At 46.8% G+C, this 57,671-nt stretch carries 54 protein-coding genes, 1 tRNA gene and 1 riboswitch; of the genes, 42 read left to right on the forward strand and 13 right to left on the reverse strand.

Translation table 11 applies throughout. The annotated features are described in order from the left end of the window. The 13 genes from H9L42_RS12030 to H9L42_RS12090 all read left to right on the forward strand — a co-directional run. Positions 1–243 (forward strand): hypothetical protein (locus H9L42_RS12030; protein ID WP_187302588.1); only part of this gene is annotated, 243 nt, incomplete at its 5' end. Positions 244–357: 114 nt separating this feature from the next. Next, a riboswitch (FMN riboswitch) is annotated at positions 358–490 on the forward strand. 99 nt (positions 491–589) lie between these two features. Further along, a complete protein-coding gene (locus H9L42_RS12035; RefSeq protein WP_207734972.1) occupies positions 590–1,147 on the forward strand; it encodes an ECF transporter S component in 558 nt (185 codons plus the stop codon). Between the two features lie 187 nt (positions 1,148–1,334). After that, positions 1,335–1,411: transfer RNA gene (locus H9L42_RS12040), tRNA-Pro, on the forward strand. An 82-nt stretch (positions 1,412–1,493) separates the two neighbouring features. Beyond that, positions 1,494–2,396 (forward strand): LysR family transcriptional regulator, encoded by a 903-nt coding sequence (locus H9L42_RS12045; protein ID WP_187303649.1) that lies wholly within the window; start codon positions 1,494–1,496, stop codon positions 2,394–2,396. A gap of 91 nt (positions 2,397–2,487) precedes the next feature. After that, positions 2,488–2,844 (forward strand): MerR family transcriptional regulator, encoded by a 357-nt coding sequence (locus tag H9L42_RS12050; protein ID WP_187303650.1) that lies wholly within the window; start codon positions 2,488–2,490, stop codon positions 2,842–2,844. Between the two features lie 70 nt (positions 2,845–2,914). Further along, the gene (tsaE, locus tag H9L42_RS12055; protein ID WP_187303651.1) at positions 2,915–3,334 is read left to right on the forward strand and encodes a tRNA (adenosine(37)-N6)-threonylcarbamoyltransferase complex ATPase subunit type 1 TsaE; all 420 of its coding nucleotides are present in this window, start codon (positions 2,915–2,917) and stop codon (positions 3,332–3,334) included. Then, entirely contained in the window at positions 3,322–4,008 is a 687-nt protein-coding gene (gene tsaB, locus H9L42_RS12060) for a tRNA (adenosine(37)-N6)-threonylcarbamoyltransferase complex dimerization subunit type 1 TsaB (RefSeq protein ID WP_187303652.1), read from the forward strand. The genes tsaE and tsaB overlap by 13 nt, the downstream gene beginning before the upstream one ends. Next, the gene (gene rimI, locus H9L42_RS12065) at positions 4,005–4,469 is read left to right on the forward strand and encodes a ribosomal protein S18-alanine N-acetyltransferase (RefSeq protein WP_187303653.1); all 465 of its coding nucleotides are present in this window, start codon (positions 4,005–4,007) and stop codon (positions 4,467–4,469) included. Before tsaB ends, rimI begins: the two co-directional genes overlap by 4 nt. Positions 4,470–4,535: 66 nt before the next feature. Next, positions 4,536–4,742, forward strand: coding sequence for a hypothetical protein (locus H9L42_RS12070; RefSeq protein ID WP_187303654.1), 207 nt, complete (start codon positions 4,536–4,538; stop codon positions 4,740–4,742). A gap of 9 nt (positions 4,743–4,751) precedes the next feature. Further along, positions 4,752–5,768 carry a tRNA (adenosine(37)-N6)-threonylcarbamoyltransferase complex transferase subunit TsaD gene (gene tsaD, locus H9L42_RS12075; protein ID WP_187303655.1) on the forward strand — a complete coding sequence of 339 codons (1,017 nt, stop codon included), beginning with the start codon at positions 4,752–4,754 and terminating at the stop codon, positions 5,766–5,768. 16 nt (positions 5,769–5,784) lie between these two features. After that, entirely contained in the window at positions 5,785–7,758 is a 1,974-nt protein-coding gene (gene abc-f / locus H9L42_RS12080) for a ribosomal protection-like ABC-F family protein (protein WP_187303656.1), read from the forward strand. 154 nt (positions 7,759–7,912) lie between these two features. Then, on the forward strand, positions 7,913–8,137 hold the full coding sequence (gene acpP / locus H9L42_RS12085; protein ID WP_465270666.1) for an acyl carrier protein: 225 nt from the start codon (positions 7,913–7,915) through the stop codon (positions 8,135–8,137). An 87-nt stretch (positions 8,138–8,224) separates the two neighbouring features. Next, positions 8,225–8,884: a redox-sensing transcriptional repressor Rex gene (locus tag H9L42_RS12090; RefSeq protein ID WP_187303711.1), complete on the forward strand. Its 660-nt coding sequence runs from the start codon at positions 8,225–8,227 to the stop codon at positions 8,882–8,884. 105 nt (positions 8,885–8,989) lie between these two features. Here the strand turns inward: H9L42_RS12090 and H9L42_RS12095 are convergent, their stop codons facing one another. Then, entirely contained in the window at positions 8,990–9,160 is a 171-nt protein-coding gene (locus H9L42_RS12095) for a DUF362 domain-containing protein (RefSeq protein WP_187303658.1), read from the reverse strand. 72 nt (positions 9,161–9,232) lie between these two features. Between H9L42_RS12095 and H9L42_RS12100 the strand changes: the two genes are divergently transcribed. From H9L42_RS12100 to H9L42_RS12150, 11 genes are all read left to right on the forward strand, one after another. Continuing rightward, positions 9,233–10,042 (forward strand): hypothetical protein, encoded by an 810-nt coding sequence (locus H9L42_RS12100; protein ID WP_187303659.1) that lies wholly within the window; start codon positions 9,233–9,235, stop codon positions 10,040–10,042. Continuing rightward, positions 10,043–10,921 carry a DNA-3-methyladenine glycosylase family protein gene (locus tag H9L42_RS12105; RefSeq protein WP_187303660.1) on the forward strand — a complete coding sequence of 293 codons (879 nt, stop codon included), beginning with the start codon at positions 10,043–10,045 and terminating at the stop codon, positions 10,919–10,921. A 181-nt stretch (positions 10,922–11,102) separates the two neighbouring features. Continuing rightward, complete coding sequence (locus H9L42_RS12110; protein WP_187303661.1) at positions 11,103–11,381, forward strand: co-chaperone GroES; 279 nt, start codon at positions 11,103–11,105, stop codon at positions 11,379–11,381. A 23-nt stretch (positions 11,382–11,404) separates the two neighbouring features. Further along, complete coding sequence (groL, locus tag H9L42_RS12115) at positions 11,405–13,045, forward strand: chaperonin GroEL (RefSeq protein WP_187303662.1); 1,641 nt, start codon at positions 11,405–11,407, stop codon at positions 13,043–13,045. 233 nt (positions 13,046–13,278) lie between these two features. Continuing rightward, on the forward strand, positions 13,279–15,498 hold the full coding sequence (locus tag H9L42_RS12120) for a S8 family serine peptidase (protein ID WP_187303663.1): 2,220 nt from the start codon (positions 13,279–13,281) through the stop codon (positions 15,496–15,498). Positions 15,499–15,516: 18 nt separating this feature from the next. Further along, positions 15,517–16,677, forward strand: coding sequence for an Ig-like domain-containing protein (locus H9L42_RS12125; RefSeq protein ID WP_187303664.1), 1,161 nt, complete (start codon positions 15,517–15,519; stop codon positions 16,675–16,677). A gap of 30 nt (positions 16,678–16,707) precedes the next feature. Further along, positions 16,708–17,886, forward strand: coding sequence for an Ig-like domain-containing protein (locus tag H9L42_RS12130; protein ID WP_187303665.1), 1,179 nt, complete (start codon positions 16,708–16,710; stop codon positions 17,884–17,886). A 95-nt stretch (positions 17,887–17,981) separates the two neighbouring features. After that, complete coding sequence (locus H9L42_RS12135; RefSeq protein WP_187303666.1) at positions 17,982–18,494, forward strand: ferritin; 513 nt, start codon at positions 17,982–17,984, stop codon at positions 18,492–18,494. Positions 18,495–18,656: 162 nt separating this feature from the next. Then, entirely contained in the window at positions 18,657–19,436 is a 780-nt protein-coding gene (locus H9L42_RS12140) for an IclR family transcriptional regulator (protein ID WP_187303667.1), read from the forward strand. Positions 19,437–19,625: 189 nt separating this feature from the next. After that, positions 19,626–21,674 (forward strand): purple acid phosphatase family protein, encoded by a 2,049-nt coding sequence (locus H9L42_RS12145; protein ID WP_243235773.1) that lies wholly within the window; start codon positions 19,626–19,628, stop codon positions 21,672–21,674. A gap of 8 nt (positions 21,675–21,682) precedes the next feature. Beyond that, positions 21,683–22,831, forward strand: a complete 1,149-nt coding sequence (locus H9L42_RS12150) for a YibE/F family protein (RefSeq protein ID WP_187303668.1) — start codon at positions 21,683–21,685, stop codon at positions 22,829–22,831. A gap of 50 nt (positions 22,832–22,881) precedes the next feature. Here the strand turns inward: H9L42_RS12150 and H9L42_RS12155 are convergent, their stop codons facing one another. Together H9L42_RS12155 and H9L42_RS12160 are read right to left on the reverse strand one after the other, a co-directional pair. Next, positions 22,882–24,315, reverse strand: coding sequence for an aldehyde dehydrogenase family protein (locus H9L42_RS12155; protein ID WP_187303669.1), 1,434 nt, complete (start codon positions 24,313–24,315; stop codon positions 22,882–22,884). A gap of 35 nt (positions 24,316–24,350) precedes the next feature. Further along, on the reverse strand, positions 24,351–25,520 hold the full coding sequence (locus H9L42_RS12160) for an FIST signal transduction protein (RefSeq protein ID WP_243235775.1): 1,170 nt from the start codon (positions 25,518–25,520) through the stop codon (positions 24,351–24,353). Positions 25,521–25,753: 233 nt separating this feature from the next. Between H9L42_RS12160 and H9L42_RS12165 the strand changes: the two genes are divergently transcribed. From H9L42_RS12165 to guaA, 3 genes are all read left to right on the forward strand, one after another. Beyond that, positions 25,754–26,536, forward strand: a complete 783-nt coding sequence (locus H9L42_RS12165; RefSeq protein ID WP_187303670.1) for a M15 family metallopeptidase — start codon at positions 25,754–25,756, stop codon at positions 26,534–26,536. A 68-nt stretch (positions 26,537–26,604) separates the two neighbouring features. Next, positions 26,605–28,116, forward strand: a complete 1,512-nt coding sequence (locus H9L42_RS12170) for an IMP dehydrogenase (RefSeq protein WP_187303671.1) — start codon at positions 26,605–26,607, stop codon at positions 28,114–28,116. Between the two features lie 12 nt (positions 28,117–28,128). Then, positions 28,129–29,673, forward strand: a complete 1,545-nt coding sequence (gene guaA / locus H9L42_RS12175; RefSeq protein ID WP_187303672.1) for a glutamine-hydrolyzing GMP synthase — start codon at positions 28,129–28,131, stop codon at positions 29,671–29,673. A gap of 240 nt (positions 29,674–29,913) precedes the next feature. Here the strand turns inward: guaA and H9L42_RS12180 are convergent, their stop codons facing one another. From H9L42_RS12180 to H9L42_RS12200, 5 genes are all read right to left on the reverse strand, one after another. Continuing rightward, positions 29,914–30,222, reverse strand: coding sequence for a hypothetical protein (locus tag H9L42_RS12180; protein WP_187303673.1), 309 nt, complete (start codon positions 30,220–30,222; stop codon positions 29,914–29,916). 119 nt (positions 30,223–30,341) lie between these two features. After that, on the reverse strand, positions 30,342–31,343 hold the full coding sequence (locus H9L42_RS12185) for a restriction endonuclease subunit S (RefSeq protein WP_187303674.1): 1,002 nt from the start codon (positions 31,341–31,343) through the stop codon (positions 30,342–30,344). Beyond that, the gene (locus H9L42_RS12190; protein WP_187303675.1) at positions 31,333–33,150 is read right to left on the reverse strand and encodes an HsdM family class I SAM-dependent methyltransferase; all 1,818 of its coding nucleotides are present in this window, start codon (positions 33,148–33,150) and stop codon (positions 31,333–31,335) included. Before H9L42_RS12190 ends, H9L42_RS12185 begins: the two co-directional genes overlap by 11 nt. An 11-nt stretch (positions 33,151–33,161) precedes the next feature. Further along, positions 33,162–34,058, reverse strand: a complete 897-nt coding sequence (locus H9L42_RS12195) for a nucleotidyl transferase AbiEii/AbiGii toxin family protein (RefSeq protein ID WP_187303676.1) — start codon at positions 34,056–34,058, stop codon at positions 33,162–33,164. Next, complete coding sequence (locus tag H9L42_RS12200) at positions 34,051–34,656, reverse strand: type IV toxin-antitoxin system AbiEi family antitoxin domain-containing protein (RefSeq protein ID WP_187303677.1); 606 nt, start codon at positions 34,654–34,656, stop codon at positions 34,051–34,053. Before H9L42_RS12200 ends, H9L42_RS12195 begins: the two co-directional genes overlap by 8 nt. A 754-nt stretch (positions 34,657–35,410) precedes the next feature. On the opposite strand from H9L42_RS12200, the gene H9L42_RS12205 reads away from it, so the two are divergent. The 10 genes from H9L42_RS12205 (at position 35,411) to H9L42_RS12250 (ending at position 46,865) form a co-directional block, all read left to right on the forward strand. Then, positions 35,411–36,232 carry a hypothetical protein gene (locus H9L42_RS12205; protein WP_187303678.1) on the forward strand — a complete coding sequence of 274 codons (822 nt, stop codon included), beginning with the start codon at positions 35,411–35,413 and terminating at the stop codon, positions 36,230–36,232. 665 nt (positions 36,233–36,897) lie between these two features. Beyond that, positions 36,898–37,215 (forward strand): hypothetical protein, encoded by a 318-nt coding sequence (locus H9L42_RS12210; RefSeq protein WP_187303679.1) that lies wholly within the window; start codon positions 36,898–36,900, stop codon positions 37,213–37,215. Positions 37,216–37,275: 60 nt separating this feature from the next. Further along, positions 37,276–39,882, forward strand: coding sequence for a DEAD/DEAH box helicase (locus H9L42_RS12215; RefSeq protein ID WP_187303680.1), 2,607 nt, complete (start codon positions 37,276–37,278; stop codon positions 39,880–39,882). 16 nt (positions 39,883–39,898) lie between these two features. Continuing rightward, positions 39,899–40,624 (forward strand): SWIM zinc finger family protein, encoded by a 726-nt coding sequence (locus tag H9L42_RS12220; RefSeq protein ID WP_187303681.1) that lies wholly within the window; start codon positions 39,899–39,901, stop codon positions 40,622–40,624. Positions 40,625–40,724: 100 nt separating this feature from the next. After that, positions 40,725–41,714 (forward strand): hypothetical protein, encoded by a 990-nt coding sequence (locus tag H9L42_RS12225; protein WP_187303682.1) that lies wholly within the window; start codon positions 40,725–40,727, stop codon positions 41,712–41,714. 159 nt (positions 41,715–41,873) lie between these two features. Beyond that, complete coding sequence (locus tag H9L42_RS12230; RefSeq protein ID WP_187303683.1) at positions 41,874–42,230, forward strand: helix-turn-helix domain-containing protein; 357 nt, start codon at positions 41,874–41,876, stop codon at positions 42,228–42,230. Positions 42,231–42,305: 75 nt separating this feature from the next. Then, positions 42,306–42,632, forward strand: coding sequence for an HIRAN domain-containing protein (locus H9L42_RS12235; RefSeq protein ID WP_187303684.1), 327 nt, complete (start codon positions 42,306–42,308; stop codon positions 42,630–42,632). 390 nt (positions 42,633–43,022) lie between these two features. Next, a complete protein-coding gene (locus H9L42_RS12240) occupies positions 43,023–44,294 on the forward strand; it encodes an MFS transporter (protein ID WP_187303685.1) in 1,272 nt (423 codons plus the stop codon). A 106-nt stretch (positions 44,295–44,400) separates the two neighbouring features. Beyond that, the gene (locus H9L42_RS12245) at positions 44,401–44,967 is read left to right on the forward strand and encodes a flavin reductase family protein (protein WP_187303686.1); all 567 of its coding nucleotides are present in this window, start codon (positions 44,401–44,403) and stop codon (positions 44,965–44,967) included. After that, positions 44,964–46,865 carry a diguanylate cyclase domain-containing protein gene (locus H9L42_RS12250; protein ID WP_187303687.1) on the forward strand — a complete coding sequence of 634 codons (1,902 nt, stop codon included), beginning with the start codon at positions 44,964–44,966 and terminating at the stop codon, positions 46,863–46,865. Before H9L42_RS12245 ends, H9L42_RS12250 begins: the two co-directional genes overlap by 4 nt. Before the next feature lie 82 nt (positions 46,866–46,947). On the opposite strand, the gene H9L42_RS12255 is transcribed toward H9L42_RS12250, so the two are convergent. Then, the gene (locus H9L42_RS12255) at positions 46,948–47,202 is read right to left on the reverse strand and encodes a helix-turn-helix domain-containing protein (protein WP_187303688.1); all 255 of its coding nucleotides are present in this window, start codon (positions 47,200–47,202) and stop codon (positions 46,948–46,950) included. A gap of 107 nt (positions 47,203–47,309) precedes the next feature. Here H9L42_RS12255 and H9L42_RS12260 point away from each other — a divergent pair, with 107 nt between their 5' ends. The 3 genes from H9L42_RS12260 (at position 47,310) to H9L42_RS12270 (ending at position 49,797) form a co-directional block, all read left to right on the forward strand. Then, positions 47,310–47,543, forward strand: a complete 234-nt coding sequence (locus tag H9L42_RS12260) for a hypothetical protein (protein ID WP_187303689.1) — start codon at positions 47,310–47,312, stop codon at positions 47,541–47,543. A 152-nt stretch (positions 47,544–47,695) separates the two neighbouring features. Next, positions 47,696–49,354, forward strand: coding sequence for a class I adenylate-forming enzyme family protein (locus H9L42_RS12265; protein WP_187303690.1), 1,659 nt, complete (start codon positions 47,696–47,698; stop codon positions 49,352–49,354). A gap of 8 nt (positions 49,355–49,362) precedes the next feature. Beyond that, positions 49,363–49,797: a YbgC/FadM family acyl-CoA thioesterase gene (locus tag H9L42_RS12270; RefSeq protein ID WP_187303691.1), complete on the forward strand. Its 435-nt coding sequence runs from the start codon at positions 49,363–49,365 to the stop codon at positions 49,795–49,797. A gap of 77 nt (positions 49,798–49,874) precedes the next feature. On the opposite strand, the gene H9L42_RS12275 is transcribed toward H9L42_RS12270, so the two are convergent. Beyond that, entirely contained in the window at positions 49,875–50,777 is a 903-nt protein-coding gene (locus tag H9L42_RS12275) for a LysR family transcriptional regulator (RefSeq protein ID WP_187303692.1), read from the reverse strand. 155 nt (positions 50,778–50,932) lie between these two features. On the opposite strand from H9L42_RS12275, the gene H9L42_RS12280 reads away from it, so the two are divergent. Together H9L42_RS12280 and H9L42_RS12285 are read left to right on the forward strand one after the other, a co-directional pair. Continuing rightward, positions 50,933–52,150: a beta-ketoacyl-[acyl-carrier-protein] synthase family protein gene (locus H9L42_RS12280; protein WP_187303693.1), complete on the forward strand. Its 1,218-nt coding sequence runs from the start codon at positions 50,933–50,935 to the stop codon at positions 52,148–52,150. Positions 52,151–52,567: 417 nt separating this feature from the next. Continuing rightward, positions 52,568–53,563, forward strand: coding sequence for an NADH:flavin oxidoreductase (locus tag H9L42_RS12285; protein ID WP_187303694.1), 996 nt, complete (start codon positions 52,568–52,570; stop codon positions 53,561–53,563). Positions 53,564–53,659: 96 nt separating this feature from the next. Here H9L42_RS12285 and H9L42_RS12290 read toward each other — a convergent pair whose 3' ends face one another. From H9L42_RS12290 to H9L42_RS12300, 3 genes are all read right to left on the reverse strand, one after another. Next, positions 53,660–55,021: an APC family permease gene (locus H9L42_RS12290; protein ID WP_187303695.1), complete on the reverse strand. Its 1,362-nt coding sequence runs from the start codon at positions 55,019–55,021 to the stop codon at positions 53,660–53,662. A 106-nt stretch (positions 55,022–55,127) separates the two neighbouring features. Next, positions 55,128–56,342: a saccharopine dehydrogenase family protein gene (locus tag H9L42_RS12295; protein ID WP_187303696.1), complete on the reverse strand. Its 1,215-nt coding sequence runs from the start codon at positions 56,340–56,342 to the stop codon at positions 55,128–55,130. A gap of 11 nt (positions 56,343–56,353) precedes the next feature. After that, positions 56,354–57,355: a helix-turn-helix domain-containing protein gene (locus H9L42_RS12300; protein ID WP_187303697.1), complete on the reverse strand. Its 1,002-nt coding sequence runs from the start codon at positions 57,353–57,355 to the stop codon at positions 56,354–56,356. Positions 57,356–57,671 lie beyond the last annotated feature (316 nt).

Here is a 57,671-nt window from a genome sequence, read left to right on the forward strand (position 1 = left end):
AAACTGACGAAGCAGAGGATATACATAAAGAACCGAGGAAAGATAGAAGCGAGGGATTTCAAGGACAAAGACAGAGGAAAAGGCAGCTATGGTGAATATGCAGAACGGATCATAGAGGAGGCCTGCGAGGGAGCGATTGATTTCAGCATATTTGAGAGGAGAGAGCCTGTTTTCGATGGAAGCAGCGGAACCCAGACACTGATCAGAAGCCTTAGCATGAACAGAGGCATACCGCTAAGCTAGATGATAATCATTTTGGATCTGTCAACCAAAAACTCCACAACAACTTGACACCGCCATCCGGCGGCAAAAATTTGACAAACCAAAAGGCTTCTCCTATAATAGAAGAGTAAAGATAATCTGTTTCAGGGCGAGGTGAAAGTCCTCACCGGTGGTGATGCGCGTTTAGGCGATAAGTCCACGAGCCTTGCGGGGCCGAGCGGGTGGGAATCCCGTACCGACGGTATAGTCCGGATGAAAGAAACTCAGGATACTCTTTGTATTTTGTGATTTTGCTCTGGAATTTTTTCCAGAGCTTTTTTAATGACCTGACAGATTCCTGGAAAACATGATAGAATTGGAGGAATCAATGATGAGCGAAGTGAATTTAAACAAACAGTCAAAAGCGTCGCTGCTTGCGAAGATGGGAATGATGGTGGCGATTTCCATTGTACTGGTGACGTTTATCCATTTTCCGATTTTCCCGGTAGTGGGATTTTTAGAGTATGATCCGGCGGATATCCCGATTCTGATCGGAACCTTTGCTTTCGGGCCTTTGGGAGGCCTGGTGATGACGGTTGTAACATCCGTTATTCAGGGGCTGACTGTAAGCGCCCAGAGCGGGCCTTACGGGATCATTATGCATATTATCGCCACAGGAACTTTTGTTTTGGTAGCGGGACTGATCTATCGGAATCATAAGAGCAAGAAAAAGGCAATCATCGCGCTGATTGCGGGAGTTTTGGCAATGACGGCGATTATGCTTCCCGCGAATCTGATTATTACGCCGATCTTTATGGGGCTTCCCAGAGACGCGGTCGTCGCGCTGCTGCCGTTTATTCTGGCGTTTAATTTTGTGAAGGCTGGAATTAACGCGGTCATAACGTTTTTCCTGTATAAGAGGATCTCCCGATTCCTGCATAGATAATCGGGCGCCGTCAGTCAGGCGCGGAAATCGTGTCATGTAAATACCTTACCATATAGAGAAATGCCCGTCAGATTTTGGAAAAAGTTCTGCCGGGTATTTTTCGCGGAAACTTTTTTTAGACATCCGCTTGCACTATGCTGTTTTTGTGATAAAATATAAGGAAACCGCATAAAATGGTAGCAGACAACTGGGTGTGGCGCAGTTTGGTAGCGCGCGTGGATGGGGTCCACGAGGCCGCAGGTTCGACTCCTGTCACTCAGACCAGAATCAGAAAGACTGTATCAGAAAATAGCTTCCGCCTGTGAAGCTGTTTTTTGATCGCAATCAAAAAAGGTGGTGGAAAAGCATGGAACTTCGAGTACTGAACTACTTTCTGGCAATCGCCAGAGAAGAAAATATCACAAAAGCGGCGCAGTCGCTTCATGTAACACAGCCGACCTTATCGCGGCAGATCGCGCAGCTGGAAGAAGAACTGGGCGTGCAGCTTTTTACCCGCAGCAATCATCATATCAATCTGACCGAGGACGGTATGATCCTGAAACGGAGGGCGCAGGAGATGCTGTCTCTTGCCGATAAAACAAAACGGGAACTTCTCCATCGGGAAGACGCGCTGACCGGGGAGATTACTATCGGAAGCGGGGAATTTCAGTCCACGCAGTTCCTGTCACAGCTTATCGCCTCTTTCCGTGAAAAACATCCTTTGGTGCGCTATGAAATCCATAGCGGAAATTCCACAAACATTCAGGAATATATGGAGCGGGGACTCCTGGATCTGGGTCTGATGACCGAACCGATCGATATCCGCAAATACGACTTTGCCTATGCCAGGCAGAAGGAAATCTGCGGCATTCTGGTGCGCAGAGACTCGGATCTGGCGAAAAAGGAAGCCGTGACGCCGGAGGATCTGATTCCATATCCGCTGATCCTGCCGTCAGGGAGCATTACAAACAGCCGGATTGAGAAATGGTTCGGCGATTACGCGGGAGAAATAAAGCTGGCGGCAACCGGAAACCTCCTGTATAACCAGGCTATGATGGCGGAAAGCGGAATCGGGATTTCCGTCGGTATTAAACTGGAGTGCGAATATAAGAACCTGTGCTTTGTGCCGCTGTCTCCGGCGCTGGAATACGGCACCGTACTGGCGTGGAAAAAAGAACAGGTTTTTTCCTCGGCAACCACCGCGTTTATCGAACATGTCAAGGAGTATGTGAAGGAATACGCAAAAGGCATAGACGACGATGAAAGATAAGTATTAGACTTTTTTGCCGTTGCTTCTTACAATAAAAGTGACCCGGAAAGGGAAGGCCTCTTACAGCGGGAGTGCCGGAAAGGAGTAAGCGGTGACTATTTATGAAGCAAGCGAGCGTTACCGAATCCCCATCGAAATCTTAAAAGAATACGAAAGCTGGGGTCTTTGCGGCGAAGTAAAAAAAGTGATGGGCTCCTGGCAGTATGACGAACGGGATCTGGAACGTCTCAGTATGATCATGACGCTCCATGACATCGGATTTACAAATCAGGAGGTGGAGCGGTACATGCGCCTTCTCGCGGAGGAGGGGGATACGAGAAAAGCAAGGATGGAGATGCTCAACCGGAAACGGGGGGCGGCGCTGGATGAAATCCATCTGAGACAGAAGCAGCTGGATCGCCTGGACTATCTCCGGTATAAAATTCAGAATGCGGAGCAGGAACGCTGAAAATCGGCATTCCTGCTTTTTTAATGAAATTCTTTTCAAATCTGTAATTCCTGTGGTAGAATAAAATGATATGAGAAAATTGATTTTAAAAAATGAAGACGAGACGAGAGCCTTTGGTCTGGAACTTGGAGCCTCTCTGGGGAAAGGCGACATTGTCGCGCTGATCGGAGATCTTGGAACCGGAAAAACCGCGCTCACCAAATACATTGCCGAGGGACTGGGAATTCAGGAGGTCATTACCAGCCCCACCTTTACGATCGTCCAGGAATACCGACAGGGACGGCTGCCCTTATACCACTTCGACGTGTACCGTATCGGAGATCCGGAAGAAATGTACGAACTGGGTTATGAAGAGTATTTTTATGGGGACGGCGTATGCGTCATTGAATGGGCGGATCTGATTGAGGAACTGCTTCCGGAATATACAAAAGTAATCCGGATTGAATATGGAAAGAACCAGGAGGAAAGAATTTATCAATGTACATTTTAGCCTTGGAAACAACAGGGGCGCATGCTTCGGCAGCGATCATTGATGAGAAGGGGACTGTTTTTGAAAAGCGATCGGAAGAAGTGCTGAATCATCTCCAGTCTCTGCTGCCGATGGTAAAAGAATTGCTGGAAGAAAATAAATTGCAGTTAGACGATATGACTGTAATTGCAGCATCAAAGGGCCCCGGCTCCTTTACAGGAATCCGGATTGGAGTTGCCACGGCAAGAGCGCTCGCGCAGGCGCTTGGGAGAAAGACGATTGGAGTACCGACACTGAAAGCTTTTGCCTACAACATGCCGGATTATGACGGACTGATCTGTCCGGTCTTTGACGCTCGCAGGAGCCAGGTTTACGCGGGCGCGTACCGGTGGAATGAGGGGAAAATTGAAGAGGCTGTAAAAGGAGCGCCTTACGCGATTGAAGATTTTCTCAAAGAGGCCGAGCGGGCAGGAGAAAAGAGAATGTTCTTTGGCGATGGAATTCGGGCGTACGAAGGCTTTTTTGAAGGAGAAATCATTGCTCCGGAAGCGGCGCGCTTTCAATCTGCCGCGTCTGTCGCGCGGCTTGCGAAAGATATGCTGGAGGCGGGATTGGAAACAGACTATGAAGAATTGATGCCGGACTATATGAGAAAAGCCGAGGCGGAACGGAGACTGGAAGAAAAGAAAAAATGAGTGACTTAGTAATCAGAGAGGCAGACGCCGGAGACATCGACGCAATTGCGGAATTGGAAAAGATCTGCTTTGCGACGCCATGGAGCAGAGACTCTATCCGCCAGGAACTGGTGGAAAATGAGCTGGCTTTTTATGTAGTCGCAGAGCTGGATGGAGAAGTTGTCGGCTATATGGGAATGTGGCATATTGTCGATGAGGGTCATGTTACTAACGTGGCCGTTCATCCGGATCACAGAGGGAAACACGTTGCTTCCGCCATTGTAGCGGTGGTTCTGGCCTACAGTGAAGCGGGAGGAATCCGGCGTTTTACGCTGGAGGTCAGGAGTTCCAATGAAGCGGCCAAGGCGCTGTATCGAAAGTTTGATTTTAAAGAAGAAGGACTCAGAAGAGGATATTATAAAGATAACGGAGAAGATGCGGTTATTATGTGGAGAGATCCGGCCGAACCTTTGAAAAACTAGCAAAATCAGAATAAAAACAGATTTCCGTAAAATACTAGTAGTAATCTTTACTGCGAGGAGGAAATCATGAGACGAGTCGATGACTTTTATGAGGAAGGCCGGGAAGGGGACGACATGATGGCAGTGGCTTCCCACTGCAGCCATTTTTCCAGGAGGCATGACTTTGACACCTTTAACATGAGTACGTACCAGTCCTGTGAAAACTGCAGACATCTGTCCCCGGACAACAAATGCGTTGTAAAAGCGCAGAGCAGCATCTTCCCCCTGGAATAGAGGAAGAATATGAAGGATAAAAATTTACTGACAATGGCGATTGAGTCCAGCTGCGACGAGACTTCAGTCGCCATTCTCAGGGGAGGACGAGACGTCCTTTCCAATGTGATCGCGTCGCAGATCGATGTACATAAAGTGTTTGGAGGAGTGGTTCCGGAAATCGCGTCCCGCCACCATCTTTCCAATATCAATCGAGTAACGGAAGAAGCGCTGAAGGAAGCAAATGTAAAGATGCGGGACATTGATCTGATCGGAGTCACCTACGGGCCGGGGCTTGTGGGAGCCCTTCTAATCGGCCTCGCCACGGCAAAGGCTTTCTCCCTGGCGACAGGAAAACCTTTGGTAGGCGTACATCACATACAGGGGCATATCTGCGCCAATTACATAGAACACAAAAATCTGGAGCCGCCGTTTATGGCTCTGGTGATTTCCGGCGGACACACCAACATTGTGGAAGTGACCGATTATAATGAGTGCCGTATTCTGGGACAGACCAGAGACGACGCGGCGGGCGAAGCCTATGACAAGGTTGCCAGAGTTCTGGGACTCGGATACCCCGGAGGCCCGAAAATTGATAAAATCGCCAGAGAGGGAAATTCTCACGCCGTAGAATTCAAGCGGGTGTTTCTGGAAAAGGACAGCCTGGATTTCAGCTTCAGCGGAATTAAAACCGGGGTGCTCAATTATGTGAACTCGGAAAAACAGGCGGGAAGAGAAATTCACACCGCAGACGTGGCGGCGAGTTTTCAGCAGGCTGTTCTGGACGTGATTGTAGCGAAGACCGTAGGCGCGGCGGTAAAGATGAAAAAAGACAAGATCGTCTTAGCGGGAGGCGTCGCGGCAAACAGCCGGCTACGGGATATGATGAAAGAAGCGTGCGAAAAGGAAGGGATCGAGCTTTACTATCCTTCTCCTGTTTTATGCACCGATAACGCCGCGATGATCGGATGCGCGGCCTACTATAAATACAGAGCGGGATATACCGATGATCTGACACTGGACGCGGTTCCCCAGCTGCCATTATAAAAAAGAGGAAGAGAATATGATTATTTTATCCGCGAAGGATTTAACAAAAACATACGGCGTTGATGTGATTCTGCGGGATGTTTCCTTTCACATCAACGAAGGGGACCGAATTGGGATTATCGGAGCCAACGGCGCGGGAAAAACAACCCTTCTTAAAATGCTGTCGGGAGAGCTTTCCTGTGACGGCGGCGACTTTTTTCTGCAGTCCGATAAAACCATCGGCTATTTAAAGCAAAGCGATAATTTCCGGTCGGAACATACTGTGATTGAAGAAGTGGAAGCGATTTTTTCAGGGATGGCCCGGATGGAGGAGGAAATGCTGGAACTGTCCGCCGCCATTTCGGAAAAAGCGGAAAAGGGTGAGAGCGGACCGGAAGTGGATCGGATGCTGGCCCGTTACGATCAGATGCAGCAGGAATACCGGGACAAAGGCGGATACAGCTATAAGAGCGAAATGAACGGGGTCCTCAGCAGCATGGCCTTTGGAGAAGAGTTTTACAATAAAAAAATCTCCACCCTCAGCGGAGGAGAGCGGACCCGTCTGGCCCTGGCGTGCCTTCTTTTAAAAAAGCCGGATCTGCTGTTCTTAGACGAGCCCACAAACCATCTGGATATCGGAACCCTCAAGTGGCTGGAGCAGTATTTGAAAGCTTACAAGGGTACGATTTTGCTGGTTTCCCATGACCGATATTTTCTGGATCAGATTGTGAACCGGATTTTCGAAGTGGAAAACCACAGGCTGGAAACTTATGAAGGAAGCTACAGCCAGTACGCGGAGCAGAAAAAGCAGCGGCGTGAGACCCAGCTGCGGCAGTATCAGAATCAGCAGAAGGAGATCGCCCGCCAGGAGGACATGATCCGCAGATTCAAAGAGCGGGGTACGGAAAAACTGGCCAAACGGGCAGCTTCCAGGGAAAAGCGGCTCGCGGCTATGGAGCGGGTAGAGCGGCCTGAGCCTCTGCGCGGCAAGATGAAACTCCGATTTCATCAGAACTTTAAAAGCGGAAATGATGTGCTTTTAGCCGAAGATCTGGCGAAAAGCTTTGGCTACGGCATGAATGAGAAGCGATTGTTTTCCGGCGTGAATTTTGATATCAAACGAGGTGAACGTATCTGTATCGTAGGACCCAACGGAGTGGGAAAAACCACACTTTTGAAAGTGATCCGGGGAGAGCTTTCTCCAACCGGCGGGAGACTGAAGGTCGGATATAATGTGGAATTCGGCTACTACGATCAGGAACAAAGCCTTTTAAACGACGCCAATACGGTGCTGGAAGAACTCCATGACGCGTATCGGCTCTATACAGATACGGAACTGCGTTCGATCCTGGGGCGATTTTTATTCCAGGGGGAAGATGTTTTCCTGAAAGTCGGATCCCTGAGCGGCGGAGAAAAAGCGAGGCTGTCTCTTTTGAAGCTGATGATGTCAGGGCCCAACGTTCTGCTTCTGGACGAGCCTACCAACCATCTGGATATTGAATCCAGGGAAGTCTTTGAAGATGCGCTCCTGGAGTTTCCGGGAACCGTGCTGGTCGTTTCCCATGACCGCTATTTTTTGAATAAGATTCCAACCAGAATTTTTGAGCTTGGACAAGAAGGTATAACCTCTTATCTGGGTACATATAACTATTATGTGGAGAAAAAGCAGGAAATTGAGTCAGGAAAGCAGTACCTGGAAACGCTTGCGCGGGACAGCGCACAGGAAAAGGCCAGCGAAGCTTCCGACATGCCGCAGCTTAACAGCAGTGAGTTAAGAAAGCTGAAAAAGGAAGAAGAAGCAAGGCAGAGACGGCTTAAACGCCAGCAGGAAGACGCGGAAAAACGGATTGAGAAGCTGGAAGCGGAGATTTCTGAAATCGAGGAAGAACTTTGCAGGGAAGAAGTGATGGTTGATCCGGAACGTCTGCGTGAGCTGAGCGGACAAATGGAACAACTTAAACAGGAATTATCCGAAGAATACGATAAGTGGATGGAATTACAGGAAATTTAGGCGTAAAAAGGAAGAAAGTATAGAAAAAAGTGAAAAAACGGGTTGCAATATAAAGACGCGTCCTCTATAATAGGTTTAGTTATTTGCGGATAATATTGCAATGGGCAAATCTAATAAAAGATCTAATGTTTGAATTGAATGGAGGTATATCATGATTTTTGATAAGATTAAGGAGATTATTGCAGAGCAGCTTGGCGTTGAAGAAGATGCGGTAAAAATGGAAACACATCTGATGAAGGATCTGGAAGCGGACTCCCTGGACGCCGTAGAAATCATCATGGCAATTGAAGACGAGTTTGATATTGAAGTTCCGGATGAAGATGCCGAAAAATTCCAAACTGTAACAGATATTGTAAAATATGTAGAAGAAAAAGCGTAAACTCTTTTATTAATCATAAGGAAGAAGCAGAAGAAAACCCGTCAACTGACGGGTTTTGCAGGTTAAGGAGGAATTTTGGGGAAACGAATGAAGAAAGACGCGAAAATATCAAACGCGGTGATTAAAAGGCTGCCGAGATACCGGAGATATCTTAAGGAGCTTCAGAAAAAAGGAGTCGATAAAATATCGTCCAACGAGTTCAGCAGTTTGATTGGATACACGGCTTCGCAGATCCGTCAGGACCTGAATAATTTCGGAGGATTTGGACAGCAAGGGTACGGCTATAATGTTGAAGGGTTGTATAACGAAATCAGCGCGATTCTGGGACTGGACAAAGAATATAAAATGGTCATTGTAGGAGCCGGGAATCTGGGGCAGGCAATTGCCAATCATACTTACTACTATAAAGCGGGATTCGTTGTATGTGGTATTTTTGATATTAATCCGCGCTTGATTGGCCTGAAGATCAATGATATTGAAGTAATGGACTATGAAACGATTGTCGACTATGTGGAGCAGAATCAGATTGATATCGGGATTATTTGTACAACCAAGGACAGCGCTCAGGAAGTAGCAGATAAACTCTGCTTTGCGGGAGTAAGAGGTTTGTGGAACTTCGCTCCGATTGATCTGGAGGTTCCGGAATATGTTGCGGTGGAAAATGTGCACCTCAGTGACAGTCTGCATTCTTTGGCATACCATATGAACCGCAACTATGAAGAAAAAGAAAAGGCCGCCGAAAAATAAGAATGAAAAGCAGAAAAGGAATGTGTTTTTCAATGGTAAGGTAAAAAAATAAAATCACCGTTTCTTTTAAGAAACGGTGATTGCTTATCCCAATTTATGTATGTCTTAAGCTTCAACAGGAGCATCAACAGGGCAAGCGCCTGCGCAAGCGCCGCAGTCAATGCACTTATCAGCGTCGATTACATAAATTCCATCTCCCTCAGAGATAGCCTCAGTCGGGCATTCACCTGCGCATACGCCGCAGCTGATGCAAGAATCTTTAATTACATAAGCCATTGTAAACAACCTCCTTTACATTTATCTTCACGATACATTCAGATTATAACAGAAGGATATGTAGAATTCAAGATGAAAGTTTATGCACTCGTAGGAAAAAGTGGGACAGGGAAGAGCTATCAGGCTCAGAACCTATGTAAGGAATTAAATATTGACGGAATTATCGACGATGGGCTCTTTATCTATGAAAACAAAGTAATGGCAGGCATTTCAGCCAAACGACAGTCGACAAAAGTCGGGGCGGTCAAGACCGCTCTGTTCACAAAAGAGGAACATCAGAAAGATGTGGCGTCCGCGATCCGCAAGATCAAACCGAGAAAAATTCTCGTTATCGGCACTTCGGATGAGATGGTAAAACGGATTGCGGGCCGGTTAGAACTTCCGGAAATTTACAAAACTATTTATATTACCGATATTACGACAGAAAGCGAACGGGCAATTGCTTATAAACAGCGGCATGAAATGGGAAAACATGTAATCCCGGCGCCGGCTTTCCAGCTGAAGAGACAGTTTTCCGGATACTTTATGTCTCCGCTGTTGATTTTTAAAGAATGGAGCGCCAATAAAGGAGCCATGGCGGAAAAATCGGTGGTCCGCCCCACATACAGCTATATGGGAGATTACAACCTTTCCGACAAAGTATTCAGCGATATTGTGGAATGCGCGGCGGAAAGCCTGGAAGGAATCGAAGATGTCATACGGGTGCTGATGATGACGACCGCGGACGGGGGTGTGGAAATTACAGCGCTGGTGGGAATGCGTTACGGGTATAATATGGTGGAGCAGGCAAAACTGCTGCAGGAACAGGCAGGAAACCAGATCGAAGCGATGACGGCGTTTAATGTGAACCGTTTTAATGTTGAAATAAGGAGTCTTCGCTGAATGAGCCAGGTGATATTGAAGCATGTGCGCGATTTTCTTCCGGATCACGTATTTGACTGCGGACAGGCATTCCGCTGGCAGAGAGAAGAAGACGGAAGCTATACGGGGATCGTGGGAGGAAGGATTGCCAATATCCGGTTTGACCAACAGGAGGAGAATACTGGCGAGGGGCAGTTAGTGCTTTCCAATGTCAGTGAATCCGAATTCTCAGAGTTCTGGAAACACTACCTGGATCTGGACAGAGATTACCGGGAAATTCAAAATGTTCTTGCGCAGGAGGACCCTGTCATGAAGGCAGCCATCGCTTTTGGCAGAGGAATCCGAATTTTACGGCAGGATCCATGGGAAACGCTGATCTCCTTTCTTATTTCGCAGAATAACCATATACCACGGATCAGAAAATGTATCGAAACACTGTGTGAGTGCTTTGGAAAGCCGGCGGGAACTTACCGCGGACGCGCTTTCTATTCGTTTCCGGAACCCGAAGCGCTGTCTGAGCTGACTGCGGAGGACTTGGCTGTGTGCAGGCTGGGTTATCGGGAACAGTACCTTGTAAAAGCCGCGCGCAAGGTTTTGGAGGACGGGCCGCGGCGCCTGCGGGGCATGAGTGATCCTGAGATCTCCGGGGAAGAAGCTTTTTCCTATATTACAGAATTTTGCGGGGTGGGGCCGAAAGTAGCCAACTGCATTCTGCTGTTTTCTCTGGGAAAGTATGATCGCTTTCCTGTGGATGTGTGGGTCAAAAAAGTGATGAAAAATTATTACGGGCTGGAAACACCGAAAGAGATCGCGGCATTCGCGAAAAAGAAATTCGGCAGGTACGGAGGCTTCGCCCAGCAGTATTTATTTTACTATATCAGAGAATCAGAACAGGAATAGATGTCCGAAATCTGGAGAAATCGGGGATCGGTTCCTGTTTTAAAATTCTTTAACAAAAAATTCAAAAAAACGGTTGACAACTTGGCGGGAAAGGATTAAATTATAGTTAGCACTCGAAAAGAGTGAGTGCTAACAAGGCGGAAATAAAAAAATAACGATAAAAAGCGAAGGAGATGAAACTATGAGTTTTGGAATTAAGCCTTTGGGCAACAGAGTGGTTATTAAACGAGTAGAAGCGGAAGAAAAGACTGCCAGCGGCATTGTACTGCCGGGTCAGGCCAAGGAAAAACCGCAGATGGCGGAGATCGTCGCGGTAGGTCCCGGAACCGAAGAGGAAAAGATGGAAGTAAAAGTAGGGGATACGGTTATTTTCTCCCAGTACGCGGGAACAGAGATTAAGTATCAGGGTGAAGAATATACGATCTTAACGCAGAGAGACGTTTTGGCAATCGTGGAATAGTACAGAAAGGTAGGTATTGAACAGTGGCAAAAGAATTACATTATGGCGAGGACGCCAGAAGAAAGTTACAGGCAGGTGTTGATAAGCTTGCGAATACAGTAAAAATCACATTGGGACCAAAGGGAAGAAACGTTCTTCTTGACAAGAAATTCGGCTCCCCGCTTATCACAAATGACGGCGTTACTATCGCTAAGGAAATCGAGCTGGAAGACGCGGTGGAAAACATGGGCGCGCAACTGGTAAAAGAAGTCGCCACAAAAACGAATGATGTAGCCGGTGACGGTACAACGACCGCGACTCTGCTGGCTCAGATCATCATCAGAGAAGGATTTAAAAATGTAGCGGCAGGCGCGAACCCGATGATTCTGAAAAAGGGTATCCAGGGCGCGGTTGACGTAGCGGTAGATGAAATCAAAAAGCTGTCCAAGGAAGTTGACAGCAAGGACAGCATCGCACAGGTTGCGTCCGTTTCCGCGGCAGACGAAGAAATCGGAAAACTGATTGCGGAAGCGATGGAAAAGGTAGGAAAAGACGGCGTTATTACCGTAGAAGAAGCAAAATCCATGGGAACAACTCTGGACGTTGTGGAAGGTATGCAGTTTGACAGAGGATATTTATCCGCGTACATGGTAACAGATACAGAGAAAATGGAAGCAGTACTGGAAAATCCGTATATCCTGCTGACAGACAAAAAGATTTCCAACATTCAGGAACTGCTGCCGATTCTGGAACAGGTTGTACAGCAGGGTAGAAAGCTCCTGATCATCTGCGAAGATCTGGAAGGCGAAGCTCTGGCAACAATCGTTGTAAACAAACTGAAGGGAACCTTCGACTGCGTTGCGGTTAAAGCTCCTGGATTCGGCGATAGAAGAAAGGCTATGATGGAAGATATCGCAATCCTGACAGGCGGTACCGTAATCTCCGAAGAGGTAGGTTATGACCTGAAGGAAGCGACTCTGGATATGCTGGGAACAGCGGCAACTGTTAAAGTTGACAAAGAAAATACCGTTATTGTTGACGGGGCAGGCGACGCGAAAGAAATCGAAGCCAGAGTTCATCAGATCAAAGTTCAGGCAGAAGAAAGCACTTCCGACTTTGACAAAGAAAAACTGCAGGAAAGACTTGCGAAACTGTCCGGCGGCGTAGCGGTTATCAAAGTTGGAGCAGCGACGGAAACCGAGCTGAAAGAAAGAAAGCTGAGAATTGAAGACGCGCTGAACGCGACCAAAGCGGCTGTTGAAGAAGGGATTGTATCCGGCGGCGGCGTAGCTTTAGCAAACGCGATTCCGGCAGTTGCCAAGTATGTGAAAGACCTGGCGGGCGATGAAAAGACCGGCGCGGCGATTATCCAGAGAGCGCTGGAAGAACCGGTTAGACAGATTGCGGAAAACGCGGGATTTGAAGGCAGTGTAGTTGTCGCGAAAGTAATTGGCAGCGAAGCTGGCGTAGGATTCAACGCGGCAAATGAAGAATATATGAACATGATCGACGCAGGTATCGTAGACCCTGCTAAGGTTACAAGATCGGCTCTGCAGAACGCGGCCTCCGCTTCCGCTATGCTCCTGACAACAGAAGCTGGCGTAACGGACGCTCCGGCAGAAGACGCTCCGGCAATGCCTCCGATGGGAGGAGGAATGGGCGGCGGAATGCCGGGAATGATGTAGTCGTATCTTCCTTGAACTAAAATTCCAAAACAAACAACAGCGTCTGAATGCTGTATCAAAGAGTGCAAAAAGAGACGGGTGAAGAGCAACATGCTTTTTACTCGTCTTTTTGTTTGCGGAAGTTTATTGCATTCGCGGACAATTAATTGACAATAGATCGAAACCGCGATACACTAGAAATACTCAAATGTGATTGTTGTGTTATGAATATGTGAAAAGAAAGGATGTGTATTGTGAAGAAAAGAGGGTGCATATTAGCGCTTGTGACTGCCTTTGTAATGGCGGCGACCGCAATGCCTGCTTTTGCCGCGGAGGATCGGGAATCCGGCGAGATTCCTGATAAAAGCTGGCAGCAGGAGCAGATCCAGGATGCGTGGCAGGTGCAGGGAGAATATCTGGTTCAGTATAAAGAGGAAGCCGCGGAGCCCAGTCTTGTGGAGGAAGAACTTTCCGAATATGACGCTTCTGTTGTGGAAAATGTACTGCCGGATGTGCAGCTTATTGAAGCGGACACAGCGGCTCTGAGTAAAAAAGAGGAAATCGAATTTGTGAAGGAAGTAGAATCCCTGGATGATGTGGAGTATGTGGAACCGAATATCATGGTCAGGGCAGCGGATACTGCCGCGTCGGCGAAAGCAAAAGAAAGCTACGAGCAGTGGGGGCTGAATAAAATAAAAGCCCCGCAGGCGTGGAGCAAAATGGGAGCGGTTTCCGGCAGCGCTACCGTGGCGGTTGTAGATACCGGTGTCGATGGAAACCATCCGGATCTGAAAGGCCGGGTAAAGCAGGGAAAAACTTTTATTAAGAGAAATTCCAAGGGATCCGCCTATGGGCAGAACGCGTGGGCGGACGATGAAGGCCACGGCACGCAGGTCGCGGGCATCATTTCGGCAAACGCGCGGAATGATATCGGAATCAGCGGGGCCGCGGGAACCTATGCCGTGGATATTCTGCCGGTAAAGGTTCTGGATGACCAGGGGAACGGCTCTCTGGCAGATGTGATCAAAGGGATCGAATACGCCGCGGATCAGGGAGCGGATGTGATTAATCTCAGCCTGGGTTTCTATTCCTACAGTGTATTTCTGGAAAAGGCAGTGCAGTACGCGCAGCAGAAAGGCTGTGTGCTGGTTGCCGCGTCGGGAAATGAGGCTGAGGAACTTGAATATCTGAAAGAGGCGGGATTTTCTTACGGTTTGGCGTTCCCCGCGGCTCTGGACGGAGTTTTGTCGGTGGGAGCCACTAAAAAAGATGACAAACGGGCAAGCTTTTCAAATTACGGAGACGGTTTGGATGTGGTTGCTCCGGGACTTTTTATTATGAGCCCGTTTCCTGAAAAAATTGCGAAAACAGCTAATGAAGAAGAAATTGGGGAGATATACGGAAACCATGAATCCGGCTATTACCTGAAAATGTCTGGGACATCCGGAGCGGCGCCTCACGTATCAGCAGCGGCCGCATTGTATCAATTGAAAAATCCCGCGGCTTCAGGAATGGAAATCACCAATCATCTGAGAAATACTGCCCGGGATTTAGGAGCGAAAGGATATGACATTTATTACGGATGGGGACTCCTTGACGCAGAAAAAGCCCTTTCTCAGAAGGCCGCCGCGATTCCGGGAAGATCCACTGTCAGTCTAAAAAATAAGGGGATTCGCAGTATCCAAGTTTCCTGGTCGCCGGCATCTGCGGCAGAGGGCTATGATGTTTACAGAGCCTCGGGTCTTACTGGAGAATATAAGAAAATCAGAGCCGTTTCCGCGTCCGGCAGCCGCAGCTTTTTGGACAAAGGGTTGGAAACGGATACGAACTATTGCTATAAAGTTTCCGCTTACAAGAACATCAACGGAAAAAAAGTATATGGAATCGCCTCTGAACCGGAATTCTGCGCTACATCGGCACTTTACATGACATTGAAAGGAAAGGCTAAGGGTTATAAGGGGATCCGGCTTTCCTGGAATCGATCCAAGAAAGCGAAAGGATATATCCTTTATCGGGCGACAAAGCGAACGGGGCCATATAAAAGAATCTACAAAGTCGGCAGAAAGACAACCCATTATTTTGATCGCAAAGCTGTGGCAGGGAAAAAATATTACTATCGGGTAAAAGCTTATCTGAGAGAAAACGGAAAAACCGTCTACAGTGATGCTTCCAATATCGTCAGAAAGAAAACTACTTTAAAACGGCCTGCTCTGGAAGCGAGAGTAGAGGGAGGACGCGCGCTGCTTTCCTGGAACGAGGTGAAAGGCGCTCAGGGATACCAGATATACCGATCGAAAAAGAAGAGAAAGGGTTATAAGAAGGTAGCCGCGATTCAGGGAAAGAGCGCCACTTCTTATGCAAGCCAGCGGTTAAAATCCGGGAAACGTTATTACTTCAAAGTTCGGGCATATCGTAAAACCGCAGGGAAAAAAGGATACGGAACCTTCTCTTTTCCAAAGAGTGTAAAACGGTAGCCTTGAAGGAGATGTATTATGAAAAAGCAAACAAATATGCGCTGTCTGGCATTTATATTGGTCTTTCTGGTCGCGGCGACGGCAGCTCCGCTGATTGGCGGAAAGGCTGACGTAAGTTATGCGGCAGCTTCCAGACTGAAGGCGCCGAGGCAGGTAAAAGCAGTTTCTGAAGACGCCCATTCGGTGAAGCTTTCCTGGAAAAAGGTAAAAAAAGCAGAGGGCTACTTTATCTATCGATATGAAAAAGGCAGTAAAAAATATGTTAAGATAAAAAAACTTTCCGCGAAAAAGAAAAGATGGATCAACCGGGGATTGAATACGGATCAGGTGTACCGTTACAAAGTACGGGCTTACCGCACGGCAGCGGGAAAATATCAGACAGGAAGAGCCTCCTACGTAGTTTCCGTAAAACCGCAGACAAAAAAGAGCGGAAAAAAGAATGTCCGCCGGGTCTATATGAGAAAGCGGATAGATGGTCTTTATCCGGGATACCGAATGGAGATGGAGGCTTACACAGATCCATGGCGCAATATAGTTAGCAAAAAATTGGTTTGGGAGAGCAGCAATCCGAATATTGTAAAAGTCAGCAAAAGCGGCGTCCTTACAGCTGTGCGGACAGGAACGGCACATGTGACAGCCAGGGCGCACAATGGTACACAGGCAGTGTGCCGAGTGAAAGTTATTGATTATAAAGCCGAGATAAATGGAAAATCCGTTTCTTTGGGCGAAAAGATTTCTTCTCTGAATCGGAAATTCGGAAAACCATATACTGGCTCCATTACTGACAGTTTGATTGGCAAGCTGATGGAAGATTGGGGCGTGACTGATAAGCGGGTCAAGGTTCATGTTTATGGATCTTCCGCAGGGGAACTGACCGTTATTGCGCAAAAAGGCAGGGTCATTGGGTTTGCCTCTACCGACGAAGCGAGTTTTAATCTTATGGGGATTAAAAACGGAGAGCCGAAAGGTAGTCAACTAGAACAGCGGCTGAAAAAACGGTGGCCGGATTTGGAATATTACGATGAAAGCAGTGAAGGCGGGCTTGATTACTATGAGGGTTATGGCGACGGGTATATTACAGAGCTTCTGGTAGATGTGACCGGAGGACATGTCAGAGGAATTGCTGTCGGCGGAGAAACTATGATGGCAGATTTGGCGTACACGTTGATTTTTATGTAAAAGTGTAATTTAATTAGGAGGGAATGTGTTATGAAGATTAAAAAAGCAGTACGTTATTTGGCAGTGGTTCTGGCTTTTTTGGTAGGGGTGTCCGCGGCACCATTACTAGAGGGTAAGAACACGACAAGTTATGCGGCGTCCTCCAGGCTAGACGCGCCTGAGAGGGTAAAGGCTGTTTCGGCAAATAGGCATGCGGTAAAACTTTCGTGGAAAAAAGTGAAACATGCGAAGGGCTATTTTGTCTATCGCTATGACCGCAATAAGAAGAAGTATAAAAAAGTAAAGACTCTTTCTGCTAAAAAAAGAAGCTGGATTAATAGAGGGTTGAAAACCGATCGGGTTTACCGCTATAAGGTACGCGCTTATCAGAAAGTAAAGGGAAAGAAAAGAGCGGGAAAGATTTCTTATGTAGTTACCGCAAAGCCGCAAACCAAGAAGTCGAAGAAAAAGAATATAAAGGATGTTTCGATTATCAACCTGGAAGGCTTGTATCCGGGCTATCAAACAAGGATGCCGAGGGATATAAAACCATGGAGAAATATTGTTAGTAAAAAGCTGGTATGGAAGAGCAGCAACCCAAAGGTTGTGAAAGTCAGCAAACGAGGAATTGTCACGGCTGTGAAAACGGGTTCCGCGGTGATTACCGCAAGAGCCCATAACGGTGTGCAGGCGAAGGGAAAAGTGACGGTTGTCAATTATTCGGCCACCATTGATGGAAAAACGGTTTCCCTGGGAGAGCCTATTTCTTCTTTAAACGAGAAGTTCCATCGCATTTATACAGGTACTCCCGCGGATGATCCGGCGGCTAGACATATTTCCGAATTTGGATACGCAGATGGGAATATCAAAGTACATTATTACGGAAAGTCTGAAAAGGAATTAGCCGTAATTGAGGGGAAGGGACGAGTACTCGGATTTTCCGTCGCAGAACCGGCGAATTTTGACTACTTAGGTGTAAAACCGGGAGATAAAAAAGGCGCAGAGGTAGAGAAAAAGCTGGCAACTCAGTGGGGAGTAGAGTACACGGATTATTCAGATGAGCCCAATGGCGAAGCGTTCTATGAGGGGTTCAGTACCAATTATGTCGGGAATCTGAGGGTTGATGTGACAGGGGGATATGTGAAAGGAGTCTCCCTTGGCGAAAACCAATTCCTGGCAGCTTCCGCGCATACGCTGATTACCGAGGAAAATCCGTTTGCGTTCCTATGATAGAGTTCGCTTTAGCTTGTTAGATTTTCGTACTTTGTGGTATAATGAATCCAATGGAAAAATATGATCGTTGGGAAAAGAGGAGGATAGAAAAGATGTTATCGAAAAGAGTCGTAGAATTATTGAATGATCAGGTAAACAAAGAATTTTACTCCGCGTATCTGTATCTGGATATGGCAAATTATTACAAGGATCAGAGCCTGGACGGTTTTTACAACTGGTATAAAATTCAGGCGCAGGAAGAGCGGGATCACGCGGTGTTGTTTATGGAATATCTGCAGCAGAACGGGGAATCCGTTGTTCTGGACGCGATTGCGAAACCGGACAAGGAATTCAAGGAATTTATCGATCCGCTGAAGGCAGCCGCGGAACACGAACGTTATGTGACCGGGCTGATTCATAATATTTATGACGCGGCTTATCAGGATAAGGATTTCCGCACCATGCAGTTCCTGGATTGGTTTGTAAAGGAACAGGCGGAAGAAGAGGATACTGCGAATAATCTCGTAACCCGTTTCGGACTGTTCGGAAGCGACGCTAAGGGATTATACATGCTGGACTCCGAACTGGCGGCAAGGACTTATACCGCACCGTCGCTGACACTGTAAAATACATAAAGAACATACTGCGGCGCAGCCTTTCAGGCTGCGCTGTTTTTGCATGAGGTGAAAGAATTTGCGAGAAATTTATCGAATTTACAGATAATTTGTTGACAAGTTTTTTCGGGATCACTAAAATAAAACTAGTTAAAAAGAAAAGGGGGGATTCTTTTGGGAAATTCAGAAACACATGATGATAAAGGGGTCCAGTCGGTTGATCGGGTTTTAGATATCATTGAAGCACTGGCGGAAGAACCGGAAGGCCTGGGAATTACGGAGCTCGCCAACCGGGTAGGACTCCATAAAAGTACAGCGCACCGCCTGATTTCCACACTGGGCAGGAGAAATTATGTGCAGAAGCAGGAGAACGGGCACTATCGGATTGGCATCAAGCTGATTGAAGCGGTCAGCTGTTACATCAACAGTCTGGAACTGGAGACAGAAGCACGTCCCTACGTGATCGATATCGCGTCCCATTTGGGGCTTACGGCGCATTTGGGCGTACTGGACGGGGATCAGGTTGTATATGTTGAAAAAATGGACGTGGTATCCAGGGTGAAACTGTACTCACAGATTGGAGTTCGGATGCACGCGTACTGCTCATCCCTTGGGAAATGCCTGCTTTCCAATTACTCAAAAGAAGAACTGGAAAACCGGATGAAGGACTGCAGCTTTATCCGATTTACACCAAATACGATCGGGAGTATTGACGAACTCCATAAGGAGCTTTTGAAAGTCCGGAAGCAGGGCTGGGCAATGGATGATCAGGAGTTCGAGATTGGGCACCGGTGCATCAGCGCTCCCATTTACGACTATCGAGGCGATATTATCGCGGCGATCAGCGCCAGCGGAGATGTGCGAGTGCTGACCGATGACCGAATTGAAGATACGGCCGAATATGTCCGGCAGGCGGCGCTGGAGCTTTCCAGGAGTATGGGATATACGGGGTAAACGAAGAAAACCCGCATTCTCGAAAAGAAGAGAATGCGGGTTTTTCAATGCTTTCAGGTGTTTTTGTTAAATTTAACCCAAACTTAACAATGCAAAAACGAAAAGATTTAACAAACGAAGATTATAATGCAGCTGTATTTCAAGAAGGGCATTTGCAAAAGGTGTTTTGAACAGGAGGTAAAAAGAAACATGTCACAGAAAAGAAACAGAAGTTTCGCGATGAGAAAAATTGCTCTTGCGACAGCGGTCTTCGTATTGACATCCGTGGGATCCGGAGTTTACGCGGCGACCGAACATTGGAATGATGCTTCCCAGTCAGCGGATTCGGCAAGCTGGACACAGTGGAAAACAGATTGGGAAACCATCAAAGACGACTATGAGCAGGTTTCCCTGACTCCGGGAGCGGACGAAACAGAGCTGAACTTCGCGTGGTACTCTCATGAAGAGGAAACTCCCAAGGTAAGAATTTCCAAGACGAAAAACGGATTGAAAAGCGCGAAAGAGCACAAAGGAACCCAGGAAGCGACGAATATCAACTACTCAGAAACACTGAAAGAATCCTTAAGTGACGGAACTTACATGGCCAACAAAGTGACCGTGACGGGAATCAAAGAAAATTCCAGGTATTATTATCAGGTTTACCAGAATGGCGCATGGCAGGATGTAGAGACTTACCGGGCAAATGATTTTGACAATTATTCCGTTCTTTACGTAGCGGATCCGCAGATCGGCGCGTGCAGCGGACAGACCGGAGCGGATGGAAAGCTTTCAGGAGAGCTGGCGGCGCGAAACGACGCGTACAACTGGAATGAAATCCTCAATGAAACCGCGGAGCAACACGAGGATCTGAGTTTTATGATTTCCGCGGGCGACCAGGTCAACACAGCGGGAAATGAGTATGAATACGCGGGATATCTGTATCCGGAGGCTATGGATTCCCTTCCAAGCTCGAACATCATCGGAAACCATGACAGCGGAAATAAGAACTATTCCTGGCACTTTAACAACCCCAACTCCTTTAACACAGACGGAAGTCAGAGCGCCTATACGGACGGACATACAACCGCCGGTTCGGATTATTACTTCACATACGGAGATGTTCTCTACATTTCCATTGACACGAATAATTACAACTGCGCTACCCATGAGAATGTAATCAAAAAGGCGGTGGATGAAAACAAAGACTGCAAATGGCGGGTGGTTATTTTCCATCAGGACATTTACGGTTCCGGGGCGGATCACTCGGATTCAGACGGTATGGTGCTGAGAACACAGCTGACTCCGCTGATGGACGAGTATGATATTGATGTTGTGCTTCAGGGACATGACCACACCTATTCCAGAAGCTACCAGCTGACCAGCGACGGAAAGGAACATAAAGAATACAACAATTCCAACTATCGGGGGGATGAAGATTATCAGAAAGAGAATCTGTGCTACAATCTGACCAGCACAGCGGAAGACGGAAACACACTGACAAATCCGGAAGGAACGGTATACTTTGAACAGAATTCCGCCACTGGATCCAAGTTCTATGAACTGATTGCGGAACAGCAGAACTTCATCGCCGAGAGAAGCCAGACCTGGACGCCGACTTATTCGGTAATGAACGTAAACGACAACCGCCTGTCCATTACGACTTACGATGCCAGCACCGGCGAGCAGTTGGAAAATTCCTCCACTTACACGATTATCAAGGAAGAAAAGACACCGACCGCTCCGGCAAAAGAAACGTATGACATTTCCAAAGCCGTTGTAAGCGGAATCAAGGATAAAACCTATAATGGTAAAAAACAGACACAGAGTATCACAGTAAGGTACAATGGGAAGACCCTGACCGCAAATAAAGACTATACCGTTTCTTACAGCAATAACAAGAAAATGGGTACCGCGTCTGTAACGATTGCCGGAAAAGGTGAGTATACCGGAACGATTGAGAAAACTTTCAAGATCAGGCCGAAAAAACCGGTTATTATGACAAAAGCCGCTGGCAAACAGAAAGCTGTTGTGAGATGGAAAAAGGTGACAGGCGCCAATGGATACCGAATTTATACGGCAGCTAAGAAAAACGGAAAATTCAAGCCTGTGAAGACGATTAAAAAAGGAAAGACGCTAAGGACAACGATTAAAAATCTGAAGAAAGGCAACCGTTACATCAAGGTGAGAGCGTACAGAAACGTAAACGGCAAGAAAGTATTCAGCGCTTACAGTACTGTAAAGAGAGTGAAGGTTAGATAGAGCCATTTATGAAAAAGGTAATGCTGGGAAAGAGAAGGGCGCTGACCCTTCTCCTGGCGTCTATGCTGTTCATATTGTTCCTGCTCGGAATCGTGCTCATCAACGATTTTGATAAGGCGGAAATTGTGGGTACCTACGGCAGAGACTTTGAGAATGCCGTAGTTACTCGCGTTATTAAAGATAATCTGGCAGAAGACGGACAGCGGTATGGCAGCCAGGAAATCGAAATTGAAATTACAAAAGGGGATCATGAGGGAGAAACGATGGAAGCGACCAGCCCGAGCGGGACACTGTTCGGCGCGGACTGCAAAGAAGGGATGCGGGTCATTGTCATCTTAAGTGAAAGTGGGGATACGGCAATGGCTACCGTGTACAGCCAGGACAGAACGCTGGCGATTTATGGGTACGCGCTGCTTTTCTTTCTGATGCTGGGGTTAATCGGAGGCGTAAAAGGCGTGAAAGCGGCGATTAGTTTGATCTTCGCGCTGGTATGCATTTTCGCGGTGATGCTGCCTCTTATGTACCGAGGCGTTTCCCCGTTGCTTTCGGCAGTTCTTGTATCCATGTTTACGACTGTTTTTACAATTTTTGTCGTCAGCGGGGTATCCAGGAAATCGGTGGCGGCGATTCTGGGAACGGTGTTTGGTGTTATAATCGCGGCGGTTTCCGCGGTTATGTTTGGAATTGTCGCGGGGATTGACGGATATAATGTGTCTGATATTGAGAGCCTCCTTTATATCGCCCAGTATTCAAAGGTGAATGTCGGGGAGCTTCTCTTCGCGGGAATTATTATTTCCGCTCTGGGAGCGGTGATGGATGTAGCGGTGGATATTGCCTCCGCCATGAATGAAGTAAAGCGGCACAAGCCGGATATTACCAGGCAGGCGTTGTTCCATGCGGGAATGAATGTGGGAAGAGATACCATGGGGACAATGAGCAATACCTTGATTTTGGCCTTTGTTGGAGGATCGCTGTCAACCCTGGTTCTCAATTACGCGTATAATCTGCCCTATATGCAGATTATAAACTCCTACAATACAGGAATTGAAATTATGCAGGGAATTGCTGGAAGCATGGGAATTATCGCGGCGGTGCCTTTTGTCGCTCTGATCGGATCCATTTTCTTTACCCAAAAGCCAGGGAAGGAAAATGAGTAGAAAAAAAGAAAACGAGCGGAGCGCCCGTTTTCTTTTTGTGGGTATGTGTCTTATTCGTAGATATTCTTGAGAACAATATTTTTTACCCTGGTCATTTCGTCGAAGGTGGACATGACGCCTTCGGTTCCGATTCCGCTGTGCTTCCATCCGCCGAACGGCATTTCGAAAGCGCGGAAGAAGCTGGCTCCGTTAATGACGGCACCGCCGGCCTCCATGGCTTTGGCGACCTTGAAGGCTCTTTTCTGATCTCTTGAGAATACACAGCTTGAGAGACCGAAGATGGAATTATTGGCAATTTCAATCGCTTCTTCGTCTGTGTCAAAGCCGATAATCGGAACAACCGGTCCGAAAATTTCCATATCTTTCGCTACATCCGCGGTCTTTGGAACATCTACAATAACCGTCGGTTCGTAGAAGGCTCCGTTTCTGTGTCCGCCCAGAATGATTTTTCCGCCCTGCTGAACGGTCAATTCCACTTCTTTTTCTACTTTGATCGCGGCCTTTTCGCTGATCAGGCAGGCAATCTGCGTATCTTCCTGATCCGGCATGCCGACCTTCATCTGTTTGATTCGTTCTACGCATTTCTTCGCGAATTCATCCTTCAGCGAATTGTGAATCAGAAAACGTTTGCTGGCGCAGCATACCTGACCGGTATTGTACATACGCCCCCATACCATTTCTTCCACAGCCAGATCCACATCTCCATCCTCCAGCAGGATGAAAGCGTCGTTTCCGCCCAGCTCCAGAGCAGTATGGGTAAGGTTTCCGGCGGCGATTTTCGCGGTATCAATGCCTACTTCGGTGCTGCCGGTCAGAGTGACCAGATGAACCCGCGGATCCGCGACAGCTGTGCTCTTTACAGCTCCCGGCGCAGTCAGACACTGGATGGCTCCGTTAGGAACCCCTGCTTCCACCAGCATTTCTGTCAGCCTCATCAGAGTCAGCGGGTTGTCCGAAGACGGCAGCACGATGGCGGCGTTTCCCATCATCAGGGCCGGCGCTACTTTCTGATCGTACAGGTCGCATGGGAAGTTGAACGGAATGATACACGCCACAACGCCGATTGGTTCTCTTGTTACAAGCTGCATGTGCGACTCCTGTCCGGCTTCGGTTCCCGGAGGGATAATAGACCCGTAGTAATGTTTGGCGTGTTCGATGAATCCGGAGAATCCGATGTTGATATTGCCGATTTCCGCTCTCGCCTCATTAATCGGCTTTCCGTTTTCCGCCGACAAGGTCTGAGCGAGACTTTCCTTGTTCTGTTCTACAATGTCCAGGAATTTATACAGTACCTTTGCCCGTTCGGAAATAGGAACCTGCTCCCAGACTTTCTGCCCGGCAACTGCCGCGTCGATGGCTTTTTCCACATCTTCCGCGGTTGCCTTTGGTACGCTTTCAATTACCTTTCCGGTGGCAGGCGCCAGTACATCAAAGGTTTCGCCGCTTACGCTATCCACTTTTTTCCCATTAATAATCATTTTCATAGTCCTGTTCTCCCTTCTGTTTTTTGTGGTTTCCCTTATTTTCCAAATGCGGTAAAGGACAGCATCAGTCCGCCGCAGGTATTGTTTCCGTCATCTTCATATCCGTATTCGCCGAAGGTAAATTCGGTAATGAACGGAATGTCACCAACTGTCTTTTTAATCAGATCCGCGACCTCTCCGATTCTGGCGTCAATTCCGGCTCTTCTTCCGCCGCAGTGGACTAGATGAAGGGCTCCGATTTCGCCGTTCATTTTCGCTTTTAACTCTTCCAGAGTCTTGCCTACGGAGGAAATCAGTTCGTCAACGGTCGCTTCCATAAGAACAACCGCTGTCCCGACAGCCAGATTATTTCCGATAGCCATGGAGCCGTCATCGTTTCCGTTCATAGGGTGGCGGATAGCGGTCAAATCGCCCAGACGATCCTTAACGCCCAACGGATTGGTAATGGCGTAGCTCAAAAGATTTCCTCCCGCTACATCCGCCGCGCTGGCGCCGGTCCATTCCCGATATTTATCCAGGGCGGCGACACCATCAATTTCCTGAAGGGTTCGATATCCGTCGATCTTTGTAATGACGCCGGCTTTTCCGGTTTCACGGTAAGCGCCGGTAAATTTATTGGCAAATGGCTTGTCCGTGTAGAAGAAAGCGACGGATACGCCTTCCGGAGCTACCATCTGATCGGTGTAAATCAGCCATTCTCCGGTAATGGTGTTGTCCGCGGCTGTTCCACCGAACATCGGAACTCTTCCGATGACCTCCGTAATGCCTTTCAGATAAAATTCCTCTTCCCCGGACGGAGCGGACATATAGAAGTAATCGGGGGCTTTGTCCGTACCGGCGTTTTTCAGCGCCATCTGGGCGACTTTCTTTCCGGTCTCCCGCGCTGTGCCTTCTTTGGGCATTCCCGCCACTCCGACTTTCAGATCCGGATCCGCGATTCCCATGATGCCGACGAATCCATCGTCGCCAGTTACAAATCCATCCTGCGTGATCACCCCTGTAAAGGATGTATTTCCGATCAGCGGAATCCCCGGAAGCTCAGCGGAAATGGCGTTAAGCAACGTTTTCTGGTCGTACTGAACCCCACTGTATACAAAAGCCAGCTTCATATTGTCCGCGATTTCTTTTACCTGCTGAGCAGCTTCTTTTCCCGCGAGCGCCGCGTCTTTCTTTGTGCTTGTACCTGTTTTTGCGTTTAACATCATTCTATACCTCCTTATGATTGATTCTGTTCTTAATCTCTTTCCTGGTTCCTTAACTACTTATAGGATAATTCTGAAAGTTCTGCTAGTCAATAGAGCCGGTTTTGCAATGCAGACAGTCGGTTTCATAATGCGGAACAGCGAAAAAAGGGGAAAAGGGAATTGTAAAAACAGGTGATTTATTATAGAATAAGTTAGTATCAGTTTTATACATAAGGAACAAAAGGGGAAAGAAAATGACTGGAAACAGAAAGGGAAAAAGACGCAGAGCCTTTGTGTTGATTTTGTTGTTTCTGGTATTGTCGGGGTTCAATTTTTTCGTGTCGCCGCATATACGGGACAAGGCGGGAGAGGGAGAAACCGTTTCGGTCAGCGCTTCCGCGCCGGCACAGTCGGAAACTGCCCGGGAAGAAACTTCGCCCTCTGAAGAGGATAAGGTTTCCACGGTGGACAAGTCTTCCGAGTATCTGATTCTGGTGAATAAGACACATGGGCTTGGAAAGAATTATGAGCCGGAAGATCTGAAGAATGTGAATTCTGTAGCAGGCGACAGAGACGGCAAGTATCAGAAAATGCGCAGGAAGGCGGCGAATGCTTTTAATCGGCTGACAAAAGCAGCGAAACGGGAAGGTCATATCATCAAGCTGACCAGCGGATATCGGCCGTATTCCTATCAGCAGATTCTTTATCGTCAGTATGTAAAGGAGGACGGAAAGAACCGGGCGGAACAGTACAGCGCAAAGCCGGGATACAGTGAACATCAGACCGGACTGGTCGCGGATGTTTCCTCACCGTCGGTCAATTATAATCTGGTGCAGGCGTACGGTAATACGGCTGAGGGAAAATGGCTCGCGAAAAACGCGCACAAGTACGGCTTTATCATTCGATATCCGAAAGGGAAAGAGGATATTACCGGATATGAGTATGAGCCGTGGCATCTGCGCTATGTGGGGAAAGACGCGGCTGCCGAGATTTACAGCCGGGGCGTGACTCTGGAGGAATATCTGGGCGAGTCCTGAAGCGCTGAGAAATAGAAAAGAAAGAAGCAGTTGTTTTGTAAGAAACGTTGAGTAATAAGGAGGGCAATATGGCAGAGTATTTTAATGAACCATCCAGGACATTCAGTGAGTATTTGCTGGTTCCGGGGTATTCTTCAAAGGAGTGCAGGGTTGATAACGTGAGTCTTGCGACTCCGGTAGTCAAGTTCAGGAAAGGTGAAGAATCCGCAATCAGTATGAAGATTCCGCTTGTTTCCGCCATCATGCAGGCGGTATCCGATGATAAGCTGGCGGTCGCGCTGGCCAAGGAAGGCGGAATTTCTTTTATATATGCGTCTCAGACCATTGAGAATCAGGCGGCGATGATCCGCAGAGTTAAGAGCCACAAGGCGGGATTTGTGACGAGCGACGCCAATATCCGGCCGGATCAGACCCTGGGCGAACTGCTGGAGCTGAAAAAGCGGACCGGTCATTCGACGACGGCGGTTACCGAGGACGGAACGGCGGAAGGCAAGCTGGTCGGTATTGTGACCAGCAGAGACTACCGGATCAGCCGGATGTCGCTGGAAACAAAGGTAAAAGAGTTCATGACGCCCTTTGAAAAGCTGATTTATGTAAAAGAAGGCGCGACTCTTTCGGAAGCCAATGATGTTCTGTGGGACAACAAACTGAACACGGTTCCGGTAATCGACGATAATCAGAGACTGACGCATTTTGTATTCCGCAAGGACTATGATACCCACAAAGCGTATCCTAACGAGTTGCTGGACGAGCACAAGCGTTATATGGTGGGAGCCGGCGTTAATACCCGGGATTACGCGGAACGGATACCGGCTCTGGTAGAAGCGGGAGCGGACGTGCTCTGCATCGATTCTTCCGAGGGTTTTTCCGAGTGGCAGAAGGATACGCTGGATTTTGTCCGCGAGAAGTACGGAGATTCCGTGAAAATCGGCGCCGGAAATGTTGTGGATCGGGATGGATTCAACTATCTGGCGGAAGCGGGAGCGGACTTCATCAAGATCGGCATCGGCGGCGGTTCCATCTGTATTACAAGAGAGCAGAAGGGAATCGGACGCGGCCAGGCCAGCGCGGTCATCGAGGTAGCGCAGGCCAGAAACGAGTACTATGAGAAAACCGGAATCTACATTCCGATCTGTTCAGACGGCGGAATTGTTTACGATTATCATATGACCCTGGCACTGGCTATGGGAGCGGACTTTATCATGCTGGGAAGATATTTCTCACGGTTTGACGAATCTCCGACCAACAAACTGAATATTAACGGAAATTACGTGAAGGAGTACTGGGGAGAAGGCTCCAACCGCGCCAGGAACTGGCAGCGTTACGACATGGGCGGCGACAGCAAGCTTTCCTTTGAAGAGGGTGTAGACTCCTATGTTCCTTACGCGGGAGCACTGAGCGACAATGTGCGTTACTCCCTGCAGAAGGTGAAATCCACGATGTGCAACTGCGGAGCACTGACGATTCCGGAGCTGCAGAAAAAAGCGAAGATGACGATTGTTTCCGCGACCAGTATCGTGGAGGGCGGAGCACACGATGTCATTTTGAAAGAAACTTCAAACAGCAGTAATATGAGATAAGGAGATTGCGGTATGCAGCATGAAAAGATCATTGTAATGGATTTCGGAGGGCAGTACAATCAGCTGATCGCCCGGCGTGTGCGGGAGTGCAATGTGTACTGTGAGATTTATTCCTATAAACGGGATATTGAGGAAATCAAGGCCATGAATCCGAAGGGAATCATTCTCACTGGAGGTCCCAACAGCGCTTACGAGGCGGATTCGCCAACCTATTCAAAGGAACTGTTCGAGCTGGGAATTCCGGTGCTGGGGATCTGTTACGGCTCCCAGCTGATGATGCACCTTCTGGGCGGACACGTGTGCAAGGCTCCAGTCCGCGAATACGGGAAAATTGAAGTTGCGGTGGATCGTTCTTCGGCGATGTTCGGCGATGTGTCGGAGCAGACGATCTGCTGGATGAGCCATAACGACTATATCGAAAAGGCCGCGCCGGGATTTAAGGTGACGGCTCATACGCCGGACTGTCCGGTAGCGGCGGCGGAGGATCCGGAGCGCGGGTTGTACGCGCTGCAGTTCCATCCGGAGGTGCTCCACACTCAGGAAGGAACCAAGATGCTGTCCAATTTTGTTTATAAGGTTTGCGGCTGCAAGGGCGACTGGCGGATGGATTCTTTTGTGGAAAGTTCGATAGAAGCGATCCGTGCCAAGGTTGGAAACGGAAAGGTGCTGTGCGCCCTTTCCGGCGGCGTGGATTCGTCCGTCGCGGCGGTGCTCCTGTCCAAGGCAGTGGGTCAGCAGTTGACCTGTGTGTTCGTGGATCACGGGCTGCTTCGTAAGAACGAAGGCGACGAGGTGGAAGCGGTGTTCGGCCCTTCCGGTCCGTACAATCTGAATTTTATTCGGGTCAACGCCCAGCAGCGGTTTTATGACAAGCTGGCCGGGGTGACAGAGCCGGAGAAAAAACGCAAGATTATCGGTGAAGAGTTTATCCGGGTTTTCGAAGAGGAAGCGAAGAAAATCGGAGCTGTGGACTTCCTGGTTCAGGGGACGATTTATCCGGACGTAGTGGAAAGCGGAGTCGGCGGCGAGTCGGCGGTGATCAAGTCCCATCATAATGTGGGAGGTCTTCCGGATTATGTGGATTTCAAGGAAATCATCGAGCCTCTGCGGGATCTGTTCAAGGATGAGGTGCGGAAGGCAGGTCTGGAACTGGGCATCCCCGAATATCTCGTTTATCGGCAGCCGTTCCCGGGTCCCGGTCTCGGCATCCGGATTATCGGAGAAGTGACGGCGGAGAAGGTGCGTATCGTGCAGGACGCGGACGCCATTTACAGAGAAGAGATTGCCGCTGCGGGTCTCGACCGGAGCATCGGCCAGTATTTCGCGGCGCTGACCAATATGCGGTCTGTGGGCGTTATGGGTGATGAGCGGACCTACGATTACGCCGTGGCGCTGCGGGCTGTGAATACCGTTGATTTCATGACGGCGGAGGCGGCGGAAATTCCGTATTCCGTGCTCCAGAAGGTGACCAGCCGGATTGTGAATGAGGTGGCTCATGTGAACAGGGTGTTCTATGACTGCACTTCCAAGCCGCCTGGGACGATTGAGTTTGAGTAAAATGAAACGCCGTAAAAAACCAGTGTTCATGCGGGTTTGCGGCGTTCAGGGAAGTCTTTTGATAACAATTTGATAACAGCCATACAAGCGCCATTATTCTTGTAATCCAGTGGTTTATGGATTGCAGAATGATTGACAAGCGGTTGTGTGGCAGAAGAAATCCATATAGACAAGCCCTTAGCTGTGGGTAATCACTCATAGCTAAGGGCTTTTTGTCGTTCTTATAGCTTTATGCGGAGGTCATTTTGATGATAATAGATCAAGAAATTTATTGTATGTACCGTAGTAGTTTTCTACCATTTCTGAAAAAAGTGGGTCTACTTGGCACCCAGAGGGGATTTTCTTTTTCTTTTCAATACCCAAAAATCCTTTTTCGCCAGTTCTCGCCTTAGAATATGAGATTTCAGATACATCAGGAAAATGGTCGGTTTCAATAGTTCCATTTCCGGCTCCATCATTAAGGTAAAAATCGCCACGGACGTTTATGCCATACTTGTTGTTCATATAAACCATTGCTAATTCGTGGGCAATTTGTTCTTTTGAAATCATAATATTACGCCTCTTTATCCAATAGTCCAAACATCAATAACAATGATTGATAACCATAGAGGAATAAAAGAACTAACAAACAAATCCCACTTGAATTTTTTCCACATGAACTTTTCACCTCATATTCTATCCCCATATGGCAAAGCTCTCATGTAATTTTCCATAAAGCCAAAATCTGGTTTATTATCTTTTGCAGGCAACTTTATTACGGTAGAGCGCATACTTTCGAGTACCCATTTTCGCCCATATGAATAACGGTACTTTTCCTGACGGAGCACAGCGCATATAAACAAGGCAATATATTTATTAAAAGCAATGCCGTTTTCCTCTTTGAAATACAGTACATTTACATCATCGGTTGCCCAAAATGGCCTTGGTTGATAAAAGGCCTCTCCAACGGATCCATTGTAACTCAAAGAAATAGTATTGCCATCATGGATAGCAGCCTGTCCAATATAATTCGCCACACCATTGTTGGAATCGATCGCTCCAATATATGGAGTTTCACCATCGGTTTGTTCGTCAGAAGTAAGCCTTTTGCCCTTTTTTACTTCAAACAAATCTCCTACACAAAATTCTTTCCACGATTCAACACCAAGTGTATGTGATCCGTATCCCCCCTGGTTAGCTGTGGTTAACGGTTTATGATTCAACGACTTTATGTACTGCTCCATGAAATCCCAATCTGGATTACCATCAAAATTTTGTGGGAGTTTTATGATAGTATCATTTAGGTGAGTTTTCCATTTGCGACCAAAAGAATACTTTGGCCTTTCTTGAGATAAAATTGTCGCTAGAAATAACCCAACATATCTATTCATATAACGATTGTTATAACATAGCATTAAGTTAACTGTCCCTAAAAAGTCAGATTCCATATAGTTTGCATATCCGACCGAACCTTGCCCATCACAAATAAGAATAACGCAATTGCCTTTACTGGTTAAATCGGGGTTCGATGCACACCAAGACATTACACCGTTATCTTCTTTTTTTGCCCCTAAATAAGGAATATCATTTCCTTCCTCCAATTGATATGCTTGTGATACTTTTCCTGGCTCTATTGTTGTAAAAATTTCTGATAGTTGAAAATACTTCCAAGTTGCAACATTAAGCTTCATAAATATGCCCTTCCTTCACAAGGTAAGCAAGATAATCATTGATCGTCTGTTGAAAATCCCGTTCTGTCAGCTTCGTATAATCCGTTTTCATATAGGCTTCACATAGCCATTCATCATCGCCGTTAACTTTGTGGGTTGCAGAAAGGCCATCTACAGAGCGTCTGTTACGATATAGCTCAATCCATTCACGCTCAATTTCTACCCATTTGCTCTTGCCTGTACCAGTATCAATTTGCTCAACACGACCCAGATTTTTCTTCTTTTTAAACCCATCATCTTTGCAATATCCAAAGAAAGTATCAGGATTGGAAACATCGTTATGTTTTGTGCCGATTTTGAACACCATACAACAGGCAGAAGCACTTGCGCCGGGATAAAAAATTTCATTTGGCAGAGTAAATACGGCATCGAGTGTGTTTTCTTGCAATATTTCACGCTTCAAACGGGCAATTTCTCCGCTTGTTCCGATAGAACAGGCGACAGGAAGTAATACCGCCAGCTTAGCCTGATGGTTGATAGAATTAAGCGTGTCAGCAATGTATTTAACAAAATATAACCCTTTTGAAGGATCTTCCTTTTTATTTTTTGTCCAAGTAGCAACATATTTTTTGGGTAGATGAATACGCTGACCATTATACGGTGGATTCATCAGAATAATATTTGGTTTTGCATCTTTAATCCAATCAGCTAAATCAAAGCAGCTTCCCTGCCTGATATTTGAATTTCCATCCGAGTGAATCAACATGTTTGTAGTAGCGAGCCCGTAGATGTTTTCATCAAATTCAATACCGAATATCTGATGCTTCTTCACATTTTCCTGTTCGGTAGCGGTGGCACAGTCATCTAATGCCTGCGTCATTGCCCGCACTAAAAAAGAGCCGCTACCGCAACAAGGGTCAAGCACAACAGAATGTTTATTCACCCCGGTAATTTTTGCCATAAAATCGGTGATATGATCCGGCGTAAAGGCTTGGTTTCTATCCGACTTGCCAACATACTTATTAAAGGTAACAAAGAACAGGTTAAGCAGATCCTGCCCAGAAGTGCTCTTGTCATTGATAAAAGGGAGAATGTTATCCTCAATAAATTTCAAAATTTCCCTGAAAGCGGCAATACTCAATTGTCGGACATATTGGTCTCCTAAAACATTACGGTTTAATAAAGCAAGTTTCTCCGCCTTATTAATATCCGAATTCAACAATTCTTCAAGAACTTCTTTTATTCTTGTCCTTATTTGTGCAGCCGTTAAAGAAGGGGTTGAATAGTCTAAACCATTTTTCAGAGCAAGCAGGCATGTGCCAACAAACTGACTTCTCAATTTTTCAGGAATACTGTGGCGGTGCAGCATTTCATTGAGCTTATAAGTGTTCTGCATCACCTTCTCTTTATCATTGATTTTGGATGTGTAAAAATCAACATATTCATCCATAGATCGAAGAGCCGTTTCTTTTTGCATAAGATCGCTGTCAGAAACAACACCTCGCCACACTTTTACATTGTCGTTTACAGTATTCGCTAAAATAGCAACTGTCTTATTACCTGTCAATGCTTTTTCATATTCTACATAAGCAGATAATTGCTCTTCATCTGCTTTTGTAAAGTTCTGTTTCGTTTCAATGAGTACCGTAACATTGTCTTTAACAAAACGAATATCCAACTTCTCAAAAGTACGGCCCGCACTATTTCGAATAGGAGTAAATGTCAAGGAGACTACAGAAAAGGCTTTCGGGTAGCTATACTCATCATTTTCAATATTGCTGGTAAGATATTTTCTGCCGATAGTCGAGATCATATCTGCTCTGATCATATAAATTCCTCCTATATCCATTTGCTGTTGGGAGCGGACCAACGCTCGGTAAATGTTTTATTTTCCGCTGCCGCCGTAAACGGCTGTTCAAGAAAATTTCTTATTGTTTTCAGGACAATGCCGTAATCGTCCGTATTGGTATTGATCTTGCGGATAAACGCTTTCCATTTCTTCTGCATAACGGAATCATCGCTAAAGCTCATAACTTGCTCAAATTGCTCAACGGTAAAATGATGTTCACGGTTAGCAAATGTTTTTCTGAGAGCCTCGGAAAGCACTGCTCCGTCAAAATCAAACTTGTTGGCGATGTAATAAAGATCGTAGTAGTCCTTCATTCGGCTGGAGAATTCCATCAGGCTTAAGATGGCATCGAGTTTCTCCGCAACGGTGGTTTCAACAGAGTAGGTATTTACCATTGGCGATTCAAAATCTGAAAGCTGCGTTGGGATTCGGCGCTTTTCCTGTTTCGGAACAATGACATCTCCAACGCCAAAGTCAATGCTAAACGGCGTTCTTGTATTTTTGATATGGGCAACGATAGAGGCACCGATTCCCGCATACTTTTTAGCGACGGAAATAGGAGCAACACCCTTGATCTCAAAGGTTACAAAATCATTGCCGGTAGGAACAGCAATAATATCTTCCAAAATAGATTTTAATTGTTCCGATGTATTCGGTATTTGTCGAAGTAAAAAGTCCACATCCACCGTTACCCGGCTGTCAAAGTTGGTCAAAGAATAAAGAAACAGCCCGCCTTTTAGCACGAGATTTTCAGCATATTTGGATTTTTCCAAACGGCGGAGGAATTCTTCCTGACAAAAAAGCTGCAAGCAGAGTTGATAGCTCCTGCCGCTTTCAGTTGCTTTATTTTTCAGCCGTGCAAGCACGGAAGCAGCAACATCAGCCATTGAGCAGCACCTCCATCACATCCATCAGTTTTTTATAAACCCGCATTTTCTTTGCGTAATTTGAAAGATTGCTCAGGTTCTTCTTTTTATCGGCAGCATAGGCATTGAGCGCCTTATTAAACATTTCGTTGTCCAGCTTTGTGCGGTATTTGAAACAGTCGCAAATGGTGCGCTCCCTATCATAAACAGCAAGTTGCACTCCATTAAAATCCTCGCTTGTTTTTCCGATTTCAAACAAGGTAGGCTGTACAAAATACACCTTTGTCGCCAAAGAATCGATATGCAGTCTTGTCCGTGAAAAGGTACGGGGGACGGCAATTGACCATTGCCGGGGTGAAAAATCACTGTAGCCGTAATAAAACAGCGCCGATTCCACGCATACGATGCTTTCGGGAAGGAGAGTGGCAATCACCTGTTCTTCCTTTATATCTTCCTGAGCGGCGAGCTGGTAATAACCATGTCTGACGCGCTCAAGATAACCCTCTTTGCATAGATTGGCTACATCATAGTTGGTAAGTCCTTCGGCAACAAAATCAGCGGTTTTTGCAATACCGTCGTTGTTATTTACTATGTTTTTAATGGTTTCCTTTTTGTCCACTTGTTCACCAACTTTCAAACCACAGCTTATTGATACTGTGTTCGGAAAATATTATATCATAGAAGTGTCCCAATATCAACAATTTTTAAAACACAGATATAAAATATTGTGAAATTAAAATTTGAAATTTTATTGCAATATAACTTGAAATCTGCTACAATATCTTCGGACGAGATGGTATTGCTCCATGCTAAGAGAGGCAAGTGTTATCAACACCGATAACAAACTGATAACATTAGCCAATATAGGCAGGATAATATGGATATATCGAATAATCAAAAGTCCCACGAATACGACAGAGAATGATCTCTAAGCAAAATTGATTAGGCTTTGTCGAGTTCGAGTAGTTGAAAATTTGACACAGATTATTTTTACATGGCAGGTGATCGATAGGATTGCCTGCCGTATTTTTAATAGCAATCTTTTGTATATTGCTTACGGCAGATTTCTGATATAATGACAGAAGAAACAAGCACAGGGAAGGGGATTGTGTGATACGAACGGCCTGAATTGCCAAAGTTGCAGGGATATATAGAATTGAAAATTATTCCTTTGCGAAGCATCTGCAGCATGAAAAAACGGAAAGTAAGGCGGCGTCTCAAAATGGCTGCATCACCCCGAAATGCCCGAACATTCCTGAAAAGAACGACAGGCAGCCCGCGACAGCCGCATGGTATATACGGATTCAGGGCTTTTGCAAGAAGCTCGTTTCCTTTTTTCATTACAGGGATTGAATAGGAGAAAAGAGGTATTTATGAATCATTTTTTGGAGAAACTTCACAAACAGTTAAGTGAAATGACAGAGACTGAGAAGGACGCCTGGATCCTTTCACAGGCGAAGCTCCTGCCTGAATGCAGACAAGAGGATTTTTATAAGTGTATCTGTGGAACAAAGAAAGTTATGGATATGCCAGAGCGTGACGAGATTATTCAATTTTGCAAAAAGGTCAGAAATGAAGACCGTGCTGTGCTGTATGAGACACATTACGTGGAATTTGATGATTATGGACACTTTCACGATGAGTGGGAACACGATTTCTATGATCCGGAAAACGCCATGGGTTTTCTTTCATCTGTTTTTCAGGGATGCCATGATTTAATTCTCTTAGAAGAGTTTGAGTCCGCGTGTGAAAATCTGGATGAGGTACTTGACCTTCAATTTTTGATCGAGGATCATCCGGATACAGATGACTCCTGTGAGGATATGTGGATGGATCTGGATATGGCGATCCATGAGAGACTACTGGAGGTTAACAGGGACGATTTGCTTCGGGACTACATTGAGGCTTGCAGACAGGCGGTAAAAGACAGGAAAAAGGCGGCGGAAAAGATCGTATCTGCATTAGAAATGACGCTATTTCAGGATTGCAAACCAGAACGCTGGATTACCATCATTACCGATCAGAAACCACTTCTGAACGAAATAAAAAGGAAGCTGGCTGAGGATCTTGGAAGATGTAAGAAGGAATTTGCCGAGAAAAGCAAAAGGGATCAATACTACTTCGGCTCTTACCAGGATAAGGAGCTTATCTCGCATATTGAGACACTGATTAAGTTTTTCAGTGGGCAAGCTTAAATGAGAAGCCCTGAAAAAACGGCCCCCATTGTAAAACGGCCGCAAAATTGTCCATTTCGCGAAAAAAACAGGACTTTGGACACGTTTTTTGTTTTGCTGTATATTTATCCGCTGTATTTTGTTGAATTTCCAGGACTTTTTGCATGATTTTATAAAAAATTCCGGGTTTCAGCGGAAGCTTTCAAAAAAAACGTGTCCAAATTACAAAAAATTTCAAATTGGACAATTTTGGCCTGCTTTATAACACATATGGAGAATATTTAATCGAAAATATAAATACTTATTACATTCGGAATCTGAGCCGGAGAGGCGCTATAAAAAGTAGGTTTCAAAGCAGAATGTGCCGGCATTGGTTCGACAGTTTTATAAACAATCCGGAAAAAACGCAAGTTGTTTCTATTTTTTACTGGGTTCCAGGGGCCAAAAAAGGTTTGGCAGTAGAAATATTGCGCATTTCCCCGAAAAGCAGGGCGCAGACGCTGATATTTATAGAAACAATTCGCCTAAAATGAAACGTGTTGATAAAACTTGACATCTCAGCACTTTGCGCACCGGATGAAAAACGATGCGATATGGTTTGCAGAACGGAACAACAGTCGATATAATAATGATAAAACAAAAACTTAGTCGCTTATAGCTGAAACGATGAGAAACAGGGTGGAAATATGGAAATATCAAAAAAAGATTGGGAACTTTACAGAGAAAGGATCGCGGAATGGCAGGAACGTTATATGGATCGCCTGAATAAAGAATACATCGCGATATTGAGTTCAGGCGCAGGCAATCCATCCGACCGATTCTGGAAGCTTGAAGCGAGAATCAAAAAGGACAGAAAGCATCCGGGTGTAATCATTGAGATACGAAAATCGAGCGCGTTTTTCGATATAGCAGATCTGCTCAGACGGAACGTGATTACCTGTGATGATTTGGCTGGTTTCAGTGATGAGCTTCGGGAAGCTGTTAAAATGATAAACAACCGATAACGAAGCCCGGATTAACGTGAATAGAAGTACAAACGCAGTGCGGCGCGTAAAGGAGTAAAAATGGAAGAACGGAAAATCAACAGAGAGTCAATTTCCTTTATCTTTACGGCAGAGGGATTTTTACCGGATCCATCTGTAAATGAGGGGCAACAGGATTCGCTGAACCAATGGTCAGGCGGCGGAGAAATTCAACAGCTGTACCAGCTGGGACTTTCCGGAACCCAAGGGAAAGCCAGTTTGTCCATGGCCTTTTTATACAAAGTTTCCAGAGCTTTTTTTCAGGAATTAACTGCGCTTCCGGAGTTGGAGCTTGCGAGGGAGGCGGTGAAGGTTCCTCTGACAAAAGAAACCGAAGAGCAGCTGCTTCAGGCAGTCCCCTTTACAGTTGGATCCGAATATATTACAGCCCGGTGGCTGTCGAATCTGTTTGGGAAGCTGCAGCAGACTTTTGCAGCAGAAATTGCGGCGTACGATGGATCGGTGGAAAACTATCTGGCGGAAAAGAGCCAGGCGCTGCATGTTCCGGAACGGGTTTTCTTTCATCTGGTGGAAAATAAGGACGATACATATCCTTTCGCCTTTCTGGCGACTTATGCGACGCGGACAGAGGATGGAAAAGTACAGCATGTACCGCTTCAGTACGCACTGACGGAATACAGAGGAAAACGGGAAAAATTGCTGGAACTGCTGGCTTGTCTCAACCGGGCGGCGGAGGTTTCCCAACTGATTGCGGAATTTGTGGAGAAGGGGGAGTTGTTTCATCCGCTGCGCCTGACGGCAGAAGAAGCTTACACGCTTTTAAAGCAGGTGGAGGAAATTGAGAAAACCGGAATTCTGTGCAGGATTCCCAACTGGTGGAAACGGAGAGCTTCTGCGGTTTCCCTGTCCCTCAGTCTGGGCGATGACAAGCCGTCTATGCTGGGGTTTGACACCCTGATTTCCATGAAACCAAAACTGACAGTGGGCGGCGTTCCCCTTACGGAAGCGGATATCCGCAAGCTGCTGAAGCAGACAGAGGGGCTGGCTTTTCTAAAGGGAAAATGGGTGGAAGTCGATCATGAGAGGCTGAAGAAACTGTTGGAAGAGGTAGAAAGCGGCGGCGGTGAGATGACCCTGATGGAGGCCATCCGCATGGAAAGCGGAATCCAGGAGCGGCAGGCGGATGTGGGGCCGCTTGTTTCCAACGGGAAATGGCTGTCCGGCCTGCTCCAGAGCCTCCGAAATCCGGAAAAAATTCGAAAATCAAAGCCTCCAGCCACCCTTCACGCCGTGCTCAGGCCCTATCAGCTCAATGGATATGTATGGCTGAACTATATGGATCGACTGGGGTTCGGAGCCTGCCTGGCGGATGACATGGGTCTTGGAAAAACCATCCAGGTGCTGGCCTATCTGGAGAAACTCAGACAGAAAAACAGAGGCGGAAGAGCGCTGCTGATCGTTCCGGCTTCCCTTCTGGGAAACTGGCAGAAAGAAGCGGAAAAATTTGTCCCTGCCATGAAGTACCATGTGCTTCACGGAAAACCCGTGCCAGTGCTTGGCGCGCAGCTGGCAGAGGAAACGGCGTTTCTTACGATTACGACCTATGGAATGGCGGCCCGTATCAAAGAACTTGCGGAGCCGCAATGGGACTGTATCATACTGGATGAGGCTCAGGCGATTAAAAACCCGCTGACCAATCAGACAAAAGCCATCAAGAAGCTGAAAGGGCGCATGCGTATAGCGATGACAGGTACTCCCATTGAAAACGATCTGAGCAATCTATGGTCGCTGTTCGATTTTCTGAATAAGGGCCTCCTGGGGACCTCCGGAGAATTCAAAAAATTTAACAAACGTCTGCAGGAACATCCGGAAAACTACGCCCGCCTCAAATCCATGATTGCGCCGTTTATGCTTCGCAGAGTCAAAACGGACAAGCGAATCATCGCGGATCTGCCGGAGAAAATGGAAACGGTGGACTATGTAGAGCTGTCCAGAAAACAGGTGGTTCTCTATCGCAAGGTGGTGGAAGACATGGAACACCGGATTTTGAATTCCGAAGGAATGGAACGGAGAGGCGTTGTGCTGGCGACGATTATGAAGCTAAAGCAGATCTGCAACCATCCGGATCAGTATTTGGGACAGGAGACATTTGCGGCCTCTGACAGCGGAAAATTCGCGGTACTCAGGGAACTGTGCGAGACCATTTACGAAAAAAGGGAGCGAGTACTTGTCTTTACACAGTTTAAAGAAATTACCGAATATCTGGCGGCGTTCCTTCGGGGAATCTTTCATCTGGACGGATACGTACTTCATGGCGGCACGCCGGTAGCTAAAAGAGGAAAAATTGTGGAAGCCTTCCAGGGAGAGGAATATGTGCCCTTTATCGTACTTTCCGTAAAAGCCGGGGGAACGGGTTTGAACCTGACAAAAGCTAATCATGTGATTCATTTTGACCGCTGGTGGAATCCGGCTGTGGAAAATCAGGCCACTGACCGGGCTTTCCGTATCGGACAGACCAAAAATGTAATGGTGCACAAGCTGACCTGTCAGGGAACGATAGAAGAAAAGATCCACGCCGTAATCGAGAGCAAACGGGAGCTGGCGGAAAATGTGATCGGAAGCGGCGGTGAAAAATGGATTACAGAACTGGGAAATGATGAACTGATGAAACTGCTGCGCCTGGAATAAAGAAAGGAAGAACGGTATGAGCAGATACTGGAATACGGGAACCCATTACGGCCAGCCGCCGACGGAGGAACTGAGACAAAAATCAGCGGCAAGCCGAAAAGAGGCAAAGTCAAAAGGAAAAACACTCCATCCGATTGTCATCGAGGGAAGAACCATCGCCAAGAGCTGGTGGGGAAAGGCATGGTGTGACAATTTGGAAAAATACGCGGATTATCAGAGCAGACTGGGACGGGGAAAGCGATACGTCCGGACAGGAGCCGTAATTGATCTGCAGATGCAGAAAGGAAAGATTACGGCCCGTGTTCAGGGAACCAGAAAAACGCCATATAAAACAGAGATTCGGATCAGTCCGCTGACGGAAGAAAAGTGTCAGACCATTCTCAGGCAATGCGGAAGAAAAATGGAAAACCTGGAAGCGCTGCTGGCGGGAAACTTTCCGGAAGATATGAAAGAACTGTTTCAGGGAAAGAACGGACTTTTTCCGGAACCCAGGGAAATCAGCTTTAGTTGCAGTTGTCCGGACTGGGCGCTGATGTGCAAACACGTAGCGGCGGCTCTTTACGGTATCGGAGCCAGGCTGGATGAGGATCCCCTGCTTTTCTTTGAACTGCGGGGAATTGACGCAGGGCGATTTGTAGATGTGGCGTTGGAAAACCGGGTGGAATCCATGCTCGCCAATGCGGATAAAAAAACAGAACGGGTGATAGACGATCTGGACGTGGAAGCCTTATTCGGCGTGTGATAAGAATATAGCCGATCGCCTTTTCAACTACGCGTTCAATGACAAAGCCCAAAAATCCGTTTATAATAACTCCTAAGAAAACAGAAACGAGGTGCAGGGCATGAGGGTTCAGGAGTTATTTAAGAAGGTGGATGCTGTGGAAGTGGCAGACGCGTATTTGGTGATGCACATCATTTTTTATCCCTATGAGCACCGCACACTGCGGGAAAAAATCCATGCGGCAGGAAAGCTGAGACAAATGATTGCGGAGTCAATACAGGGATTTATTTCCTGCAACGCCATGATCGGGGACAGACAGAAGACGATTTTCCTTTTTGAAGAAAAAGAGACGGAATATCCACCCCAGGGAAATGTCAATTATTCTCTTTCCGCTGTTTATGATGATCAGGCCTGCAGAAACATGGAGGCCTCTTCCATGCAGGAGGAAAGCCGAGCGGGAAAGAGGATTGCGCACTGTGAAATTAATAGGGATTCTATGGAAAAAGTTGCAGGATATCTCATCTCGGAATTATGTGTGAAACGATTTGGAGAAGCCGCCTGCTGCGCGGAAATCCTATATCATTTCTTCTCTTTTGGATTCACAGATGAAGAGCGCCAGAAAAATATTACAGCGCTTCAGGAGCGTTTAAAAACAGCAGATAAGGAAATTGCGGAGGGAAAAAACCATTTTCTGGAAGATCTCTGCGAAGAGCTGCACAGGAAATTGATTGATAACTGCGAAGACCCGGATTTAAGACAGTATATGATACTGGCCAGAGAGCACGAAAAGCTGACGGCGGATATTATCTCCCGCCATAGGATGGAAGTGTTGAAAGAGAATCAGCGAAATGCGGAAGAGCTGGTTCGGGAGGAATATGAAAACCGTCGGCGGCAAATAGAAAGATGCAGAGCGATTCGAAGAGAACGGGCAGGAGAATATTCCGGAGGACAGTTTCTTTATGAAACGTGCGTGGAATATTACGGTAAATACCAAATAACACTGGCAGAACAGATTGGAGCCGGTATTGAGAATCAAAGAACCCGGAAATCTGCCAGCTATGAGAAAAAAACATATCCCAACAGGTCGATCCGAAAAGTGAAGCCACTTTAACGAAATTCAGCGATCGGTTAAATGGCAAAAGGGACACGGCGTTTTATCTTTTTGTAGCCAGAAGACGCCCGTCTCTTTAGACGGGGGAGAACGTCACAATAAGGGAAAGGCAAATATGCGGTCAGATCAGCAAAAATGGCGTGAGGAAAGGAGGAAGCTATGAGATATAGGCCGGAATACGATAGAAACCTGATTGGAAAAAATCTGAGACGCCTGCGGGAAGCGAAAAATTTGTCCGTAGAAGAGGTGAAAGAGTATTTGCGTTTGGGATCGGTACAGGCCATCTATAAATATGAAAGCGGACAAAGTTATCCACAGACGGATACGATGTTTGCCCTGATGGAACTTTATGAAGCAGAGCTTAACGATATTATTCGGGAACCCCAGGACGAGAAGGCGTGGACAGCCTGCATGGATAAAGTGGAAGTGATTGCGGTAGAAAGCGATAGCAGCCGCTGGCTGGGCAGACTCCTGCGATATTTTCAGTTTGGAGTGAAAGAGGAAGCGGCTGTCTGAGCTCTATAAAAAGTACAGGGAAGATTTTCGGACTGAGAAAGCTGTAAAATGATATACAAAAGGAGGGCGCTCAAAATGAAAACAATGTATATCACAATTGCAGGTATGAATCACTATTATGGATCGGAAATCTTTGAAAAAGGGATGAAAGTGAAACTAGAAAAAGAGCCAGACAATCCGTATGATCGCGAGGCAATCGCAGCAAGAATAAAAGGCCTCGGAAAAATCGGATATGTGGCAAACAGCCCATATACTGTTCAGGGAGAGAGTATGAGTGCAGGTCGTCTCTATGATAAAATTGGAGATACGGCAGATGCGGAAGTCCAGTTTGTTCTATCTCAAAGCATTATATGCAGAGTAAACAGCAGAAGTCAGGAAAACAAAACCGGAAAATCCCGGTAGGAGTATCCAGCCTTTCACACATGAAATCTCATCGCTTTGTGCTTGCCTTTTATATACCAGTGTGCTAGAATCGAGTAGATAAAACCAAGGGAGGTGGCTTGATGTCGTTTATTCGTTAATTTAGGGACAATAAAAAATAATTGCTCTCATCCTGATTATATGATGGGTTTTTTGTTGTACTTATTTTGCGAATGAATGATACAGGCTGGCTTTTTATACAGGCAGTATTTTTGATGTGCTTGAATGTTTTTGAGAAATGGCCGGAGCCATTTTATGCTGAAAGCTTATGAATTGCAGAATAGGTTACAGATAACTCAGAATAAGGGTTATCTTTTTTATTGTCCTTTTGAAGCATGAATTTCATTTTACGGTAGAAAGGAACAATAAATTATGAGAGAGATAAAGAAATGGAAGTCAAAATTTTTAGTAGTTGCATTGGGGCAAGCAATTTCACTGCTGGGAAGTCATGGCGTTCAGTTTGCTTTGATCTGGTGGCTTGCGGAGAAAACATCCTCTCCGTTGATGCTGGGAATATCCGGGCTGGTAGCGTACTTGCCCATGACCTTGTTCAGCCCGATTGCCGGAATTGCCGCCGACAGAATCAACCGCAAGTTTATCTGTATTTTTTCAGACATGGCTATGGGAATGGCGGCGATGATTTATGCGGTTCTGCTGTACTTTTTCGACCTGCCAGTATGGACGGTTTTTATCATGCTGTGTGTAAGAGGGATCGGCAGTACCTTTCAGCAGCCGGCCATCCAGTCCGTTATTCCACAATTGGTTCCGGAAAACCAGCTTGTAAAAACCAATGGATGGATGCAACTGATGAATGCGGGATCCTTTTTCCTGGGGCCTGTGATAGGCGCGTCTCTATACGCGGCTTTTCCGATGTCAGTTGTTTTAATGAGCGATGTGGCAGGTGCCATTCTCGCCAGTACAGCTCTGGCGATCGTAAAAATTCCCAAGTTGGAGAGACAGCAAGCCCAAAAAGAAACGATGATGCGGCAGTTTAAAGCAGGTCTTAATGTGTTCCAGGAGGATAAAAAACTGCTTTATTTGGTAATAGGCGAAGCTTTGTGCATGTTCTTTTATGCGCCGCTGTCCTCCTTTTATCCGCTGATGACCAGTGACTTTTTTAATCTGTCGGCTATGTACGGAAGCGCTGTAGAACTTGCATTTGCAGTCGGAATGATCGTATCATCTCTGTTGTTTTCAAGTGTATGGAAGGTTAAGAAAAAGATTCAAACGTCGTTTGCCGGGCTTCTTGGAATGGGGATGACTGCTGCTGTTTGCGGTATTTTGCCGCCGGTTTATACCGGGTGGTTCATCTTTGCCGGCATGTGCGTTTTCCTTGGAGCATCGGGAAATGTGCATTCTATTCCATTAAACGCGTATATTCAGGAGACAGTAGCGCCGGAAAAAATGGGGCGGGCATTTTCCGTCCTGACGCTGATTTCATCAATAACAATGCCGGCTGGTCTATTGATGAGCAGTCCTGTCGCAGAGGAGGTGGGCGTAAATACATGGTTTTTCATCGCGGGGATCAGCATGCTTGTGCTGACAGCGGTCGTACTGTTTTGTTATAAGCTTAAGTATCCGAAAAGGAGTGAAGGCTACAGGCGGACTACACAAGGAAATGGGAAGAAAAATAAGAGGGCTTGAGCGCAAATTCGCTGCAGATTGTGGTACAATGAAAAAAACATATTCCAGCGGGATTCTGCTTTATCCAAATCAGCGGATCCCGTGAATGGATAAGGAGGAAAAAGAAATGCGAAAAAATCTCGGAGCGAACCCATACGTTTATCCGCAGCCGGTTCTGATCGTGGCAACTTATGGGGAAGACGGAACTCCCGATGCCATGAATGTAGCTTATGGGGGGATCGTAAATTCCAATCGAATCCAGATTAATATCGGAGTGCGCCATAAAACATCGGATAATATCAAAGCAAAGCAGGCATTTACCGTAGGCATTGCGGATGAAAAGAATCTGGAGGCTGCGGATTATGTGGGAATTGTGTCCGGCCATGATGAGCCGGATAAAATCCGAAAATCCGGGTTCCATCTGATAAAAAGCGAATTCGTAGACGCGCCGGTGATCGAGGATCTTCCCATCTGCCTGGAATGCAGAGTGGAAGAAATCAATCAGTATAATGCGACGCTGCGTATTGTGGCGGAGATTGTGAACGTCAGTGCAGATGAAAGCATTTTGGATGGGAACGGAAATATTAATCCGGCCAGGCTAAAAGCGATTTCCTATGACCCGGCCAATAAAACCTATCTAAAAGTGGGCGGGAAGGCAGGAAACGCGTTTTCTGATGGAAACAGACTGAAATGAACTGGCAGCGCTCAATGGCTGCGACGGTACTGCTGATTCTTCTGATTGTAGCAGCTTCGTTTCTGGCAACCAGTCGAATCAACCAGATGGAAGAAAATCGGAGCTTTACGAGGCTCTATGAAGAGACGAACAATCTGGTATGGGATATTGAGGACGCGGTAGAAAGCGATCAGAAGCAAATGAAAGCTCTCGCAGATGTGGTGGCAGGATATGAGGATTTGGATTCGCCAGAGCTTTGGCGGGTTCTGGACTCTTACAGTGGAATTGATATGATGGCCCGTCTGGAGCTTCTGCTTCCGGATAACACGGTTCTGACAACCGGTGGGAAAAGAATAGACGCGGAGGGGAAGCTCTCCTTTGAGACAGAATCTGCGAAAGGTGTGCATCTCAGCGATCGGGAAACGGATCTTGAGAATGATGGGAAGTATATTGTACGCAGCTATGTTCCTGTCATAAAAGAGGGAGAGACACTTGCCATGCTGTATAGTGTCATTGATCTTGCGCGCCTGCCGGAGGAAATGGCAGCGGAACCTTACGGAGGTGAAGCGGCGGTTTATTTGATTGATGGAGCCACTGGAGATTTTTTGATGGATACTTGGCACAATGAGCCGGGAGGCAACATCTGGGCCCTCGGTGAGAGACAAATGGCCCCTGGATATAACCATGAACAGTTGAAACAGGGACTGATTGATGGGAAAACCGGATATGTTGTATTCGTATCTGAGACAATTGGCGAAAATCTTTATTTTTATTATGAACCGGTCAGTGTCAATCAGTGGAGGGTTGCGCTGTCTGTTCCGCGGGATACGGTATTTGCCGGAGCAGATGGGATACGGAACGTTCTTAATATGTTTCTGCTCTTTGAGGCGGTGTGCTTTATCCTGTACTTTCTGTGGATGATTTTTTATGTGCGGAGTGTAACCAACGAAAAACAGCGTCAGCTGGATACGATTCAGTATATATACGATGTAGAAAAGCTGCTGTTCAATGCCCACGAAAACCGGGGAAATATGGAGAAGGCCCTGGAAAAGATCGCTCACATGACGTCTGCCGGAAAAGCTGGGTTTTGGATTGTGGAAGACTCAAGGCCAGTACATTTCTTTTCCTGGGCTGCCCAGTCGGAGAAAAAGTCTCACGAGGCGGCAGAGGGGCCGAAGACGGCTGCCTGGCTTCTGGAATATTTTAAAGAAGGAAACCGGTTGTTTACTGCCCATGGTGAACAGGAAATTCAGGAAAAGATACCCGATGAAGCGCGGGATACCGTGAGAAGTTTGGTTGCCGTGCCGGTGGAGGCTGTAGATGGAACTATTTGCGGAATTCTGGAAATATACAACAGCGCAGAAAGAAAATGGAGCCCAACGATGTTAAAGAGTGTGGAATTCAGTTTTGGTATGTTCTGTAATAACCTGCATTCCTATAATGTGATTAAAGCAAAAGGTGAAAGAGATGCTCTCACCGGACTTTACAACCGAAACCGCTACGAGATGGATCTTCTGACATATCCGGATCGTTATGAGTATTCCCTGGCATGCGTGTATATTGATGTAAACGGACTTCACGAACTGAACAACAGCAGCGGACATGAAGCTGGGGACAATATGCTGAAAACAGTAGCCGCCCAAATCCGAAAAATGTTCGGAGAGCAATATACCTATCGCATTGGCGGCGATGAATTTCTTGCGTTCGCCTCAGATATGGAAAAGGAAACTGCGGAGCGCCTGGGAAAAGAGCTTACAGAAGTGCTGGAACAGCAAAATATCTATGTTTCCGTAGGAGTGCAATGGCAAGAACACGTTCCTTCAATAAACACGCTGATCAAGGCTGCTGAAAAGAATATGTATGCGAAAAAAACCGCTTTTTACGAGCAACAGAATCCTGACAGGAAGATTAGAAATTAGGAATGCGGAGAAAAGCGGAAAGCATACATCTGCTAAACAGAAAAATAACCTCCAGGCTATAGCGCGTCCCGCTTTCCGGAGGTTATTTGTTGTATTTTAAGCCGTTAAAAAGCGTATTGTAATCCGTATGAAAAATTTCCACAAGTGCTTTCAGTTCGCTGACCCGTATATTGTACGTACCTGCCTCCATCTGGGAATACGCGCTTCGTGAAGTGGGGAGACTACGGAGCTGCAGCTGCGCGGCAACCTGCTCCTGTGTCATGTTCGCGCTCTCACGGAGCTGTCTCAAGTTTTCTCCGATAGAGATGTCATCGATCTGTTTAATTTTCTGTGCCATACTTTTATACTCTCTTAATTCAGGCAGTTTATAGGTTAATATTGATTCTAGTACAGATTTTTCATATAATTGCAATGTATAAATTGCAAAAGAAAGGCAGAAATCAGATGAACAGGGAAGAATATAATCGAGTTCTGGAAAAGCTGGCGGAAAAAAGAGGTATCACTGAGGCGGAAGCGGAGCAGGGGCTGCAGGATGTGCTGGACGATATTTTCGAATACCTGGATGATACTGCCCGGAGCAGATGGCTCAAATTAGCGGGAAAAAAAGACAAAATGACGACGGAAGATTTTGTGGAATGCATGGCGGAATTGTTTCAAATCGTGGAGAAAAAACGGTAATATTCGCATATGTTTAAAATTTTCTCCTTTTTTATAAATATTTAGTTGACAATCCGTATACGCTATAATACAATGCGTATTGTAAATAATTAAATGCAAATATGCGATTATATAATGCAATTTTAAAATTAATCATAAAGGAGAAAGAAATCATGCAGAGAACTTATGACGATCGGATGTTTATTGACACTTTTGAACATCAGTTTACGTGGCTCAACGGCTTTATGAGAAACGTGACCCGTTACGGAAAAAAGCTGGCGATTATCGATCCGGCGGAAGACAAGACCTGGACATATGAAGAATTCAACCGGGAAGCCAACCGCCTGGCTCACGCGCTGCGCAAAGACGGCGTAGGAAAAAATGATGTTGTGATGATCGCGCTTATGAACTGCCCGGAATTCTGCTTTAACTATGTGGGACCCAGAAAAATCGGAGCGATTCTCAACATGGCGAACTTCAACCTTTCCGCGGGAGAACTGGCGCTGCTGATCAATCACAATGAACCGAAAGTCATCATCTATTCTGCGGATATTTCCGAAACTATGGCGCAGGCCATTGAGATGGCGGAACACAAACCGGTACACGCGGTAATGGCTGATAATCTGAAAGGCGTGGAGCTTCCGGAGGGACATCTTTCCTACGAAGATTATGTCGCGGGACAGCCGGAAGAAAATCCGGAAATGGATTTCGTACCGCACATTTACGATGAAGTAGTGCGCATGTGTACCAGTGGAACTTCATCGCTGCCAAAGAGCGTACCGCTTAATGATATCAATGAAGTGCTGTCCGCTCATGACGCGATCATGCACTATCCGCTGAACTGCAAGGATGTCTGCATGAATATGACTCCGCTGTTTCACAGAGGCGGAAGCCATTCCGGCGGAACCTGCCCGACCTTTTATGTGGGCGGAGCGCTGGTAGTTGTGCGCTCGTTTACTCCGCGCTCCACTCTGCAGTATGTTGAAAAATACGGAATCACCTATCTGACCGGATCCCCCGCGACACTGGAAATGCTGGCCCGTGTGCAGGAAAAGACTCCGTTTGATATTTCTTCCCTGAGAGGGCTGGTAACGATGGGAGCGCCGTTTGAAAAGTCGGCCTGCATGCGCTATCTGAAAATGCTGACGCCAAATATCCTCAACGGTTACGGAACTACGGAAACTTTCTGGAATTCCTTCCTGCGGCCGTACGATCTTCCGGACTTCGCGGGGACAGTAGGCGGCAGCTGCATTGACGACGAAGTGCGTGTTGTGAAAATCTATGAGGACCGCAAGGCGGAACCGGACGAGGTGGTGCCGCAGGATAACGAGACCGTAGGAGAAATCATTATCCGTACGCCGGCAAAGACTACGTACAGCTACTATAAGAATCCGGAAGAACAGGAGAAAAAATTCTATAAAGGCTGGATGTATACCGCCGATCTGGGATATTGGGACGAGCATTCCTATATTACTGTCAATGGTCGGAAGGATGATATGATTGTGTGCTCTGCCGAGAATATTTATCCGACGCAGATTGAAGAGGTTCTAAGTGGATTTGACAAAGTTAAAGACTCCATTGTGACCGCTGTGCCGGATAAGGTTCGGGGAGAGGTTGTAGTTGCTTATGTCATTGCCGAAGATCCGACCCTGACGATAGAGGAACTGGCGAATTTCTGCCACGAGAGCCCGATGCTTTCAAAATACAAACGGCCGCGCTGGTACCGGATTGTGGACAGCCTGCCGCTTACGGCAACCGGAAAGAAAATGCATTACGTGATGAAACAGCAGGCTCTGGAGGATCTGGAGAAGGGTCTGTTAAAGAGAAAGTAGGAAAGAAAGTGACCTGGAGTTATCAGCGGCGTGTCCGCTATTATGAAACAGACCGCATGGGAGTGGTACACCATTCCAATTACCTGCGGCTTATTGAAGATGCCCGCATGGACTGGATTCAGGACCACATTATGAATTATAACGAAATGGAGAAGATGGGAATCATCATTCCCGCGGCTTCCGCGTCGGGAAACTTTCGGACGTACCTGAAATATGACGATCCCTTTTCCGTAGAAGTAAAATTGATTCAGTTCAGTGGCGTGCGCATGAAATTTGCGTATCAGATTTATCATTCAGAGACGGGAAAACTTTGTTACGAAGGCGAGAGCGTGCATTTTTTCGCGACCGGCGAGGACTATCATCCGTTTTCGATCAAGCGCAAGTTCCCGGAACTATACGAGAAATTTAAAAACTGCATGGAAAGCGATCCAGAGCAAAAGTAAGCTGAGACCGCCTGATTACAACAACATAGGCCGGAGACCGCCGCGGCGGTCTCCGGCCTGTTTCTCTTTCTGGGGATTTAAAGGATGTCCTTTGGCTTTTGCTCCTGCAGGATCCTGAGGAAGAGAGCCGCGGCGGGATTGAGCAGAGATTTGCGCCAGGCTACCGCGCAGGTGATGGAAGCGTCGGCGTGATCGATGGGTACGACTTCAATCGAAGAGGCGGATATTTCTCTGGAAAAGGTGATCGGAAGAATGGAAATCCCAAGCCCCGCGCTGATACACAGGAGTACGGACTTCATATCGTTAAACTGATTGATCACATGAGGGTAAAAACGATACATGCGGCAGTAGTTCATGATCTGCATGTAGAGAATCGGGTTCTCCTCCTCGGAAATCAGGATAAATCGCTCCTTTTGAAGCGCGGAAGGATTCAAATCCGCGCCGGCTCCGGCCAGCGGATGGCCTGCGGGCAGAATCAAACCCAGAGTTTCCGTATGGGTGACAATGGTGTCAAACTCATCACTGTCCGGCAGCATATCCATATACAGAAAATGAAAGTCATAATGATCTTCGCCTTCTTCCAGCAGAGCGTCTCCGGAAGACACGTATGTGACGTCCACAATGATATCGGGGTATTGTTCCCCAAAAATGCGGAGACACTTGGTTAAAAAGGTGTTGGCGGAAGGAACGGTAGCGAGATTCAGGCGCCCTTTCGCTCCGTCATGCAGCTGCTTTACCGCATAAGCGCCTTTTTTCGCCGCTTCCAGGATCTCCCGGGCGTACGGGAGGAAGGTTCTACCCTCTTCCGTAAGTCGAACATCCCGCTTTGTCCGGTAGAAGAGTTTGACTCCCAGCTGCTGTTCCAGATCATGGATCTGGCGGCTGATGGTGGATTGAGGCACGTCATTCTGCTTTGCCGCGTTCGTAAAATTCAACGTCTGGCTGACCGATAAAAAACTTTTAATCTGGTTTAAATTCATCGTTATCCCCCATTGATTGACAGGTGTCCCGAGGAGTGGTATCATCGAAACAAGAAATCTTTTTTATCAATATTCGCGCGTAATTCTCTCTATTTATCCGATTTTGCTATTATACAATAAGATCTTCTTCCTGTAAAGAGGATTCGGAGGGACCAATGAAAACAAAACTTGTAGTTACCGGAATGGGTGCGGTTACACCGATTGGATGCGGTGTGGAAACATACTGGAATAACCTGGTGAACGGAGCCTGCGGGATTGATTCGATCACACAGTTTGACGCTGCCAATCTGGCTGTTCAGATTGCCGCGGAGGTCAGAGATTTTGACATCGCGGCGCATATGCCGAAAAAGCTGATACGGGAAACAGACGCTTTTACGCAGTATGCTTATGTAGCGGCAAAAGAAGCGCTGGGGGACGCCCTTCCGGCTGAACCGGACCGTGTGGGAATCGTTATGGGGACAGCTATGGCGGGAGTGGCGACGACGGCGGCTACTCAGGAAGTGCTGACCAACGCGGTCCACAAAAATGTAGGTCCCCGCTTTGTACCCCGGATTCTGGGAAACATCGCCGCGGCGCAGATTGCGATTAATTACGGGATCTGCGGTCCAAGTCTGACTTTGTCGACCGCGTGCGCTTCCGGAGGGGACGCGGTTTCCACCGGAGCGATGCTGCTGCTTTCCGGTGAGGCGGACGCGGTGCTGGCGGTGGGCGCTGAGAGCATTCTCTGCCCGCTGGTCATTTATTCTCTTGCCAACGCCCATACATTATCACGGACAAACGATGATCCGCAGCATGCCTGCCGCCCCTTTGACACTGGAAGAAACGGTTTCGTTATTGGAGAAGGCGGCGGCGCGTTGGTGCTGGAGACCGAGGAACACGCGAAAAAGCGCGGAGCCAGGATTTATGCCGAACTTGCCGGATGGGCCAACAATAATGACGCGTATCATGTTATCAATCCAATCCCGGATGGAACGAATTCCGCGGTCTGTATGCTCCGGGCTTTGGAACGCGCTGGAATCGCGCCGGAAGAAGTGGGATATATCAATGCCCACGGGACGGGAACGAAAACCGGCGACCGCGCGGAAATGGCAGCTCTGCGGAGAGTGTTCGGCCCGTCCGGAGCGCGCCCTGCGGTGAGTTCAACAAAAGGCGCTACCGGGCACATGATGGGAAGCGGCGGAATTACCGAAGCCATTGCCTGCATCCAGGCCATCCGCTGCGGCGTGTTGCCGCCGACGCTGAATCTGGAAGAGCCGGAGGACGACTTTAACTTTGTCGCGGAGCAATGTCGGGAACAGGAAATTAACGTGGCAATGAGCAATGCGTTTGGATTTGGAGGTCAGAATTCGAGTCTGGTGTTTCGGGGAGTATAAAAGATGAAATTGAATGGTCCCAGTGACCGGCAGTCAGAAATAGCTGCCGCTGAATTGTAGCCAAGTCCCTTCAATCCGGGCTGAAGGATACAAAAAATCTACATTTGCGGGAGCAAACAAATGGACTCTCCCTGATTTTTCAGGATTTCTAGAAAACGTAAGCTTGCTAACCCACAACTTTTGTATCCACGGACCTGTTTCCCGCTGTACAGGATACAAAGAATGTCAACAACTCTGTTTTTTTACAGCATTTCACAAAATCAGTTTCATATAAGTGTATACCGGGCTGAATCGCGCTTTGGGAGCGGACTTGCGGAGAACCAGGAAGATCCAAAAGACGCGTAAAAAAACGAAAAATTGTGATATAATGAAAATCAGTTCAGAGAACACAATTAGAATACAGGAGGAACAAACAAAATGGCAATCATAAATACGCCCCTTGCGGCAGGAAAAATCACATTTAAAAACAGACTGATTTATCCGCCCATTACCATTGCGAAAGCTTCGGCGGACGGGGAAGTGACGGATGATTCGCTGGCTTACTACGAAGAAAAAATGCACGGCGGAAGCTTTTCGCTGGCTATTGTGGAACACTGTTATGTCACACAGGAAGGGAAAGCTTCCAACGGACAGGTGTCCATTGCGGATGACGCTAAGATTCAAGGTCTGGCAAAGCTAGCGCGGGTAATCAAAGGCGCGGGTACGAAAGCGGTGGTACAGATAAATCATGCGGGCAGCTGTACCACCGCGGAAGTGACGGGAATGACTCTCAAAGGCGCGTCGCCGGTACAGAACCCCAGACAGGGAGGGGTTCCCGAGGAAATGACAAAAACGGAAATCCGCGGAGTCGTAGAAGCTTTCAGGGCAGCCGCGGAACGCGGAAAAAAAGCTGGATTTGACGGCGTGGAAATTCACTCCGCCCATTCCTATTTGCTGAACCAGTTTTATTCGCCGCTTACGAATCTGAGAAATGACGAATATGGTGGAAAACTGGAGAATCGCCTTAAGATTCATTTGGAGGTGATTGAGGCAGTAAGGAAGGCAGTTGGGAAGGACTATCCGATATTTTTGAGATTAGGAGCCTGTGATCATATGCCAGGTGGCAATACGATTGAGGACGCGGTCAAAGCAGCTAAAATTCTGGAAGACGCAGGGATCGATATTCTAGATATATCCGGGGGAATGTGCGGTTATGTGAATCCGGAAAGCAGCGAACCAGGATATTTTGGGGAAGAATCTAAAGCGGTTAAAGCAGCGGTAAATATTCCGGTTATTACTACGGGAGGCGTAAAAGCCCCGGAAGACGTAGAGGCTCTGCTACAGGCAGGAGCCGGTGATCTGGTGGGCGTAGGACGGACTGTTATGCAGGATTCGGCCTGGGCCGGACGAACCATCGGGTTTTACAGAGACTGAAATGAACGGAAAAGGGAGCTGCCCGGCAAAAGGCAGCTCCCTTTCCATATATGATATGTCAGAAATCTTGTTTGCGAAATTTAACGGTCTTGAGGATTAAGCGGAAAGCGCTTCCTCACCTTCTACAGGAAGCTCCTGATGACGTTCCGCCCAATAGCGCCCACCCCGGTACAGCTTTTTAAAGAAGAGGTATGCCGGAATCGATGTGGCGGCAAGACCGAGCCCAACGATCCAGTTGTCCGCGAAGATGCTGGCACCGTAGATGGCAATGGGAAAACAGAGATAGATACAGTATGTTTTGTTTCCGAGGGGTACCTTAAAAGGTAGCTGTAGATCCGGATTCTGTACCCGCAGCTTTATATTAGCGATAAACATCATGATGACCGGAACCGCGTATAGGATAGAGGCGATTCCAACAAATTCAATAAAGCTTCCGGACGTACACAGAACAATACTGACAAGGGAAAGGATAATGATCGCGGCATAAGGTGTTTTGCGTGTCTTATGCTCTTTGGAGAAGATCTGAAAGAATTGTCCTTTCCTGCTGAAGGAAGCCATTACATGGGCGTAAGCCAGTATGTATTCACAAAGGATCATCATGCTTGCCAACCCTCCGGCGACCACAAAGGCCCATCTGAGAGGCGCGCCGCCTAAAATCCCTCCGATTTCCACAAAGGATAAAGGCCCTTCGGAAGACCAGCTCTGCCAGTTGCCGACCGCCGCCAGGGCGGGGATTACGAATAGAATGTACATGATGGAGATAATCGGAACCGCAATTACAATCGCTTTTGGAACCAGCTTTTCTCCATGCTCGATCTCGCCTGACATGGTAGAAATCGTTTCAAACCCCGTATTGAACCAGATTCCGATGAGAAGTCCCTGGCCTGCGGCCTCAAGGAAAGACATATCCTGCGGATGTATTGGCTTGACCGGACTGTATTCAATATTCATAAAAGATAATACAATTAATACAAGAAACGGAATAATCGCCAGGATGGTAATTACAGTAGCCATATTGCTGACGAGCTTGATTCCGAGAATGTTGATGACTGCAAAGAGGGAAATCAGACATGCGCATAGCAGCCAGTAGATAAAGTCATTAACCTCAACAGGAATCAGCATTTTCAGGTAGTTGGCGCTGAGCACGGCAAAGGTGGCGGGTTCAACAAATCCCGCAATCGTGTAACACCAACCGCTTACAAAACCGGCCTTCTCTCCAAGGCCTTCTTTGGCCCAGGTGTACATGCCGCCGTCCTCCGGGTAAGCGGAGGACAGCTCTGCGGAAGAAAGGCCAAAGGGGAGTGACCAGACAAATGGAATCGCAATGAACACGAGCATGGTCATTCCTGGTCCCACGGATCCTACCAGGTCTTCAATTCCGAATCCCCCGCCGGCAACGGTCACACATATCATAGCGATGAGACCTACTAGGGAGATCTTTGTTTTTTTATGTGACATAGCAGATATGCCTCCTTTCTGGATTTGGATACCGGGGCAGTTATAGAAGCATTGACTTATTTCGCTGCCTCCGTTTCCCGCCCCGCTCCTATAAGAAATGTTTGGATTACTGATTCAGATCCTCCAGCATTTTCTGCTCATTCAACATATCCGCATATTCGGAATCCATTTCTTTAATTCCTGCAGGGAATTCATATTTTGCCAGACGTTCTACGAATGGATCCGGATCAAAGTGTTCCGGCCCCCAAGCTCCGGCGTCATTCCAGATCCCTTTGGCAATCAGTTCCATCATAATAACAGGACCTACAGCTGTCTGAGCGACAACGGAGTTTGTTGTGAATTTTTTAATGCAGTCCTGATTGTCTGCTATCTGATACAGATATACGGATCTGTATTTTCCATCTTTCCAGCCTGTTACCCAGGTACCTGCGCAGCCTTTTCCGGTCATAGTCATCGTCGTGTCTACCGGGCTCGGAATTACTTTGCAGACGAAATCTCTTGGTGTGATTTCACTGTCTCCAACTTTAATCTTTGTATGTTTATCCGCCAGACCGTATTCATGCAGCACCAGCAGTTTCTTTCTGAAATCAGCCGGAACACCATATTTAAACGTGCAGCGGTTGCAGTCGATTTCTCTTGGAACAAGCAGAACTTCTTCATGCTCTACATTTACGACTTCTACATCGCCGATTCCGCCGGGGAAGTTAAATACTTCCGGTTCCGAGAACTGTTCGGTACAGAACCAGTGACCGTCCGGATTCTGTTCATTCTTTTCCCAGATTACCGGAGGCGCCAGACATTCTTCAATGGTGGTCCATACGGAGAAACCAAAATCGGAATCTGTATTGCCATAATTATCTCCATCTCTTACATTTACTTCATCAATCTTGTCAAAGAGATGTTTTTCCGCGTATTTGGCGAAGACGTCCGCCATGCCGGGTTCCACGCCGGAACCGCAGATTGCGATCTGTCCGGAAGCTTCCCACTCTTTTTGCTTGGCGAACTGATAGTCGCCCAGCTTAATATTTGATAATTCATAAGGCTTTTCCGGATGAGGAGTACCTAAAGTCATCGCGCAGTCCAGATAACCGATGCCGGCTTCCAGGCAGGTATCAAAAATCGTTTCATTCATTCTCGGATCACACGCGTTCATTGCGAATGTAATATCATGTTCTTTTGCTACTGCTTTAATACTTTCCGCGTCCATGGCGTTGATCTGAGCCGGGACAAACTTTCCGCCGCCGCATATTTCATTGGCGACTTTCTTCGCGCGTTCAAAATCATAAAATGGACCACATGGTCCATTCGATTGAAATTTCAATATTTTTGATTTTAGATCCGTGGATGATCACTTTGAGACTGAACAAGATGCATTAATTCCACTCTTGTCGAAACGTCCAGCTTTTCAAAAATATTGTGCATGTGACGTTTGACTGTATGCTTGGAAATAAACAGGCGATCCGCGATATCCGGATTGGTCAGTCCCTGATAGGCAAGAAAAAACACGTCGCGTTCCCGCTGAGTCAGGCGGTGCTGTTCCGCTACCAGATTAATAAGATCTTCCTCTGTAAGCGCGGGTTGGGATTTATGATCCTTTTCGAAAAAAAGCGGAGAAAAATCCTTTTTATACATATAAAAAATTGTAAGGAAATTAATGATCAACAACAAAATCGAAGTCACTCCGTAAAGGAGGGTACATTTTACTCCTATATCCACCTGGTGGATAAAGACAGAAACAACGACTGTATTATTCCATAGATTGTTAAAATTTACCAAAATGCTGACTGTAAGAATATAATGCCGGCTGGCCTTGTCCAACAGATCCCGATATCCGAGCCATATATAAGCAGCTATAAAAACGATGACCGTAAGACCAAGTACAATTTCTGCCACAATTACGATGACTTCTGCCCAAAATTGATCGGTGGAATAATATTCATCTAAAAGGAAAATATAAATCATAGCAGAGCAAATCATTAGGATCGCGAAAACTTTATTTGTATATTTTCGCCACAGAGCCATTTTAGGATTGGGAGAAACGATAATCGCGTCAATTAGCTTGACCCAACTGTACCCCATTGCGTAAAAAATAACAGAGTCCAAGGCTCTGAGGAAGATATTTGCGGCAAATTCCCCCAAAACAAGCTCACGGTAATATGTAATATAATAGAAAAGCCCCAATATAATTGATATAACTATAAAAAAAGCGGAAGCTTTCAGCAGCCGTGTCTTACCTACATCCCGATGTTTCCCGATTATAATAATCAGAGTAATGGCCTGGAGGCTGAGAAAACACATGATAGTATAGGTAATAAAAAGTGTATTTGAGATCATATCTGCCCCTCCTTATCTTTTATAAATAAATTGTCGGATTTTTTTCGCAATGGTAAAAGTATAGCATTGAATGTTCGAAGATGGCAACGTAGAATAAGATTTTTTAGATAGAGGCAAATAAATACCAACATTACAACAAATTAATGGAGGAAAATTGGTTGACAAAGACAGAAAATTCAAAGTAATATAGAGATAATAATGTGAATACCAACTCCGATTTTCGTTTGACACCCTGTGCCGGCGAAAACGTCAGGGTAGCGGGAGCGATCCGGCTGCCTGCCAGTGTGCGAAGGAGAGGGATTGATTTGACAATTAG

It is taken from the genome of Zhenpiania hominis, from assembly GCF_014333425.1.
Lineage (GTDB): Bacteria > Bacillota > Clostridia > Peptostreptococcales > Anaerovoracaceae > Hominibacterium > Hominibacterium hominis.

Coding starts and splice junctions, on each gene's coding strand:
- H9L42_RS12035 (WP_207734972.1), top strand. CDS start 590: ATGATGAGCGAAGTGAATTTAAACAAACAGTCAAAAGCGTCGCTGCTT.
- H9L42_RS12045 (WP_187303649.1), top strand. CDS start 1,494: ATGGAACTTCGAGTACTGAACTACTTTCTGGCAATCGCCAGAGAAGAA.
- tsaE (WP_187303651.1), top strand. CDS start 2,915: ATGAGAAAATTGATTTTAAAAAATGAAGACGAGACGAGAGCCTTTGGT.
- tsaB (WP_187303652.1), top strand. CDS start 3,322: ATGTACATTTTAGCCTTGGAAACAACAGGGGCGCATGCTTCGGCAGCG.
- rimI (WP_187303653.1), top strand. CDS start 4,005: ATGAGTGACTTAGTAATCAGAGAGGCAGACGCCGGAGACATCGACGCA.
- H9L42_RS12070 (WP_187303654.1), top strand. CDS start 4,536: ATGAGACGAGTCGATGACTTTTATGAGGAAGGCCGGGAAGGGGACGAC.
- tsaD (WP_187303655.1), top strand. CDS start 4,752: ATGAAGGATAAAAATTTACTGACAATGGCGATTGAGTCCAGCTGCGAC.
- abc-f (WP_187303656.1), top strand. CDS start 5,785: ATGATTATTTTATCCGCGAAGGATTTAACAAAAACATACGGCGTTGAT.
- H9L42_RS12090 (WP_187303711.1), top strand. CDS start 8,225: ATGAAGAAAGACGCGAAAATATCAAACGCGGTGATTAAAAGGCTGCCG.
- H9L42_RS12095 (WP_187303658.1), bottom strand. CDS start 9,160: ATGGCTTATGTAATTAAAGATTCTTGCATCAGCTGCGGCGTATGCGCA.
- H9L42_RS12100 (WP_187303659.1), top strand. CDS start 9,233: ATGAAAGTTTATGCACTCGTAGGAAAAAGTGGGACAGGGAAGAGCTAT.
- H9L42_RS12105 (WP_187303660.1), top strand. CDS start 10,043: ATGAGCCAGGTGATATTGAAGCATGTGCGCGATTTTCTTCCGGATCAC.
- H9L42_RS12110 (WP_187303661.1), top strand. CDS start 11,103: ATGAGTTTTGGAATTAAGCCTTTGGGCAACAGAGTGGTTATTAAACGA.
- H9L42_RS12125 (WP_187303664.1), top strand. CDS start 15,517: ATGAAAAAGCAAACAAATATGCGCTGTCTGGCATTTATATTGGTCTTT.
- H9L42_RS12130 (WP_187303665.1), top strand. CDS start 16,708: ATGAAGATTAAAAAAGCAGTACGTTATTTGGCAGTGGTTCTGGCTTTT.
- H9L42_RS12135 (WP_187303666.1), top strand. CDS start 17,982: ATGTTATCGAAAAGAGTCGTAGAATTATTGAATGATCAGGTAAACAAA.
- H9L42_RS12145 (WP_243235773.1), top strand. CDS start 19,626: ATGTCACAGAAAAGAAACAGAAGTTTCGCGATGAGAAAAATTGCTCTT.
- H9L42_RS12150 (WP_187303668.1), top strand. CDS start 21,683: ATGAAAAAGGTAATGCTGGGAAAGAGAAGGGCGCTGACCCTTCTCCTG.
- H9L42_RS12155 (WP_187303669.1), bottom strand. CDS start 24,315: ATGAAAATGATTATTAATGGGAAAAAAGTGGATAGCGTAAGCGGCGAA.
- H9L42_RS12160 (WP_243235775.1), bottom strand. CDS start 25,520: ATGATGTTAAACGCAAAAACAGGTACAAGCACAAAGAAAGACGCGGCG.
- H9L42_RS12165 (WP_187303670.1), top strand. CDS start 25,754: ATGACTGGAAACAGAAAGGGAAAAAGACGCAGAGCCTTTGTGTTGATT.
- H9L42_RS12170 (WP_187303671.1), top strand. CDS start 26,605: ATGGCAGAGTATTTTAATGAACCATCCAGGACATTCAGTGAGTATTTG.
- guaA (WP_187303672.1), top strand. CDS start 28,129: ATGCAGCATGAAAAGATCATTGTAATGGATTTCGGAGGGCAGTACAAT.
- H9L42_RS12180 (WP_187303673.1), bottom strand. CDS start 30,222: ATGATTTCAAAAGAACAAATTGCCCACGAATTAGCAATGGTTTATATG.
- H9L42_RS12185 (WP_187303674.1), bottom strand. CDS start 31,343: ATGAAGCTTAATGTTGCAACTTGGAAGTATTTTCAACTATCAGAAATT.
- H9L42_RS12190 (WP_187303675.1), bottom strand. CDS start 33,150: ATGATCAGAGCAGATATGATCTCGACTATCGGCAGAAAATATCTTACC.
- H9L42_RS12195 (WP_187303676.1), bottom strand. CDS start 34,058: ATGGCTGATGTTGCTGCTTCCGTGCTTGCACGGCTGAAAAATAAAGCA.
- H9L42_RS12205 (WP_187303678.1), top strand. CDS start 35,411: ATGAATCATTTTTTGGAGAAACTTCACAAACAGTTAAGTGAAATGACA.
- H9L42_RS12210 (WP_187303679.1), top strand. CDS start 36,898: ATGGAAATATCAAAAAAAGATTGGGAACTTTACAGAGAAAGGATCGCG.
- H9L42_RS12215 (WP_187303680.1), top strand. CDS start 37,276: ATGGAAGAACGGAAAATCAACAGAGAGTCAATTTCCTTTATCTTTACG.
- H9L42_RS12220 (WP_187303681.1), top strand. CDS start 39,899: ATGAGCAGATACTGGAATACGGGAACCCATTACGGCCAGCCGCCGACG.
- H9L42_RS12225 (WP_187303682.1), top strand. CDS start 40,725: ATGAGGGTTCAGGAGTTATTTAAGAAGGTGGATGCTGTGGAAGTGGCA.
- H9L42_RS12230 (WP_187303683.1), top strand. CDS start 41,874: ATGAGATATAGGCCGGAATACGATAGAAACCTGATTGGAAAAAATCTG.
- H9L42_RS12235 (WP_187303684.1), top strand. CDS start 42,306: ATGAAAACAATGTATATCACAATTGCAGGTATGAATCACTATTATGGA.
- H9L42_RS12240 (WP_187303685.1), top strand. CDS start 43,023: ATGAGAGAGATAAAGAAATGGAAGTCAAAATTTTTAGTAGTTGCATTG.
- H9L42_RS12245 (WP_187303686.1), top strand. CDS start 44,401: ATGCGAAAAAATCTCGGAGCGAACCCATACGTTTATCCGCAGCCGGTT.
- H9L42_RS12250 (WP_187303687.1), top strand. CDS start 44,964: ATGAACTGGCAGCGCTCAATGGCTGCGACGGTACTGCTGATTCTTCTG.
- H9L42_RS12255 (WP_187303688.1), bottom strand. CDS start 47,202: ATGGCACAGAAAATTAAACAGATCGATGACATCTCTATCGGAGAAAAC.
- H9L42_RS12260 (WP_187303689.1), top strand. CDS start 47,310: ATGAACAGGGAAGAATATAATCGAGTTCTGGAAAAGCTGGCGGAAAAA.
- H9L42_RS12265 (WP_187303690.1), top strand. CDS start 47,696: ATGCAGAGAACTTATGACGATCGGATGTTTATTGACACTTTTGAACAT.
- H9L42_RS12275 (WP_187303692.1), bottom strand. CDS start 50,777: ATGAATTTAAACCAGATTAAAAGTTTTTTATCGGTCAGCCAGACGTTG.
- H9L42_RS12280 (WP_187303693.1), top strand. CDS start 50,933: ATGAAAACAAAACTTGTAGTTACCGGAATGGGTGCGGTTACACCGATT.
- H9L42_RS12285 (WP_187303694.1), top strand. CDS start 52,568: ATGGCAATCATAAATACGCCCCTTGCGGCAGGAAAAATCACATTTAAA.
- H9L42_RS12290 (WP_187303695.1), bottom strand. CDS start 55,021: ATGTCACATAAAAAAACAAAGATCTCCCTAGTAGGTCTCATCGCTATG.
- H9L42_RS12300 (WP_187303697.1), bottom strand. CDS start 57,355: ATGATCTCAAATACACTTTTTATTACCTATACTATCATGTGTTTTCTC.